The organism is Methylobacterium sp. 190mf, assembly GCF_900107945.1.
Lineage (GTDB): Bacteria > Pseudomonadota > Alphaproteobacteria > Rhizobiales > Beijerinckiaceae > Methylobacterium.
Map to the genome: position 1 here is coordinate 166,778 of NZ_FNVI01000007.1, position 56,989 is coordinate 223,766.

The following is a 56,989-nucleotide window of genomic DNA, read 5'->3' on the forward strand; positions in this document are numbered from 1 at the left end:
ACAATGACAGCAGACACGCGGCGCGAACGACGGGCGGGCGCGGGATCGTTGCCGGGACGGTCGTGACCCGGGTCCGGGCTCGTCGCCCCGACAGTCGCCCCAATGGTCGCCCCGACACGCGAACGGCACCCGGTCCGCCAGACCGGGTGCCGTGATGGGCGCGGATGCGGGGGCCGTCCCCGCCGGGACAGTCCCGGGACGGTCCCACGCCGGGTGCGGCGGACGCTCAGGCGGCGCTGCGCGCGCGGTCGCCGTGGCTGGACAGGAGCCGCAGGATCTCGGCCTTGGCGTCGTAGGCGGCGAACTCGGCGGCGAGGCGCCGCGCCTCCCGGCGATGGCCGGGCGCGTCGAGCACGGTCCGCACCGCCTTCCGGATCGCCTCCGGCGTCGGGTCATTCGCGGCGAGGTCGATCCCGGCCCCCGACCACGCGATGCGGGCGTTCACGTCGGCCTTGTCCTCGGTGAGGCCGGCGGCGACGAGGGGGATCCCGTGGCTCAGGGCCTGGTTCACGCTCCCGTAGCCGCCGTTGGTCACCATGGCGTCGACCCGGGGCAGCAGCCACTCGAAGGGCAGGTAGGGCGAGAGCCGCGCGTTGGCCGGGATCGGGCCGGGGATCGCGTCGAGCCCCCGGCCGCCGCCCGTCACCACGGTCAGGATGTCGGTCTCATCGGCCAGCGCCCGGAGGGCGGGGCCGACGAGCAGGCCGAAATCGTGGTTCGCGACCGTGCCCTGCGTGACCAGCACGACCTTGCGCGCGCCGTCGAGGTCGCCCGCCCAGGGCGGGAGCGCCGCCTGCCCCGGGACGATCGGCAGCGCCCCGATGAAGCGCACCGTCGGCGGCAGCGGGAACGGGTACTCGAAACTAGGGACGGTCAGCTGCAGGTAGGTGTCGGCGAGCCGGACCACCGCGTCGAACAGCGGCCAGGGCGGGGCGGCCCGGCCGAGTTCCGCCAGCTTGGCGGCGAGGCTCAGCCCGACCGGCCGGTCGACCGCCGCCTCGTAGGCCTCTGCGATGCGGCCGTAGGCGGCCTCCTGCTCGGGCGTCTCGGCCGGCGGGAGGCCCAGGAAGGCCGGAGCCCGGTCGGGCCGCGCGCAGTGCAGGATCGACGTGCCGCACAGGACGATGGCGGGGCGCTCCGCGCGCGGCCCCAGCAGCAGCGGCAGGGCGCCGAAGAACATGTCGTCGCCGATCACCAGCGAGGCCGGGAAGGCCCGGAGCGCCGCGCGCAGGCCGCGCGCCTGGTCGGGGATGCGGTCGACGAACACGCGCTCCATGGCGACGCGCAGCCAGTCCGGTCCCGGCGCGATCTCGGCAAGTTCGGGCACGACCGCGCGGAGGTCGCGGCCGTCGAAATCCGCCGCGCCCGGCAGCGCCATGAAGCGGGCGCCGGCCGCCACGATGCGGTCGCGGAAGGCCGAGCCCGAGAGGACCATGACCTCGTGGCCGTCCGCGATCAGCATGTGGGCGATGGCGAGGAGGGGATTGAGATGGCCCGTGGCGGGCGTCGAGCAGAGGAGGACCTTCATCGCTTGTCCTTTCCGTGGGGGGCGTGAGGGCGCCGCGATCGCGGCGCGTTCGCCGGGGCGTCCGGGAGCGAGGCTGGGGGCGGTCCGTTACGGCGTCGCTGCGGCGCGGGGCCGAAGCGGCTACGGCTGCAACGGGCGCGCGTCGGACGCGCGGGAGACGGCGCGACAGGGTCGCAGCGGTCCGGAGGGGCGGCGATCCTGTCGAGGCAGCCGCGCCCTGGTCCCCCTCCCGTGCGGGAGAGGGACCTCGCTACGCGCGGCGAAGGGCTCGGCGAGCGCCGCCGTCCCCATCCGGTCGGGAACGGCGCTAGGCGGCGACCCGCAGCGCGTCGATGCGGCGGATGCCGCTGTGGCCGCGGAGGACCGGCATCGCGCCGGTCAGGCGCAGGCGCGGGGCGAGGCGCAGCACGGCGCCCAGTCCCTCCTCCAGCTCGACCCGCGCCAGGGCCTCGCCGATGCACCGGTGCGCGCCGCCGCCGAAGACCGGGTGGAGGCGCGGGAGGTCGGTGCGCCGGATGTCGAACGTGTCGGGACGCGCGTAGACCGTCTCGTCCCGCATCGCCGACAGCGTCGAGAGCAGCATCAGGCTTCCGGCCGGCACGACGTGCCCGTCGAGGGGAATGTCCTCCCGGGCGACCCGGCCGGCGGAGCCGGCGCTCGGCTCGTAGCGGAGCGACTCCGCCACCGCGGCCGGGATCAGGTCGGGATCGCGGCTGACCGCCGCCCACTGCTCGGGATGCTGCAGCAGCAGCGCCACCTGCATGGCGCCGGCGACCCGGGTCGTGTCGGTGCCGCCGATGATCATCTGCACGAGCTGGATCACCACCTCCTGCTGCGTGAGCTCGCCGGCCGCCTCGGTCTCCGCGAGGAAGCGCGACAGGAAATCGGCGCGGGGCGCCGACCGGCGCGCGGCGAGGATCCCGGCCACGTAGTCCTGCAGCGCGACCGCCGCCGCCTCCAGATCGGGGATGTCCTCCGGTCCGAAGGTGAAGCTCAGCACCCGGGAGACCTCGTAGGCGAGGTGCGTGAACCGCGGGATGTCGTCGCGCGGCAGGCCGAGGATGTCGGCGATGACCTGGGCCGGGATCTGCGCGGTGTAGCGCGCGACGAGGTCGACCTCCCCGTCCCCCAGCCAGTCGCGGACGAGGCCCTCAGCGGCGACGCGAATCCGGGGCCGAAGGCCCTCGATCAGGCGCGCCGCGAAGGTGCGGGTGAAGGGCGAGCGGCGCCGGCGGTGGACCGCGCCGTTGGCCGTGAGCATGCCGTGCGCGAAGATGTCGAACAGCGCCCCCTCGGGGATCGCGCGCGACTCCGGATAGAGCGTCTCCGTGGCTTGGGCGCGGGGGTCGCGCATCAGCAGGTCGACGTCGCGGGCGCGGAGGACGAGGACGCCCGCGACCTCGTGGCCGACGAAGGGCAGCCGCGGCCGCCAGGCGCGGTAGACACCGTGCGGGTCGGCCTCCAACTCCGCCACCGTGAGCGTCGGGACGCCGGTCGGGACGCGGGTCGGGGCTTCGGGCGGGCCTGCCTGTCGCGTCAGATCTTCGGTCGCATTCATCTGTGGATTCTCGCTGCTGTGTTGCGCGAGAACTCTCGGAAGCCCGGACTACAGGATGATTGCGGGAGCTGGGTCGAACATTACAGCCATAACATGCGGCGCGCCGGCGGCCCGGTCGCCGCCGCGGCCGCCTTGTGCGGAAGAGCACGCCGGTCGCCGCGCGGATGGTGTGTGAGATGTTCCGAAATCATGCCGTAACTTGACCCTTCGAAAAAGGCGCCGCTTCGCAGAAGGAGAAGTCCTCATGGTTGCAGGGCTGGCGAATACGGACGACGTCTTCGAGACGCTGCTCCGACGGACGATCACGGACTTCGTGATCGGCGGTATGGACCACGGGATCCCGGACGAGGACGGCCTGATCGTCCGCCTGAGACAGTACGAGCAGCGGGCGCGCCAGGAGCAGCTGAGCTCCCAGACGCTCCAGGTCATCTCGTCGGCGCGGCGCCTCCTGGGCGACCGGACGGAGGCCGGCCCGGCGTCCTGACGCGCCCCGCGCGACGGGTCGCGGGACGGCCTCCGCGGAGGGTCCCGGCCCGCCTGACGGGCGTTGGTCCCGCGGCGTCCCGCTACCGCGCGCGCGGCCGCAGGCCGACCGCCAGGAAGCGCTCGATCATCGCGTTGACCTGCTCGGCCACTTCGATCGTGTTGAAGTGGCCCGCCAGCAGCGTCTGGGCGGTGACGAGCTGCGGGCAGAGCTCCCGCAGCCGGTCGAGGTCGCGGGCCGCCGCCACGAGCGGCACGTCCGCCGAGATGTAGGCCATCGGGACCCGGCAGGCGCGCGCGGCCGGGACGGGATCGTGGGCCAGCACCATGTCGCGCAGCGCCGCGTGGGCCACGTGCTGCGGTGTCCGCTGGCAGGGGCCGAGGATGAAGGTCTCGAAGATCGCCTTCCGCCGGGCCGGGTGGTCGTAGGCGCCGCCGATCGCCCAGGCCATCTCCCGCACGACGGACCGGTAATCCGGGCCGCCGACGCCCGCCAGCAGCCCCTCGATCGCGGCGCCGCCCGCCGCGTCCGCAGACGGCAGGACGATCGAGTCGATCATGACGAGGCCGGCGGCGAGGTCGGGATGGCGGCCGCACAGCTCCAGCGCCACCGCGCCGCCGAAGCTGTGGCCGATCACGATCGGCTTCACGAGGCCCAGCGTCCGGCTCTGCCACGCGACGTCCTCGGCGAAGCCCGCGACCGTGTAGTCGCGCTCCGGCGCGTCGCTGGCGCCGTGACCGCGCAGGTCGACCGCCACGACGCGGCGCGTCCGCGAGAAGTGCCGGATCTGCGGCGTGAAGATGCCGTGGTCCCCGGTCCAGCCGTTGATGAGCAGCAGCGGCTGCCCCTCGGGGGTGAGCGGCCCGGCCTCGATATGGGCGAGCCGGCCGCCGTCGCGCGTCAGGTGGAGGGGCTGCCAGGGGGGCGGATCGAAGAGCATGCGGGTTCTCCGTAGGGTCGGGAGGGGGCGCGGGGCGCCGGCCGGGCGAGACCCGCGTGGGCGGCGGCGGCCGCGAGGCTGCAGCCGAGCATCACGGCGGCCATCGACAGGGCGGACCGGCCGTCGAAGAACCGGGCGACGAGGTCGCTGGCGACGGCCGCCGCGAGCATCTGCAGGAAGACCGCGACGGCGCTGGCCGCGCCCGCGGCCGCCGGGTCGCGCTCCGTCGCACCGTGCACGGCGTTGGGCGAGACGAGGCCGAAGGCCAGGGCCACGCCGACCATCGCGGCGACCACCGGCGCGGCCGCGGGCGGTCGGGCGAGCGCCGCGACGAGGAGCAGGGAAGCCGCGCCGGTCGCCAGAACGAGGCCGGCGGCGATCACCCGCGGCGGGGGGACGCCCCGGGCCGCGAGCCGCCCGTTCAGGAAGGCGCCGACCATCACCGACAGGGAACTCGCCCCGAAGACCAGGCCGTAGGCCAGCGGACTGAGCCCGAGGGCGTCGATGAACACCAGCGCCGAGCCGGTGATGTAGGCGAAGACCGCCCCGGCCGCCGCGGCGTTGCACAGGGCGTGGCCGAGGAAGACCCGGCTCGCCAGGATCCGCCCGTAGCCGCGCAGGATCCCCGAGGCCGGCCCGGGGCCCGCGGCCCGCTGCAGGGGCTCGTCGATGTGCCGGATCGCCACCAGGGCCGCCAGGGCGGCGGCGACCGGCGCGGCGTGGATCAGGCGCCAGCCGCCGAGATCCATCAGCCCGGCACCGATGGTCGGGGCCATCATCGGCACCACGTTGATGGTGAGGACGACGAAGGACACCCGGGCGCGCGCGGCCTCGCCCTCGAACAGGTCGCGCACCATCGCGAGGACCGCCATGCCGGGGCCCGCCGCGCCGATCCCCTGGAGGATCCGGAACAGCAGGAAGTCCGGCAGCGTCCGCGCCGCGCCGCAGCCGAGGCTGCCCACGACGAGGAGGAGGCAGCCGCAGACGATGGCCGGCTTGCGGCCCAGCCGGTCCGAGACCGGGCCGTAGACCAGCAGCGCGCCGCCGAAACCGAGCAGGTAGATGCCCATGGCCGCGCCCATCGCGGTGGCCGGGACGTGCAGCGCGGTCGCCGTGTCCGACAGGCTCGGCAGGATCATGTCGATCCCGAAGGTCGGGAGCGCCGCCAGCAGCCCGAGGAGCGCCGAGAAGGCGGCCGAGCCGGGGCGGATGCGGGGCCGCGCCAGCGCGGGCGCGCGGATCAGGCCCAAAGCCGGTCTCCGCCCCGGGCGCCGCCCCGGTCCGCGGAGGCCCGGCGCGCCGCCACCATCGCGTCGATCTCGCGGACGAGGCCGCCCGCGTCGAGATCCGCCCGCACGGCCGCCCCGAGAACTGCGGCGGCCCTGCGGAAGCCCGGCTCCGCCAGGAGCCGGCGCGCCGCCGCGGCGATCTCGGCCTCGCCCGCGTCGGCGGGCAGGCGCAGGCCGGCGCCGCGCAGGGCGACGCGGGCGGCGTTGTCGGCCTGGTCGCGGGCCAGGGGGATCACCAGCAGCGGCACGCCGTGCAGCAGGGCGCGGCTGACCGTGCCGTGACCGCCCTGGCACACCACCAGGTCGGCCTGCGCCATGAGGGCGTCGTGGGAGGCGGCCGCCACGACCCGGACGGCGGCGGGGGCGGCCAGGTCCGCGGGCCCGACATTCGGGCCGGTCGTCACGATGGTCTCGGCCTCGACCGCGCCGACGGCGCGCGCGACGCGCCGCTGCAGGTCGGTCTGGTTCTGGGCGCCGGTGCTGCCGGCGACGAGGATCCGCCGCCGTCCCGTACCGGACCACGCGTGCCCCGTCCCGCGGGACCAGCTCGGCTCGTCGAGCAGCGGGCCGATGTAGCGGTAATTGGCGGGCAGCGCCTGCGTGTCGAAGTCGAAGGCCCGGCTGACGGCCAGCAGGACGCGGTCGGCTTGATCGAAATGGGCGAAGGCGCTGGCGACCGGCGGCAGCCCGAAGGCGCGCCGCGCGGCGTTGAGCGCCGGCCGGCCCCGCTCCATCGCCGACACGATGGCGGCCGTCGCCGCGTCCACCGCGTCCCGCTCCGCCTCGGTCCGCGGCGGCGTCAGGCCGCTCGCGGCGGGCGGAATGCCGGGGAGCGGGCGGATGCTGATATGCGGCGACAGGACCGCGTGCGGCAGGTCGGCCGCCTCGGCCGCCAGGGCGCAGCCGGGCAGGAGGTCGAGACTCAGGACGGCATCGGTCGGGAGGCGGCGGATCTCGTCGAGCGTGTCGGCCGCGTAGGCGCCGGCCGGGGAGAACATCGTCTGCCGCAGCCAATCCGCGAGATCCGAGAAATCGGCCGGGTCGGCGTCGAGGCCGGTCGGGGCGCGGCGCCAGCCGACGAACGGGAAGCCCGCCGCCTCGACCTCCCCGCACATCGCCGGGTCGGCCATGACGCGCGGGCGGTGCCCCGCCCGGCGCAGCTGCCGGGCCGCCGTGAGCACGGGGCTGAGATTGCCGGTGGTGCCCCACGAGATGCAGAGGACGTTGAGCGACATGATCTGAATGTCCCGAGATGATCGCGCGCGGAGGCGCGCGGAGGCCGCGAATCGGCTGACCTCCCTGGAGCGATCTGAAAGACGACGTGGAGCTCTCGACGGCAGGAGCGTCAGGTTCGGTGCCGATTTCTGCTGCTGATATCGCGCAGGAAATCGACGTAGTCCGGGTGGATACTGTGAATGCACCCGCCGAATGCGAAGCTGACCACCAGCGCGTCGAGCAGCCATCGTCCGTGGCGGGCGAGCGCCGGTCGCGGCGCGGCGATCGGGGACGAAGCCGGGCCGCCGCGCTCCCGCGCCGGGCGTCCCGACGGCCCGGGAAGACCAGCGGCGGGCTTCCGACAGTCGGGCTCGGACTTGCAGAGAATTCGGTGAAGGTGCGGACCGATATCCGGGATCGCGGCGTCAGTCATGATCACCTCTCTATTGTGAGAGCACGATCCTGGTTTCCGCGGGTTACATCCCGGTGTCTCAACAAGATGATCTCGGTTACAGCCGTAACGGTGGCGTTTTCGTTTGTTCGATACGGTACGTGCCGGGACGAATGCTCGCGCTGTGCTGTCACGCACAATATGAAGCGCGCAATCTTTTAGGGGGCGTGATATCAACTCAGCCGTGTAAGGCCCGATGACCGGACGCGCCCAGATTGGCCGCCGGGGCGGGCCGGCGACGGACGCGAAGGACATCCGGGTGGCGCTATCAGCCCAACCGGACGCTCCTCCCGCTCCCCGAACCGGCGCGTCGAGATCGTGCCGTCGCGGCGGGCCGCCGCGAACCGGAGGTGGCCATGATCGAATCCAGTCTGGACCGGAGTCAGGGTCGGAGCGCGCGCGCCGGCACGACCCGCATCCTCCTCGTCGAGGACGACGCGGGTATGCAGCGCATCGTCTCGGACCACTTCGCCGACCACGACGTCGCCGTGACGGCGGCGACCGACCGGGTGGAGGCGGAGAAGCGGCTCGCGGAGGCCGAATTCGACCTCGTCGTGCTGGACCTGCGGCTGGGCTCGGAGAACGGGCTCGACCTGCTGCGCGACCTGCGGGCCCGGAGCGACCTGCCGGTGATCATCACCACCGGCCATCGCCGGGACGAGATCGACCGGGTGATCGGCCTCGAGCTCGGCGCCGACGATTACCTCGTGAAGCCATACGGGCTGCGCGAGCTGCTCGCGCGGGTCAGGGTCATCCTGCGCCGGGCCGAGGTGGCGCCCGCCCCGGCGCGGGTCCAGGAGTCCCACCGCAGCCGCTTCGAAGGCTGGGTGCTCGACCGGCGTCGCCGGCGCCTCACCAATCCCGAAGGCGCGGATGTCGCGCTCAGCAAGGGCGAGTACGCCCTGCTGGTGGCCTTCCTCGACGCGCCCCAGCGCCCGCTCAGCCGCGAGCAGCTCCTGCAGGCCACGCGCGTCCACGAGGACGTGTTCGATCGCAGCATCGACGTCCAGATCCTGCGGCTGCGCCGCAAGCTGGAGGTGGATCCGAGCGCGCCGCGCCTGATCGTCACCGAGCGCGGCGTCGGCTACGTCCTCGCCGCGACCGTCGAGAAGCTGTAGCCGTGACCCGGTTCCGGGCCGGCCGATGGCGCGTCGCGGTCGCGGCGCTCCTCGGCAGCGCCGCGGCGCTCCTCGCCGCGGCCGCCCACGAGAGGCCAGCCGGCCACGACAGGCCGGTCGACACCGCGCTCTCCGCCGAGGCGGCGGACGCGCTGGGGGTGATCACCCCGGTGCCGGACACCCTGGAGGCGGACCCGGCCCGGGCCACGATCGGCCGCCTGCTCTTCAACGACACGCGGCTGTCACGCGGGGGCGACCGGGCCTGCATCACCTGCCACGACATCCGCACCAGCGGCGCGAGCGCGATACCCCGGAACCTGACCGCCGACGGAACGCCGGTTCCGCGCAACACGCCGACGGCCTTCAACGCGGCGCTCAGCTTCCGGCTGGGCTGGGCCGGCGACATCCCGAGCCTGCGCGAGCAGGCCGAGCTCGCCCTGACGCGGCCCGAGTTCCTGGGCGGTTCCTGGCCCCGGATCCTCGACACGGTGCGCGGCGACCCGGTGCTCGCCCCGATGTTCCAGGCCGCCTACGGGCGCGCGGCCGACCGGGAGACGGTGATCGACGCGATCAACAGCTTCGAGCGCACGCTCCTCACACCCGACAGCCGCTTCGACCGCTGGCTGCGCGGCGACGCCCACGCCATCACCGGCGCGGAGCAGGCGGGCTACGACCTGTTCCGCCGGATCGGCTGCGCGTCCTGCCACCAGGGCGTCAATGTCGGCGGCAACCTGTTCGAGAAGGTCGGCATCTTCGTCACGATCCCCAACAAGGTGGCCGAGGTGCTGCGGGTACCCAGCCTGCGCAACGTCGCGGTCACGGCGCCCTACTTCGACGACGGCGGGATCGCCACGCTCCCCGAGGCGGTGCGGCTCATGGCGCGGGCGCAGCTCGGCCGGGAACTCACCCCCGCGCAGATCGACGGGATCGTCGCCTTCCTCGGGACCCTGACCGGCACCTACGAGGGCCGGCCCCTGACAGCGCCGCCAGCGCCCGGCGCAGCCTCTCAGGACGGCAAGCCGCAGCTATGAGACTGACCCTGCAGGCCGTCACGCTCGGCGCGCTGCTCGCGGCGCTGCTGACGTGGCTGCTGATCAACGGCAACGGCGGGATGGAGGCCGCCTACCTGGCGACCCAGCGGACGGTCGATGCCCTGGCTCTGGCCGAGTCGCGCATGCAGCACGACGTGCTGCGGGCCCGGACCGGCCTGCTGCGCAACTACGACCCGATCGTCGCGCACCTGCGCGAGATGCAGAAGGCCGGGGCCGACCTGCAGGCGAGCAATGCCGGGGATCCCGACGTCCGGGCGCTGGCCGAAGCGGTGGATCGGGAGGCCGCGATGGTCGAACGGTTCAAGACCGGCAACGCCCTGGTGCAGAACTCGATCGCCTATTTCGACTCGCTCAGCGACCGGCTGTCCGAGTCGGACATCGCCCCCGGCCTCGCGCGCGCGGTGGCCGCGCTCCAGATCCGCATCTCGGAACTCGTGCGCGACTCGACGCCCGCGCGCCTCGCCGACATCCGCACCCGTCTCGAGACGTTGCACGAAGCCGACGGGGCGGCCGCCCGGGCCGGCGACGTCGACGCCATCGTCCTGCACGGGCGCCAGCTCTTGGAATTGCTGCCGCACGTCGACGCGGTCACGCGCTCGCTGCCGGCCTCGTCGAGCGAGGCGGCCCGCGAAGCGCTCCTGGAATCCCGGCGAAGCCTCCGCGACCGGCGCCAGGCCCGGGCGGACGGATTCCGCCTCGCGCTCTACGCCGTCGCCCTCGCGCTGCTCGCCCTCGTGGTCCGCGTGGGGGTGCTGATGCGTGCCGGGACCCGGATCCTGCGCCGGACCGTGGATTTCCAGACCGTCGTGGCGCAGGCGGCCAACCGCTTCCTGGCGATCCAGCCCGACGAGACCGACACGCGCATCGTGGACGTCCTCGCCATGGTGGGCGAAGGGCTCGACACGGATCACGGCTACGTTCTCATGCTCGACGGCACCGGCGCGGTGCATCTCTGGAACCGGCCCGGCCTCGCGCCGCCGAGCGGCTGGCCGGCGGCGCAGCAGACCCTCGTTCACGACGTCGCGGCCGCCGCCAGCGACCTCATCTTCGTCGAGGTGGCGGACGAGACCGGGCCGCCGGCCCTGCGCCGCTCCCTGGCCGAGCGCGGCGTCGTCTCGTGGGCCTGCGCGCGGCTGCGCCGGGGCGATCGGATCGTCGGCCTGCTCTGCTTCGAGCGCACCACCTCCGGCCTGCCGCCCTGGCTGCGGCACTCGCGCGGCCTGCTGCAGGTCGTCGCCGACAGCTTCGCGGCCGCCCTGGAGCGACAGCACGTCTGGGCCGAGCGCCGGGAGATCGAGGCGGCGCTGCGCCGCGCCCAGCGGCTCGAGGCCATCGGGACCTTCGCCAGCGGGGTCGCCCACAACATCAACAACGTCCTCAACGTCATGCTGGGCCACGCCGAGATCGCCGGGGACGCCCTGCCGGCCCATCCGGGGCGGGCGGCCGAGCATATCGGGCTGCTGGTCCAGGCCGGCGGCCGCGCGCGCGAGATCGCCGGCCAGATCCTCGATTTCGGCCGCCCCGCGCGCTCCGCGCAGTACACCAGCGCGGCGGACGCGGTGGTCCACGAGACCGTGGCGCAGATCCGGGCCTCCACGGCCGGACCCGCCACGATCGCGCTCTCGGGCACCGCGGCGGGCGCCCGCGTCGGCGGCGAGCCGGCACAGCTGCAGCAGGTCGTCCACAACCTGATCCGCAACGCCGTCCAAGCCTCCGCGCCGGGCGCGGCCGTCGACGTGCAGCTCGACCACGTCGCCCTGCCGCGGTCGAGCGCCCTGACCCACGGCACCCTGCGGCCCGGCGCCTACGTCCGGATCCGCGTGTCCGACACCGGCCGCGGCATGGACGAGGCCACGCTCGCGCGGATCTTCGAGCCGTTCTTCACCACCCGACCGGCCGGGACCGGCCTCGGGCTCGCCACCGCCTTCGAGTTCGTTCAGGAGCACGACGGCGCCTTCGACGTGCGCAGCGCGCCGGGCAGCGGCAGCACCTTCGCGGTGTGGCTGCCCGTGATCCCGCAGGCCGCGGACGGCGCGGCGGCCGGCGGGACCGTGATGCTGGTCGGGCGCACGCGCCGGTCGGTCCAGGACGACGAGGAGACGCTGGCGGCGCTGGGCTACGAGCCGGTCGGCTACGCGGATCCCGAGGCGGCCCTGGCCGTCCTGCGGCGGGAGCCGGGACGGTTCGATCTGCTGATCGTCGACAACCGTCTCGCCGATCTCTCTGGCCTCGCCTTCGCGCACCGCGCCGCGCGGATCTCCGGGCGGCCGATCGTGCTCTCGCTGTCGGCGACCGACGCGGTGCAGCCGGAGCGCCTCGCGGCGGTTCCCGTCGCCGACATCGTCCGGCGGCCGTGGCGCTCGAACGCCCTGGCGGTGACCCTGCGGCGCCATCTCGCCTCCGCCGACCCGGCGCGTCGCCCGGCCGCCGTCTCCTGAGGGCACCGGCGGCATCAGGATCCTGCGATCCGGCCACGCGGGTGCTATCCCGGCTTTGACAAGCTCGGCGTCACGTGGGACCGGTCTGGCATGACGGGCGGCCAGATGCGCGATGCCGCCTCGACGATCGAACGGGCCGGGTCGAGTCTCGCCGAGACCCCGTCGCGCGAGGAACCCCGATGCCCGTCGAAGCCGCGTCAGGACGCCATGCACGGGAGATCTGACGCCCCGATCTGCGACCCGGCCTTCCTCGCTGACGGCGGCGCGATGGCCGTGCTCCTGCGCGCGCACGACTGGGACAGCACGCCCCTCGGCGCGCTGTTCGCCTGGCCCGAATCGCTGACGACCCTCGTCGGGGTCATGTTCGGCGCGAACCGGCCGACGTTCATCCTCTGGGGCCCCGAGCGGCGGCTCCTGTACAACGATCTCTACGCGGAGATCCTCGGCGACCGGCATCCCGCGGCCCTCGGCCGGGACTGTCTCGCGGTCTGGGGCGGGGTCGGTGCCGATCTCGCGTCCCTCGTGGACAGGGCCTATGCTGGCCGGCCGGTCCACACGGCGGAGGGCGAGCCCCTCCTCCACGGCGACGGCGGTGCCGACGCGGCGCGCTTCGCGCTCTCCCTGGTGCCGGTCCGGGACACGGCGGGGCGCGTCACCGGCCTCGTCGGGACCTGCACGGCGATCGCCGGTCAGGCGGCCGCCGCCAGCCGTCCGCGCGAGACGGAGGCGTCGCGCCGGGACAACGAGGAGCGGCAATCCTTCCTGCTCGATCTCAGCGACACGCTCCGTCCGCTGACCGCGTCGGCGGAGATCGTCGCGGTGGCCTCGCGGCGCCTCGGCGAGCGCGTCGGCGCGAGCCGCGTCTTCTACGCCGAGATCGCCGGCAGCCTGATGAAGGTCGAGCGGGAATACGTCCGGGGCGTCGGCTCGATCGTCGGGGAGCATTCCCTGGCGGCGTTCGGCCCCGACCTGCTGGCCGCCTACCGCGACGGGACGGTGGTCGCGGTCGAGGACGTGGCCGCCGATCCCCGCTTCAGCGAGGCGGCGCGCGCCGGCCTCGGATCCCGCGAGGTCGCGGCCTTCGTCGACGTCGTGCTGTTCCGCGGCGCGGAGTGGGTGAGCCTGCTCGCGGTGCAGAGCGCGGTGCCGCGCGCTTGGACCACCGCCGAGGGGAACCTGATCCGCGACGTCGGCGAGCGCGTCAAGGCGGCGATCGAGCGCGCCCGCGCGGAGGCGGCCCTGCGCAAGAGCGAGGAGCACTTGGCGGCGATCTTCGCCGGCGCCTCGGTCGGCCTGTCCGAGGTGGATGCCGCGGGGCGCTTCCTGCGGGTCAACACCGAGCTGTGCCGGATCCTCGGGCGCCCGGCCGAGGCGCTGCTGCGGCTCGGCGTCGCCGACGTGACCGATCCCGCGGACCGGGCGCCGAGCGCGGCCGCGCTGGCGCGGGCCCTCGAGACCGACCGCGACGTCACCCTCGACAAGCGCTATCTCCGCCCCGACGGCAGCGCGATCTGGGCCAGCAGCAGCATCCGGCGCCTCGACGACGCGGACGGCAGACTCAAGAGCCTGCTGATCGTCACGGCCGATCTCAGCCGGCGCAAGGAGGCCGAGACGCGGCTTGCCGAGAGCGAGCGCCGCCTCCAGGACCTGAACGAGACGCTGGAGCTGCAGGTCTCCGAGCGCACCGCGGAGCGCAATCTCTTCGCCACGATCGTCGAGAGAACCGACATCATGGTGATGGCGGCCGATCTCGACTACAACATCCTGGCGATCAACAAGGCGAATGCGGACGAGTTCGCGCGCATCTACGGCGTGAGGCCGAAGGTGGGCGACAACATGCTCGACCTGCTGGCCGACCAGCCCGAGCATCAGGCGCAGGTGCGGGCGGGGTGGGGGCGCGGGCTCGCCGGCGAGGAGATCACCCTGGTCGAGGAGTTCGGCGACGCGGAGCGGGCGCGCCCCTACTACGAGATCAGCTTCCGCACCCTGCGCGACGCGCGGGGCGAGCGCACGGGCTGCTACCAGTTCGTCATGGACGTCACCGAGCGGCTGCGCGGCCAGGCCGAGCTGGCCCAGGCGCAGGAGGCGCTGCGCCAGTCGCAGAAGCTGGAGGCGGTGGGCCAGCTCACCGGCGGCGTCGCGCACGACTTCAACAACCTGCTGACCATCATCCGCTCGTCCGTCGACTTCCTGCGCCGGCCCGATTTGCCGGAGGTCCGCAAGCGCCGCTACCTCGACGCGGTCTCCGAGACCGTGGAGCGGGCCGCGAAGCTCACCGGCCAGCTGCTGGCCTTCGCCCGCCGGCAGGCCCTCAAGCCCGAGGTGTTCGAGGTCGGCCAGAGGGTGCGGGCGATCGCCGACATGCTCGACACCCTGACAGGCGCGCGGGTGCACGTCGTGACCGAGGTGCCGGAGGCGACCTGTCTGATCCGGGCGGATGTGAGCCAGTTCGAGACCGCGCTCGTCAACATGGCGGTCAACGCCCGCGACGCCATGGACGGGGAAGGCACGCTGACCCTGCGCGTGACCTGCGGCGCGGCCCTGCCGGCCATCCGCGGCCATGCCGGGTCCCGGAAGCCCTTCGCGGCCGTGTCGCTGATCGACACCGGCACGGGCATCCCGCCCGAGCGGATCGGCCGGATCTTCGAGCCGTTCTTCACCACCAAGGAGGTCGGCAAGGGGACCGGCCTCGGCCTGTCCCAGGTGTTCGGCTTCGCCAAGCAGTCGGGCGGCGACGTCGACGTGCGCAGCACCCTCGCTGCGGGCACCGCGTTCACCCTCTACCTGCCGGAGGTGGCGTCCGAGGAGCGGCCGGCCGATGACCGCCTGCAAGATGCCGACCTCGCGCCGCTCGGGAGCGGGCAGCGTGTCCTAGTCGTGGAGGACAATGTCGGCGTCGGGCAGTTCGCGACGCAGATCCTGGAGGATCTGGGCTACCGGCCGACCTGGGCGGCCAACGCCGAGGAGGCGCTGGAGGAGCTCGGCCGGGCGGAGAACCGCTTCGACCTGGTCTTCTCGGACGTGGTGATGCCGGGCATGGGCGGCGTCGCGCTCGCGCAGGAGCTCCGGCGGCGCGCGCCGCAGGTACCCGTGGTGCTGACATCGGGTTACAGCCACGTTCTCGCGCAGTCGGACGCCCACGACTTCACGCTGCTCCACAAGCCGTACTCGGCCGAGCAGCTCGGCCGCATCCTGCATCGGGCCCTGGATCCGCGCCGGAAGGCCGGCGCGCTCGCGGATCCGTCCTGAGCCCGGGCTCCCGCGTCGGGATCCCGGACCTCCGGGCCGGGGCCTGCGCGGTTCGCCGCCGCCCTCAGCCAGCTCTCAGCTCGCCCTCAGCCCGCCCTCAGCTCGCCTTGGCCCACGCCACCGCGTCGGCACCGGCGGGCAGACGCATGGGGCACGATGGGTCGGTCGCCGCGCGCCACACCGCCTCCGCCACGTCCGAGGACCGGGTCAGGTCCCCGTCCGCCTGCTGGATGCCGGCGAAGACCTTCGCGGCCACCGCCGCGTAGGCTTCGGGGATGTCCATGCCCATGCGGGCGCGCGCGTTGGCGCCGAACGCGGTCTCCGGGGACCGTCCGGGAATGACCAGCCGGGCGCGGATGCCGAACGGTTCGAGTTCCAGCGCCAGGGACTCGGTGAAGGCGTTCACCGCCGCCTTGCTCGCCGTGTAGACGGACAGCAGGTGCAGCGGGCGCTGCGTCACGCTCGACGTCACGTTGACGACGACGCCCGCGCGGCGCGCCCGGAACTGCGGCAGCACCGCTCGGGTCATCGCGATGGTGCCGAGGGTGTTGGTCTCGAACACCTCCCGCGCGGCGTCCATCGAGACGCCCTCCAGCGCGTTCAGGAGCCCGACGCCGGCGTTGTTGACCAGCGCGTCGACCGGTCCGGCCGCCGCGACCGCGCGGTCGATGCTGTCGTGGTCGGTCACGTCGAGCGGCAGGATGCTCAGACGATCGGAGGGCGCGAGCAGGTCGCTCCGCGGCCCGCGCATCGTGGCGACCACGCGCCAGCCCCGTTCGAGGAAGGTGCGGGCCGTCTCCAGGCCGAAGCCGGACGAGCAGCCGGTGATCAGGATCGTGTTCATGGGAACTCCCGTGCAGAAGCGGCAACGGGGTGATAGGGAGCGCGGGCCGGACCTGATACGTGCGCAAGTCCGTTTCGCATTGGCGAGCGTCCGAGAATGCCCGATCCGCTCACCCAGGTGGTCGGCCTCCTCCGGCCGAGCGCCCCGCTGTCCAAGCTCGTCACCGGCTGCGGTCACTGGGCGGTGCTGCGCACGGATTCCGGGCTTCCGTTCTACGCCGCCGTGCTCGAGGGCGGGTGCCGCCTCGCGATCGACGGCGAGGCCGGGATCGTGCTCGGAGAGGGCGACTTCGTCCTCATCCCCGCGGCCCACGCGTTCACCACCACCAGCCTCGAGCCGCCGCCCCCGCGGCGCGCAGCGCAGCGTCCCGTCGCTGTGAGCCCCGGCGTGTTCCGGCTCGGCGACGCCGAGGGGCCGCCGAATGTCCGGATGCTCGTGGGCCACTGCGTCTTCGCGTCGAGCGACGCGGATCTGCTCGTCTCGCTGCTGCCCCGGTATGTCCATGTGCGCGGCGCCGCCCGGCTGACCACTCTGCTCGGCCTCGTGAACGAGGAGACCCGCGCCGACCGGCCGGGCCGCGACGTGGTCCTGGCGCGCCTGCTGGAGGTCGTGCTGATCGAGGCGCTCCGCGCCACCGCCGGGCCGGCGGCGCCCTCGGGACTGCTGCGCGGCCTCGCCGACGACCGGCTCGCCGCCGCGCTGCGGCGGATGCACGACCGGCCGACGGCGAGCTGGACGGTGGCCGCGCTCGCGCGCGAGGCGGGCCTCTCCCGGTCCACGTTCTTCGAGCGGTTCCGCCGCGCGGTCGGGGTCGCCCCGATGGAGTACCTGCTGGCGTGGCGGATGGCGCTGGCGAAGGATCTGCTGAGCCGCGAGGCGGTCGGGATGGCCGAGGTGGCCGCGCGGGTGGGCTACAGCTCGGCGAGCACGTTCAGCGTCGCCTTCGCCCGGCACGTCGGCCGGCCGCCGGTCCGGTACGCCCGCGAGCGGCCGGTGCCGTGATCCGGGCCGGCTGGCCGTCGTGCCCCCGACACGGCGAGGCGGCTTCCTTCCGGTCCGGCACCGGCATCGACGGGGACAGCCGGCCCTTCGCCCCGAGGCCGGGTTCGGGTACGAGACCGAAATCGCGCTCGACCCCGTCACCCGCCGCGGCGCGACCGACGCGCCACGGCCCCTCGCGCAGGAGAACGTCCTGATCACCGATCCGCAGGCCCTCCGCGCGCAGGCCGGTGCCCGTGCGAGCCGCCGCCAGGACCGCGCCGCTCGATGGTCGCCGGCATTCCGCGCGATCGCCGGCGGTGTCCGAGCCGACATCGGCGCTCCCCCGCGGGGCACCCTCGGCACGGTGGCGCGCTCCTGATGGTCGCATCGTCCTGGGCGCCCGCCGCCGCGCCCGGCGGTCCGGCGGCATCGCGGCGCGTCGGCTCCATCGACGCCCTGCGCGGGCTGGTGATGCTGCTGATGCTCGTCGACCACGTGCGGGAGTTCTTCTACCTTCACGCGCAGGTCCGCGACCCGATGGACCTCGCCGCGACGCCGCCCGACCTGGTCCTGACACGGGCTGCCTCGCACCTCTGCGCGCCGGTCTTCGTCCTGCTCACCGGCCTCTCGGCGTGCCTCTACGGGCAGAGGCACGGCGCGCGGGCGACCGCCGCCTTCCTGCTCAAGCGCGGTCTGCTGCTGATCCTGCTGGAAGTGACGCTCGTCAACTTCGCCTGGGCCGGCAGCGTCCGGCCGCCGATCCTGTACCTGCAGGTGATCTGGGTGATCGGTCTCTGCATGGTGGCGCTGGCCGGCCTGCTCTGGCTGCCGCGGGCCGCCCTCATGGCCGGGGCCCTGGCGCTCATGCTCGGCCACAACCTGCTGGACGGGGTCGCGATCCGGGCGGACGAGCCCGGCTACGTGCTCTGGTCGATCCTGCACCAGCGCGGGATGATCGCGCTGCCCTGGGGCGGGCTGGCGCGGACCTCGTACCCGCTCCTGCCCTGGATCGGCGTGATCGCGGCCGGCTACGCCCTGGGGCCGCTCTTCGCCGGCGGTGTCGACGCCGCGCGCCGACGCGCGGGGCTCCTCGGGCTGGGGGCGGCCGCCCTGGTCGGCTTCCTCGTCCTGCGCGGGCTCAACGGCTACGGCGAGCCGGTGCCGTGGCAGGCGGGGGCCACGCCGCTCGCCACGGTGCTGTCCTTCGTCAACCTGACCAAGTACCCGCCCTCGGCCGACTTCCTGCTGCTGACCCTCGGCCTCGGTCTCGGCCTGCTGGCGCTGTTCGAGGTGATGCCGCAGCGGCTCCTCGGCGGCCTGCGCGTCTTCGGCGGCGCGCCGCTGTTCTTCTACCTGCTCCACCTCGCGCTGCTGCGCGTCCTCTACGACGGCGCGGTGGCGCTGGGCCTCGCCGGGGCGTCGGGACGGGTGGAGGCCGGCTCGCCCCTCGCGCTCTGGCTCGTCGCGGCCGCCGTGAGCGTTCCCCTCTGGCTGGCGTGCCGCGCCATGGTGCGCCTGAAGCGGGCCTCGACATCGCCGGTCCTGAGCTACCTCTGACGGCGGCCCCCCGGCCGCCGACATCCGCCGCTGCCCCGTGTGGGAGCGGCCACGACCGGGCCGCCCCCGCGGTCCCGCGTCACGACAGGTCCGCCCCGTCGCGGTCGTGCTGATGGCGCAGCTCGGGGGTCCCCTTCACCGGCCCGACGGTGACCTCCGCGTCGCTCCGGCTCTCCGCGCGCGCCGTATCGATGAAGACGCGCGCCTCGCCTTCGCGCACGCCGAGACTGCGCAGCGCGTAGAAGGACATGCCGAGGGCCAGCTCCCGCTCGCCCATCAGCACGAGGCCGACGCCGTCCTCCTCGAGATGCCGACGTTCCGCCTCGCTGTGCGTGCGGACCACGGTGTCGATCCCCGGGTTGGCGGCGCGCGCGGCCTCAACGAGGCGACGGGCCTGATGCGCGTCGGGCGTGGCGACGACGAGCAGGCGCGCGGTGCCGATACCGGCCGCCTCGAGGATGCCGGGCGCGGTCGCGTCGCCGAACACGGCCTGCGTGCCGGCCGCGCGCAGGGCCAGCACGCGGCGCCGGTCGCGCTCCACCACCACGTAGGGCAGGTCCCAGGTCTCCAGCGTCGCGCCGATGCTGCTGCCGACGCGCCCGAAGCCGATGATCACGACGTGGTCCCGTCGCGGCGGCTCCCCGCCCGAGATGGCGACGTCGGCCGCGCCTTTGCGCGCGAAGCGGGCGGCAAGGTCCGGCCGGTCAGCGAAGACCTGCTCGATCCGCGCTGCCAGGGCGAAGAAGAGCGGGTTCAGCGTGATCGACAGCAGGGCTCCGCCCAGGATCAGGTTGCGGCCTTCCTCGGGCAGCAGCTTCAGCGACAGGCCGAGCGATACCAGGATGAAGGAGAACTCGCCGATCTGGGCGAGGCTCGCGGCGATCGTCAGGGCCGTGCCGAGCGGGTGCCGGAAGGCCAGCACGATGGCGACGGCCGCGAGGGACTTGCCGACCATGATGACGCCGAGCACCGCCAGGACCGAGAGCGGCGCGCGCAGGAGGATCCCCGGATCGAACAGCATCCCGACCGACACGAAGAACAGGACCGCGAAGGCGTCCTGCAGCGGCAGCGAATCGGCGGCCGCCTGATGGCTGAGATCGGACTCGGCGAGCACCATCCCGGCGAAGAAGGCCCCGAGGGCGAAGGAGACCCCGAACAGCTCCGCCGAGCCGAAGGCTATGCCCAGGGCCAGGGCCAGGACCGCTAGGGTGAACAGCTCCCGCGAGCCGGTGCGCGCCGCCTGGTCGAGCAGCCAGGGCACGAAGCGGCGTCCGCCCACCAGCATCAGCCCCGCGAAGACCGCGACCTTGGCGAGCGTCAGAACGACGGTGAGCGCGAGGCTCTGCGCGTACTCCGGTCCGACGAGCTGGGCGACGAGGTCCGTGAGGGCGTGGGCCGTGCCGTGCCCGAGGCCCCGGGCCTCGCCCCCGAGCGAGGGCGCGAGGGCGGGCAGGACCACGAGGGTCAGCACCATCGCCAGATCCTCGACGATGAGCCAGCCCACCGCGATGCGGCCGTTGTCCGTGTCGAGGAGGCCGCGCTCCTCCAGCGCGCGGAGCAGGACCACCGTGCTCGCGACGGAGAGGGCGAGGCCGAAGACCAGGCCCTGCCCGAGGGTCCAGCCCCAGGCGAAGGCGAGGCCGATCCCCATGGCGGTCGCCGCCGCGATCTGCACCACCGCTCCGGGCAGGGCGATGGCGCGCACGGCCATCAGGTCCTTGAACGAGAAGTGCAGCCCGACCCCGAACATCAGCAGGATGACGCCGATCTCGGCGAGCTGGCCCGTGAGGTTGCTGTCGCCCACGAAGCCCGGCGTGTAGGGGCCGACGAGGACGCCCGCGACCAGGTACCCGACCAGCGGCGGCAGCCTGAGGCGCTGCGCGACCATCCCGCAGATGAAGGCGAGGGTCAGCCCGAGGGCGATGATGGCGATCAGTTCGGTCGCGTGCGGCACAGGGTCTTCACCTCCGGGGGGCGATGCGGATAGGGCGGAGCGAGCCTTTCCGAATGGCGGCCGCGTTTCAACGCTCTTCCGACCGAACGCCTGTGCGAACCGCCGTCGGCGATCGCCGCGTGCCCCTCGGGCGCCGCGAAACCGCCTCCCGCCGAGCCGCGATGGTCTTCCGGAGTGCTGTCCCGCGCCAGGGCGGCGGGCGCCGCCCGCGTCCTCGCGTCCCGATCGCCCATCGTGCAGGAATCCGGCGCGCGGTCGAGGGCCGAGGCGGGTCGGGGCGGGACGAACGGCCGGGACCTGGAACCCGCGGCCTCGCCGCTGCCGGAACCGGGCGCCTCGTTGGGACCCGCGCCGCGGGAGCGGTGCCGCCCGCGCGACGTGCGGCAGCCTGACCGGGATGCGCGACACCGTCACGCGGCCCGGAAGCGGGCGCGCGTCCGGCCGCAACAGGGTCGGGTATTACTCTAGCTGTCCGTGAGGATCGACGTGAGATCCGTGAACCCCTGGGCCTCGCTCGTGAGCAGGGCCACGAGCAGCAAGCACAGGCCGCCCAAGAGTGCGACCCCGGCCGTGGCTCCCACCAGATCCGACGTCCGAATGGTCGGCTCAGCTTGACGGCTGAACAGCAAAGCTCGCCCTCTGCGAGTGTTCGGATACGTACGGCTCACGCGATGCCCCCAGAGATCGAGGCCCCTTGTATTAACGTTCACATGATCGGCTCTTCATCCGCGCGCGAACCGCGAGCATTGTAAATCGCGTGCGCTGGCGCACGTCCAAGATCTAGGAAGAGGATGATTTGACCTTCCCTCGATTGTCCGGGCCTTGGTCGCGGGCGGCCGCTGCTCTTCGGGGACAGCTTCGGCCACCGGGTGCCGTTCATGCTGACGATCCTGTTCGCTGTGACATTCCGGGAGGTGCACGTCGTCTGGCCGACCTCGATCGATGACGGGCTGGTCGATCGCGTGAAGCCCGACCCCATGCTGACCGAGATGGACGAGCGGCTTCTCCATCTGACCGTCGACGGCGGCTTCGCTGTCGCGGTGCACGCGCGCGGGCGGTTCGGCGCCGAGCTATCAGGGGTGTCGCGGCGCGGGTCGCCGCGCATGCCGCGGCCGTGACAGCGGGACGGCGCCGGTCGCGCGAAGCTTCGCCGCATGGGCAAGGCGCTGGGCTAACGCGGCCCGCTGCCTTCGACCGTCGTCGGTGAACCGAGCCAGCCCTTCGCCGCCGCCGCCGCGCGCAGGATTGCCTTGGCAGGCTCGTACTTGAGATGAAGCCGCTCGCGGGTCTCCGCGGGCAGGAGCGCCAGACGCCCGGGATCCGAATTGTCCTCGAGGTCGGCGAGCTTGACGAGGGTCGCCCGGAGGGTGCCCACTTTCGCGATGTTGTTGATCCAGGCCGCGTAGGTGACGCGACCTCCGGGCTTCGTGAGCATGGCGACCGAGGTCAGCACGTTGTCGCTGAAGCCCTCCTTGGCCAAGTCCCCGAACCCGTAGCGGGTGTCCTCGACCACATCGTGCAGCCACGCGGCCTGCAGCGCCTCGTCCCGCTCCAGGTCGGACCAGAACGGGCACCCTTCCGACAGCCCGAGCACGCCGGCAGCCACGCGCGCAAGATGCTCGATATACGGCCTGCCGGCCTTGTCGACTTGGCCGTCGTGGGCGACGGTGGCCACCGTCCGCGCGTCGGCCGCGGTCCGGCGGAGGGGAGGCAGGATCACGCGGTCATCCCTTCACCGGATACGCCAGCAGGGTCGCTGTCCCGGCCATGTACCGCTCTCAGCCCGACACGAACAGCATCATCATCCGCGCCGCCGCCGCGACCTGCTCGACGGTGGCCTCCGGCATGTCGGCGACCGCCTTCTCGACGATGCTCCGGGCGATGCCGTCGTACAGGCCGATGCCCAACGCGAACGTGCTGAGACGAACCAGCACGCTGTCGGCGATCGCCTTCCGCTTCGGATCGGGCACGTCGCTCATGTCGTCCTCGGGAAACTCATGTTGATCGCGCTCTCGGCCACGTGCAGCGCAGCGCCGGCGCGGAGGCTCGTCGCCTGAGAGCGCATTTCGATGGCCTCGGCCACGTCGACGTGGTGGCCTGTCGGGATCGTGAAGGGCTCAGCCGTCGCGGTCTCGCTCTCCACAGCGGTCGTCTCGGCCTCACGGTGCGGAGCGCCGGCGCCGGACGGCCCGCGGGCCGTTCGGGACCGTGCGGATTCTCGTGCCGCGGGGCGACACCGCGCGTTCCGGCGGACCCGCTCAGTCCCGGCACCGAAGGTCCTGTTTCCCTTGGGAAATTTGGCTGGGGCGCCAGGATTCGAACCTGGGAATGGCGGTACCAAAAACCGCTGCCTTACCACTTGGCGACGCCCCAAGGTGAGCGGAGGCTGTCTAGACGCCGCGCCCGCCCCTGGCAAGCGGCGGATCGCGGCCGTCCGGCCCCTGCCCGAAGCGGCTCAGCGGCGCTCGGGCGTGCCGTCGATCCGGCGGGGCAGGCCCAGCGGGTTGGCGGCCTGGAGCGCCGCCGGCAGCAGGGCGTCGGGGACGTCCTGGTAGCTCACCGGCCGCAGGAACCGGTCGATCGCGAGGCTGCCCACCGAGGTCGTGCGCCCGTCCGAGGTCGCCGGGTAAGGCCCGCCATGCACCATGGCGTGCGCCACCTCGACACCGGTTCCGAACCCGTCCACCAGGATCCGGCCGACGCGGCGCTCCAGGAGCGGCAGCAGGTCCCGGGCGGCCGCGTGATCCTCCGGCGCGAGGTGCAGCGAGGCCGTGAGCTGGCCCTCCAGACGCTCCAGGACCGCCCGCATCGCGGCGAAGTCCGCGCAGCGCACCACGAGCCCCGAGGCGCCGAACATCTCCTCCTGCAGCTCGGGATCCGCCAGGAACACGTCCGAGTCCGCGGCGAACAGGGTCGCCCGGCCCTGGGTCGCCCCGCCCTCCGTGCCCTCGGCGATGCGGGTGACGGCGGCGTGGCCGGCCACCCGCGCCACGGCCTCGCGGTACGCGCGCTGGATGCCGGGCGTCAGCATGGTCGCGGCCGGGCTCTCGCGCAGGGCCGCGCCGGCCGCCTCGAGGAAGGCGTCGAGACCCGGACCCGGCAGCGCCAGGAGCAGGCCGGGATTGGTGCAGAACTGCCCGGCGCCGAGCGTCAGCGAGGCCGCGAATGCCTTGCCGATCGCGGCACCCCGCGCGGCGAGCGCGCCGGGGAACAGCAGCACCGGGTTGATGCTGCTCATCTCGGCGTAGACCGGGATCGGCGACGGGCGCCCGGCCGCGATCGCCATCAGGGCGGTGCCGCCCCGGCGCGAGCCCGTGAAGCCGACTGCCGCGATCCGGGGATCGGCCACCAGCCCCTGCCCGATCGACTGGCCGGCATCGAACAGCAGCGAGAAGGTCCCCTCCGGCAGGCCGCAGGACGCAACCGCCTTCTGGACGGCGCGGCCGACGAGCTCCGAGGTGCCGGGATGGGCGGGATGCGCCTTGACCACCACCGGGCAGCCCGCCGCCAGGGCCGAGGCGGTGTCGCCGCCCGCCACCGAGAAGGCCAGCGGGAAGTTCGAGGCGCCGAACACCGCCACCGGGCCGACGGCGATCCGGCGCAGGCGCAGGTCCGGACGGGGCAGCGGCTTGCGGTCCGGAAGGGCCGGGTCGATCCGCGCCTCGACGTAGCTGCCCTCGCGGACGACGCCGGCGAACAGGCGCAGCTGGCCGACCGTCCGGGCGCGCTCGCCCTCGATCCGCGGCCGGGGCAGCCCCGTCTCGGCCATGCAGCGGGTGACGAGGTCGTCCCCGATCTCCAGGATGTTCGCGGCGATCGCTTCCAGGAAGCCGGCCCGCGCCTCCGGGTCAGTCTCGCGGAAGGTGTCGAAGGCGGCCTCGGCGAGCGCGCAGGCCCGGTCGAGGTCGCCCCGGCTCGCGCCCGGGAAATCCGGCTCCAGGGCCTGTCCGGTGGCCGCCTCGACGGCCCGGAAGGCCGCCTCGGTGCCGCGCCGCGCCTCGGCGCCGATCAGGTTCTCGCCGCGCAGGGTCATGAGCTGCTCCTCTCGGTGGGGGTGCGGGCGGGCCGCACCGGGACGGCGCGCGCGGGCGGTCAGCCCCGCTGCGCCGCCAGGGCCTTCTCGCGGATGGCCGCGAGGGTCATGGTCGGGGTCAGCGCCTCGGGATCGACGAGGCAGTGGATCATGGCCGGCAGCCCGGAGGCGAGGCCGCGCTCGAAGGCGGGGGCGAACTCCTCGGTGCGCTCCACCCGTTCGCCGTGGCCGCCGAAGGCGCGGGCCAGCGCCGCGAAGTCGGGGTTGCGCAGCTCGGTCGCCGAGACGCGGCCGGGATACTCGCGCTCCTGGTGCATCCGGATCGTGCCGTACATGCCGTTGTCGAGCACCACCACCACGACGGCGATCCCGTACTGAACCGCGGTCGCGAATTCCTGCACGGTCATCATCACGTCGCCGTCGCCGGCCAGCGCCACGACGATCCGTTCCGGGCGGCTGCGCTTCGCCATCACGGCGGCGGGCAGGCCGTAGCCCATCGAGCCGGAGGTCGGTGCGAGCTGCGTGCCGAAGGCGCGGAACCGGTAATAGCGGTGGACCCAGGTGGCGAAGTTGCCGGCGCCGTTGCAGATCACCGCGTCCGGCGGCAGCCGCTGGCGCAGCCACGCGATCGCCGCGCCGTACTGGAACGCGCCGGGCTTCGGCTCAGGCGTCTCGGACCACGCGCGGTAGGCGGCATGGGCCTCGGCGGCGCGGCCGGTGCCGGTGGCCTCGAACTCCGGCAGGACCGCGCAGAAGGTCTCGGGCGCCGCCTCGATCGCCAGCGCCGGCTGGTAGACCCGGCCGAGTTCCGCCGCGTCGGCGTGGACGTGGACCAGCGGCAGGCCGGGATCGGGGATGCCGAGCAGGCCGTAGGATTGCGCCGGCATCTCGGAGAGGCGCCCGCCCACCATCAGCAGCAGGTCGGCCTCTCGGATCCGGGCGAGCAGCGCCGGGTTCGGCCCGATCCCGAGCTCGCCCGCGAAGTTCGGGTGGTCGGCGGGGAAGAGCTGGGCCCGCCGGAACGAGACCGCCACCGGCAGATCGTGGCGCTCGGCCCAGGCGGCCAGGGCGGCGACGGCGCCTTCCGTCCAGCGGGAGCCGCCGAGCAGCACCACCGGCCGCCGCGCCTCCGCCAGCATGGCCCGCAGGTGCGCGAGATCGTCCCCCGACGGGGCCGGCGCGGCCGGGACGACGCGCGGCGCGTCCGGCACGGCCGCGACGTCGTCGAGCATGTCCTCCGGCAGGGCGACCACGACGGGGCCCGGGCGGCCCTGCAGCGCGACCCGGAAGGCCCGGGCGAGGATCTCCGGGATGCGCGCCGCGTCGTCGATCTCCACCGCCCACTTGGCGACGCCGCCGAACATCTGGCGATAGTCGACCTCCTGGAAGGCCTCGCGGTCGCGCATGCGCCGGGCGATCTGGCCGACGAACAGGATCATCGGCGTCGAATCCTGGCGGGCGATGTGCACGCCGGCGGAGGCGTTGGTGGCGCCGGGCCCCCGGGTCACGAAGCAGATGCCAGGGCGGCCCGTGAGCTTGCCGGCGGCCTCGGCCATGATCGCCGCGCCGCCCTCCTGCCGGCAGACCAGCACGTCGATGCCGCTGTCGCGCAGGGCGTCGAGCACCGCGAGGTAGCTCTCCCCGGGGACGCAGGTCACGCGCTCGACGCCCTGCGCGCGGAGCTGGTCGACGAGCACCTGCGCGCCGGTGCGTGGGGGCAATCCGCTCAAGCCGTTCCTCCCTGGCGCTCGGGCCGCGTCCGGGGCATGGCGCCGGGATCGGCCGTGGATCCGCCCGCCGCTGAGATGCGTCTGATATCCCAGTCTCAGGATAGGGGCGGGTTCGGGGCGGTCAACCTGTCAGACCAGGGGGCGCCGGTCGAGGGCCCGGCGGGTCATCCGGTCGAGAAAGTCGAACAGCGTCCCGATCCCGGCAAGGGCCGCCTCCGCGTCGCGCGCCGCGATGCCCGACACGATCGCCGCGTGGATCGCCGCGCAGTCCGGGAAGCTCGCGGTCGGCTCGTAGGTGTACCAGAACCGTCGCGACTGCGCGTGCAGCGCCGCCATGGTGCCGGCGAGCGTCGGGTTGTAGGCGGCGCCGACCAGCCCCTCGTGCAGGGCGCGCTTGTGCCGGAAATACGCTTCCCGGTCGCGGGCCTCGGCGGTGCGGCGCAGCCCGCCGACGCGATCCAGCAGCCGCGCCATGTCGTCCTCGGTGCCCCGCGCGATGGCGCAGCGGGCCACGGTCTCGTCGAGGGGCCGCCGCACCTCCAGCAGCTCGAGGTGCCTGATGATGTCGACCTGGGTGACGAGGACGCCGCGGCGCGGGTGGACCTCCACGAACCCGATCGTCTTCAGCCGTGCCAGGGCCTCGCGGACCGGGGTCCGGCCGAGGCCCAGCTCCGCGCCGAGTTCGCCTTCGGAGACCATCGCGCCGGGCGCGAGGCGGCGGCTGATGATCATCTGCTCGATGGCGTCGTAGGCGGTCTCGGCGAGCGAGCGCGGCCTGCGCGCCTCCGCCGCCGAGGCGCTGCCGCCCGCAAAGTCCAATTCGGCCAAGGGCTTCCCCGTCGATCTCCGCTCGGGTCGGTCGCGACCCGCGCCGGTTGACAATGGCGCGGCGCCCCGTGTTACTCAAGAGCTGGGATATCAGTCCGCGCCCAGCGCGGACGGGAGCCAAGGCCGGCGCAAGCGACGCGTGATTGTCACCGTCCGCGGGTGCCGAGACCGAGGCCCGGGGAGGAGAAGCGGATGTCCGGGTTGTCCCCTGAGACGCGCGCCAAGCTGAAGACCGTCAGCACGGCCACGCTGATGACCGCCCTCTACAAGCGCGGCTTCCGCAACCAGATGATCCAGGGCGTGCTGCCCCTGAAGGCCGGCGGCCCGACGATGGTCGGCGAGGCCTACACCCTGCGCTACATCCCGGCCCGGGAGGACCTGAACCCGATCACGGTGTTCCGCGACCGCGCGCACCCGCAGCGCAAGGCCGTGGAGGAGTGCCCGCCCGGCGCCGTGATGGTGATCGACAGCCGGAAGGACGCCCGGGCCGCCTCCGCGGGCTCGATCCTGGCGACCCGGCTGATGGTGCGCGGCTGCGCCGGGCTCGTCACCGACGGCGGCTTCCGCGATGCCGACGAGATCGCCCGGCTGGAGATGCCGAGCTACCACGCGCGCCCGTCGGCGCCGACGAACCTCACGGTCCACCAGGCGATCGACATCAACGTGCCGATCGGCTGCGGCGACGCGCCCGTCTTCCCCGGCGACGTGATCGTCGGCGACGGCGACGGGGTGGCGGTGATCCCGGCCCACCTCGCTGACGCGGTCGCCGACGAGGCCGTGGAGATGACCGCCTACGAGGATTTCGTCACCGAGGAGGTACGCAAGGGCCGCACAATCCTCGGCCTCTACCCTGCCACCGACGAGCAGAGCCTCGCCGATTTCGCCGCCTGGCGGACGCGGACCGGCCGCTGAGCGTGCCGCACCGGCCCGCTCCGGCCCGGCCCGCGATCGGCAAAGGGCCGGGACGCGTCGGATTCGGCTCGGAGGGACGCCATGGCGGCGAGGTTGCGCGGGGGCGATGCGGCGCCGGAGATCGAGCGGCGGACGGTCGCCAAGGTGTCGCGGCGTCTGCTGCCGCTGATCGTCCTGATCTACTTCGTCGCCTACATGGACCGGACCAACGTGGGCTTCGCGGCGTTCGGGCTGAGCCGGGAGTTCGGGTTCTCCGCCACGGTCTACGGCTGGGCGGCCGGCATCTTCTTCCTCGGCTACGTCATCTTCGAAGTGCCGAGCAACGTCCTCCTGGAGCGCGCCGGGGCGCGGCTCTGGATCGCCCGGATCATGGTCACCTGGGGGCTGGTGGCGGGCAGCATGGCGCTCATCACCGGCCCGGCGAGCTTCCTCGCCCTGCGCTTCCTGCTGGGCGTGGCCGAGGCCGGCTTCTTCCCCGGCGTGATCCTCTACTTCACTTACTGGTTCCCGAAGCGGTACCGGGCGCGCGTGGTCGCCGCGCTGTTCCTCGCGGTCCCGGGCTCGAACGCCCTCACGGCGGTGATCTCGGGGGCGCTGCTCCAGCTCGACGGGGCGCTCGGCCTGCACGGCTGGCAGTGGCTGTTCCTCCTCGAGGCGGCGCCCTCGATCTTGCTGGCCTTCGCGGTCCTGGCGCTGATGACCGACCGGCCCGAACAGGCCGCGTGGCTCACGTCCGAGGAGCGATTGTGGCTCGGGACCGCGATCGCGGCGGAGCGGGACGGCACGGTCCGGGCCCACGGGCCCTTCACTCTGGGGCAGGTCCTGACCGACCGGCGCGTGCTCGCGCTGGGCGCGATGTACTTCAGCATCGGTACCGCCACCTACGGCATCACCTTCTTCCTGCCGCCGATCCTGAAGAGCCTGCACCTCACCGACTGGGAGACGGGGGTCGCGACGGCGGTGCCCTACGGCGTCGGGACCCTGGGCATGATCGCCTGGAGCTGGTCGTCGGACCGGCGCGACGAGCGCCGCTGGCACTTCGCGATCGCCGCGCTGGTCGCCGCCCTCGGCCTCGTCGTCTCCGGCCCCATGCTCGGCAGCCTCTGGGCGCTCGCGGCGATGTCGGTGGCCACGATCGGGCTCTATGGGAGCAAGCCCGCCTTCTGGGCGATGCCGGGGGAGTTCCTGGCCGGGCCCGCGGCCGCCGGGGGGATCGCGCTGATCAACGCGATCGGCAATCTCGGCGGCTTCGTCGGCCCCTACGTCCTGGGCTGGCTGAAGGATTACACCGGGACCTACGAGGCCGGCCTCTATTTCCTGGCGGCTTGCGCGCTCGCCGCCGCGGCGATCACGCTCGTCGCGGGCCGCCCGGCCGGGTCGAACGCGTGAGACCGGAGACAGAGCGATGACCGCGCGCAAGAAGACCCTGGAGGATCTGCGCAGCCAGCGCTGGTTCGGCGCCACCGACCTGCGCAGCTTCGGCCACCGCTCCCGCATGCTGCAGATGGGCTACGAGCGGGCGGATTTCACCGGCAAGCCGATCGTCGGCATCATCAACACCTGGAGCGACATCAACCCCTGCCACCAGCATTTCCGCGAGCGCGTCGAGCACGTGAAGCGCGGCGTCTGGCAGGCGGGCGGCTTCCCGATCGAGCTGCCGGCGCTGTCGCTGTCGGAGAACTTCGTCAAGCCGACCACGATGCTCTACCGCAATTTCCTGGCCATGGAGGTGGAAGAACTGCTGCGCCAGCACCCCGTGGACGGCGCGGTGCTGATGGGCGGCTGCGACAAGACCACACCCGGCACGGTGATGGGCGGGATCTCCATGAACCTGCCGATGGTGTTCCTGCCGGCGGGACCGATGATGCGCGGCCATTTCGGCGGGACGATCCTGGGCTCGGGCTCGGATGTCTGGAAGTACTGGGCCGAGAAGGAGGCCGGGAACATCACCACGCAGGAATGGAACGACATGGAGGCGGGCATCGCCCGCTCCGCCGGAACCTGCATGACCATGGGCACGGCCTCGACCATGACGGCGATCACCGAGGCCCTGGGGCTGTCCCTGCCCGGCTCGGCCTCGATCCCGGCGGCCGACGCCGACCATCCGCGCATGGCCGGCGCCTGCGGCCGGCGCATCGTCGAGATGATCTGGGAAGACCTGAAGCCGTCCGACATCCTCGACCGCCGCTCGGTCGACAACGCGCTGGTGGTCCACAACGCGCTCGCCGGCTCCACCAACGCGATGATCCACCTCGTGGCCATGGCCGGTCGGGCCGGTATCCCGGTCAAGCTCACCGAGTTCGACGAGTTCGCCCAGAAGGTGCCGGTCATCGCCAACCTCCGGCCCTCGGGTCAGTGGCTCATGGAGGATTTCCACATCGCGGGCGGCATCCGCGCCCTGATGGCGCGCCTGTCCCCCCTCCTTCACCTCGACGCCCGCTCGGTCACCGGCGGAACGATCGGCGACGGGCTCGCCGGCATGCGGGTGTTCAACGACGACGTGATCCGCCCGCTCGACCGACCGATCGTGGCCATGGGCGGGACCGCGATCCTGTACGGCAACCTCGCCCCGGACGGCTGCGTGATCAAGCCGCCGGCCGCCGACCCGCGGCTGCTGCAGCACACCGGTCCCGCGCTGGTCTTCGACAGCTACGACGCGATGAGCGCGGCGGTGAACGACCTCGACCTCGACGTCACGCCCGACCACGTGATGATCCTGCGCAATGCCGGCCCGATCGGCGGCCCCGGCATGCCCGAATGGGGCATGCTTCCGATCCCGAAGGTCCTGCTCCGGCAGGGCGTGCGCGACATGGTCCGCATCTCGGACGCGCGGATGAGCGGCACGAGCTACGGCGCCTGCATCCTGCACGTGGCGCCGGAATCGGCCGCGGGCGGCCCGCTCGCGGCCGTGCGCGACGGCGACCTCATCACCGTGGACGTGCCCGGGCGGCGGATCCACCTGCACCTCGACGACGCCGAGATCGCGGCGCGGGTGAAGGCGTTCCGGCCGCCGGACCGGTCTTATCCGCGGGGCTACAACCGGCTGTTCGCCCAGCACGTGCGGCAGGCCAACGAGGGCTGCGACTTCGACTTTCTGGAGGGCGCCGGGGGGATCCCGGAACCCGAGATTCACTGACCGGCCCGAGCCGTCGGCAACAGGCGGCGGGCCCCATCACAGGGAGGTAACATGGTGACGATCGCGCGCAGGGGCCTGCTCGCCGGAGCGGCCCTGCTCGGCGCCGCGCGGGCGGCCGGGGCGGGCTGGGAGCCGTCGCAGCGGGTGCCCGACCCGGCCGTCGAGATCCTCGACCCGGCCTTCGCCAAGTACCGGCTCGCCTCGGCGACGGTCGAGCGGGTCGCCACGGGCTTCCGCTGGGCCGAGGGGCCGGTCTGGTTCGGCGACATGGGATCGCTGCTGTTCAGCGACGTGGTCAACGACCGGATCATGAAGTGGGAGGAGGCGTCCGGCGCGCTCTCGGTGTTCCGCAAGCCGTCGAACTACGCCAACGGCAACACCCGCGACCGGCAGGGCCGGCTGATCACCTGCCAGCACAGGACCCGCAGCGTCACCCGCACCGAGCATGACGGCACCATCACCACGCTGCTCGACCGGTTCGACGGCAAGCCGCTGAACTCGCCGAACGACGTGGTCTGCCATTCCGATGGGGCGATCTGGTTCACCGATCCGGCCTTCGGGCCGAACCCGCACGAGTCGATGGCGGCGCCGGAGCTACCGGGCTACATCTACCGGATCGATCCGAAGACGGGACAGGCCAGCGTCGCGGTTGAGGGCGTGGCGGGGCCGAACGGCCTGTGCTTCTCGCCGGACGAGTCGAAGCTCTACGTGATCGAGGCCCGGGCGAAGCCCAACCGCCTGATCCGCGTCTACGACGTGGTCGAGAACGGCACCAGGACCGCCAACGGCCGCGTCTTCTACGATGCCGGGACCGGCACGCCGGACGGCTTTAAGGTCGACGTCGACGGCAATCTCTGGTGCGGCTGGGGGATGAGCGAGGCCGAGGACGGGGTCATCGTGCTCTCGCCTCAGGCCAAGCTGATCGGCCGGATCCGCCTGCCGGAGCGCTGCGCCAACCTGTGCTTCGGCGGACTCAACCGCAACCTGCTGCTGATGACGTCCACGCACTCGGTCTATTCACTGTACGTGAACACGCGGGGTGCGGGGACCTGCTGAGGTTGGATGGGCGGCTCGCGCCGCCCTGCCGTCCTTGCGAGAGGAGCGAAGCAATCCAGGGGCGTCACGCCGACAGATGTCGTGCGGCCCTGGCTCGCTTCGCTACGCTCGCGATGACGGTGGTGCCCCGCCCCTACTCCGCCGCCTGCGGCATGTACCGCGTCGGATCGTAGTTCAGGATCGGGCCGAGCCAGCGCTCGACGTCGCGGACATCCATCCCCTTGCGGGCGGCGTAATCCTCGACCTGATCCCGCTCCACCTTGGCGACGCCGAAATAGTGCGCCTCCGGGTGGGCAATGTAGATCCCCGATACCGAGGAACCCGGCCACATCGCGTAGGACTCGGTGAGCTTCACGCCGATCCGGCTCTCCGCCTTCAGCAGGTCGAACAGGGTGGTCTTCTCGGTGTGGTCGGGCTGGGCCGGGTAGCCCGGGGCCGGGCGGATGCCGTCGTACTTCTCCAGCACCAGCTCCTCGGGGGCGTAGGCCTCGTCGGACGCGTAGCCCCAGAACTCCTTGCGCACCCGCTCGTGCATCCGCTCGGCGAAGGCCTCGGCGATGCGGTCGGCGAGCGCCTTCACGAGGATCGCCCGGTAATCGTCGTTGGCCCGCTCGAACCGCTCGGCGATCCGCACCTCCTCCAGGCCCGCCGTCACCACGAAGCCGCCGACATAGTCGGCGATGCCGGTCTCGGCCGGCGCCACGAAGTCCGACAGGCAGGTGTTCGACCGGCCGTCGCGCTTCGAGAGCTGCTGGCGCAGGCCGTGGAAGGTGGCGAGCCGCTCCGACCGGCTCTCGCCCGTGTAGAGCGCGATGTCGTCGCCGACGCTGTTGGCCGGCCAGAAGCCGATCACCGCCTTCGGATTGAACCAGCGCTCCTCGACGATCTGCTTCAGCATCGCCTGCGCGTCCTCGTAGAGGGCGCGGGCGGCCGGGCCCTGCTCGGGATCGTCCAGGAGCGCCGGGAAGCGGCCCTTGAACTCGTAGGTCTGCAGGAACGGCGTCCAGTCGATGTAGGGCACGAGGTCGGCGACCTCGTAGGAGCCGTAGACCCTCGTGCCGGTGAAGGAGGGCTTCGCCGGCTTGTAGCCCGACCAGTCGATCTTGAACGCGTTGGTCCGCGCCTTGGCGAGCGGCAGCCGTTGCTTGTCGGCCTCCGAGCGCCTGTGGGCGTCGGCGACCTTGGCGTACTCGGCCCGGACCTTCTCGATCGTCGGCCCACGGGTCTCCTTCGAGATCAGGCTCGACACCACGCCGACCGCGCGGCTCGCGTCGGTGACGTAGACCGCCTGACCCTTGGCGTAGGCCGGGTGGATCTTCACCGCCGTGTGGACGCGGCTGGTGGTGGCGCCGCCGATCAGCAGCGGCACGTCGAGCCCCTCGCGCTCCATCTCGCCGGCCACGTGGACCATCTCGTCGAGCGACGGGGTGATCAGGCCCGACAGGCCGACGATGTCGACTTTCTCGGTCTTGGCGGTCTCCAGGATCTTGGCGGCCGGCACCATCACGCCGAGATCGATGATCTCGTAGTTGTTGCAGGCCAGCACGACGCCGACGATGTTCTTGCCGATATCGTGGACGTCGCCCTTCACGGTCGCCATCAGCACCTTGCCGGCGGCCTGGCGCTTGCCGTCGCCGCCGTTGGCGCGCTTCTCCTCCTCCATGAACGGCTCGAGATAGGCGACCGCCTGCTTCATCACCCGGGCTGACTTCACCACCTGCGGCAGGAACATCTTGCCGGAGCCGAACAGGTCGCCGACCACGTTCATGCCGGCCATCAGCGGGCCCTCGATGACGTGGAGCGGGCGCTCGGCTGAGGCCCGCGCCTCCTCGGTGTCGGCCACGATGTACTCGGTGATGCCGTTGACCAGCGCGTGCTCGATCCGCTTCTCGACCGGAGCCTCGCGCCAGGTCAGGTCGGCGGTCTTGGCCTGGGCCGAGGCGCCGGTCTTGAAGCGCTCGGCGGCCTCCAGCAGGCGCTCGGTCGAATCCTCGCGGCGGTTGAGGACGACGTCCTCGCACAGCTCGCGCAGCTCCGCCGGGATCTCGTCGTAGACGGCGAGCTGGCCGGCATTGACGATGCCCATGTCCATGCCGGCCTTGATGCAGTGGAACAGGAACACCGCGTGCATGGCCTCGCGTACCGGCTCGTTGCCGCGGAAGGCGAAGCTGAGGTTCGAGACGCCGCCCGAGATGTGGGCGTGCGGCAGGGTCTCGCGGATCGTGCGGGTCGCCTCGATGAAGGCCACGCCGTACGGATTGTGCTCTTCGATGCCCGTGGCAACGGCGAAGATGTTCGGATCGAAGATGATGTCCTCGGGCGGGAAGCCGACCTGCTCGGTCAGGATCCGGTAAGCCTTGGTGCAGATCTCGACCTTGCGCTCGTACGAATCGGCCTGGCCCTGCTCGTCGAAGGCCATCACCACCACGGCGGCCCCGTAGGAGCGGCAGATCTTGGCGGCTTCGACGAACTTCTCCTCGCCCTCCTTCATGGAGATCGAGTTCACGATCGGCTTGCCCTGGATGCACTTGAGGCCGGCCTCGATCACCTCGAACTTCGAGGAATCGACCATCACGGGCACCCGGGCGATGTCGGGCTCGGCGGCGACGAGGTTCAGGAACTCGACCATCGCCTTCTGTGAGTCGAGCAGGCCCTCGTCCATGTTGACGTCGATCACCTGGGCACCGGCCGCCACCTGATCGCGGGCGACGTCCAGCGCCGCCGCGTAGTCGCCGTTGGTGATGAGCTTGCGGAACTTGGCCGAGCCGGTGACGTTCGTGCGCTCGCCCACGTTCACGAACGGGATTTCCGGCGTGAGCACGAAGGGCTCGAGGCCCGACAGACGCATCAGGCGCGGCACCTCGGGGATCGGCCGCGGCGCCTTGCCGGCCACCGCTTCGGCGATGGCACGGATGTGGTCCGGGGTGGTGCCGCAGCAGCCGCCGACCATGTTGACGAGGCCGGATTCGGCGAACTCGCCGACCAGCTTGCCCATCGCCTCCGGGCTCTCGTCGTAGAGTCCGAACTCGTTCGGCAGGCCGGCATTCGGGTAGGCGCAGACGAGCGTGTCGCAGATCCGCGCCAGCTCGGCGATGTGGCCGCGCATCTCGCGCGCGCCCAGCGCGCAGTTGAGGCCGAAGGTCAGCGGCTCGGAATGGCGCAGGGAGTGCCAGAAGGCCGCCGGGGTCTGGCCCGACAGGGTGCGGCCCGAGAGATCTGTGATCGTGCCGGAGATCTGGATCGGCAGGCGGATGCCGGTCTCGTCGAAGACCTGCCACGCCGCCGCGACCGCCGCCTTGGCGTTCAGCGTGTCGAAGATCGTCTCGATCAGGATCAGCTCGGCGCCGCCGTCGATCAGGCCGCGAACCTGCTCCACGTAGGCCTGCTTGACCTGGTCGAAGGTGACCGCCCGGAAGCCCGGGTTGTTCACGTCGGGCGAGATCGACAGGGTGCGGTTCGTCGGGCCGATGGCACCGGCCACGAAGCGGCGGCGGCCGTCCTTCTCCTCGGCGAGCTTGGCCGCCTCGCGGGCGAGCCGCGCTCCTTGAGCGTTCAGCTCGTGGATGATCGACTCCATTCCGTAATCGGCCTGGGCGATGGTGGTGCCCGAGAAGGTGTTGGTCTCGCAGACGTCGGCGCCGGCCAGGAAGTAGTCGAGGTGGATCTGCCGGATCGCGTCGGGCTGGGTCAGGATCAGCAGGTCGTTGTTGCCCTTCTGATCGTGCCCGTGATCCTTGAACCGGTCGCTGCGAAAGTCCTCTTCCGAGAACTTCAGGCGCTGGATGACGGTGCCCATCGCCCCGTCGAGGACGAGGATCTTCTCCGCGGCGCGCTGGCGCAGGGCCTTCGCGATCTCGGTGCCGTCGACGGGGGCAAAATCGGTCATCGTGCGTCCTGTCAGATCACCTCGTCCTGAGGTGCCGGAGCGAAGCGGAGGCCTTGGAGGCCTCCAGATATCTCGGTGTTCCCTGGAGCCCTCCTTCGGGGCCGCTCACGCGGCCCCTCAGGACGAGGTGGAGGGGGATCTTCGGTCTCTCGTGCGTGCCCTGGCTGCTGTCTCGGACACAAGCCGTCTTTGCGAGCGCAGCGAAGCAATCCAGCCGCGCCACGCTCACGGATGTCGCGCTACCCTGGGTCGCTTCGCTGCGCTCGCGATGACGGACCGCGGCCCCGAGAATTTAAGCCGCGGCCTTCGCGGCCGCCAGCTTCGGCGCCTGGGCGCGCAGGCCGAGCAGGTGGCAGATCGCGTAGACCAAGTCGGAGCGGTTCATCGAGTAGAAGTGGAAGTCGTTGACGCCCTCGTCCACGAGGTCGAGCACCTGCTCGGCCGCCACCGCGCCGGCCACGAGCCGGCGGGTCTCGACGTCGTCCTCCAGCCCCTCGAACCGGGCGGCCAGCCAGTAGGGCACCGAGGCGCCGGTGCGGCGGGCGAAGTTCGCCGCCTGCTTGAAGTTCTGCACCGGCAGGATGCCCGGGATGATCGGGATCGTGATCCCGGCGGCCCGGACCTTGTCCAGGTAGCGCAGGTAGATCTCGTTCTCGAAGAAGAACTGGGTAATCGCCTGGTCGGCCCCGGCATCGACCTTGGCCTTCAGGGCGTCGATGTCGGCGTCGAGGGAGGCCGCCTCGGGGTGCTTCTCAGGATAGGCCGAGACCGAGACCTTGAAGTCGCCGATCCGCTTGATCCCCTTCACCAGCTCTGCGGTCGAGGCGTAGCCCTCCGGGTGCGGCCGGTAGGCGTGGCCGACACCCTCGGCCGGGTCGCCGCGCAGCGCCACGATGTGGCGCACGCCCGCGTCCCAGTAGGACTGGACCACCGCGTCGATCTCGTCGCGAGAGGCGTCCACGCAGGTGAGGTGGGCGGCGGGCTTGAGGCCGGTCTCGCGGACCATGCGGGCGACCGTGTTGTGGGTGCGCTCGCGGGTGGAGCCGCCGGCGCCGTAGGTCACCGAGACGAAGCTCGGCTGCAGCGGCGCGAGGCGCTCGATGGAGTTCCAGAGGATCTTCTCCATCTCGTCGGTCTTCGGGGGGAAGAACTCGATCGAGACGCGGATCGGGTGGTAGCCGTCGCGGCTGGCGCGGTGTGTGGAGCGGCGCATCGGGGTCTCGTCCTCTATGTCGGTCGGTTCAGACGAAGTCTGCGGAGGTCAGTGTCTCAGGCGACGGCGCGCTGAGGCTGTTCTGTGTCGGTGTCGGCCAACCCGTCCTGAGCCAGCCCGTCCTGGGCCAGCCAGAGGGTGACGGTGAGCTGGCCCGACTCGCGCGGCGTCAGATCGCGGGTGGCGACCGTCGCGAGGCCGGCTTCGGCGAGCCAGCCGGAGACCTGCTCGGCGGAGAAGCCGAGGCGCCGGTGGGCCTGCCCGGTGCGGAGGAATTCCAGCTCGTGCGGCGCGAAGTCCACCACCAGCAGGCGGCCGCCCGGCGCCACGAGCCGCGCGGCCCCGCGGAGCGCCCGGGCCGGGTCGTCGAGATAGTGCAGCACCTGATGGACCACGACGAGGTCGAAGCTCGCCCGCGCGAAGGGCGGCGCGTGGATGTCGCCCTGCCGCAGGTCCACCCTTGCCAAGCCCTGGCGCTCCAGGTTGGCCCGGGCGACGGACAGCATGGCGTGGCTCGAATCGAGCCCGGTGGCGCGGCCGGCCCGGGGCGCCAGCAGGCCGAGCATCCGGCCGGTGCCGGTGCCGAGATCGATCAGGCTGCCGATCGGGCGGTCGCCCAGGGCGTCGAGCACCGCGGCCTCCACGATCGCCTCGGGCACGTGCAGGGAGCGCAGCTCGTCCCATTTGGGGGCCAGCCGGGCGAAGAAGGTCGTGGCGGCATCCGCCCGCTGCGCCCGGACGGCGTCGAGGCGCGCGCGGTCCTCCGACAGGGGCGGCGCGGTCCGGTCGAGACCGGACAGGAGCGGGTCCGCCAGGCCGGCGCGGGCGTCGGACAGCCGGAAGAACGCCCAGGCCCCCTCGCGGTGGCGCTCGACCAGCCCGGCCTCCACCAAGAGCTTGAGGTGGCGAGAGATCCGCGGCTGCGACTGACCCAGGATGTCGGTGAGGTCGGACACCGACAGTTCCCCCTCGACGAGCAGCGCCAGGATGCGCAGGCGCGTCTCCTCCGCGGCGGCGCGCAGGACGCCCAGGGCTTCCGGAAAGGGGATCGACCCCGCTTCTTGCCTGCGTTCGATAGACATAAAGATATGTTTATGTCCGTTTTCCCGCGGGCGCAAGCACGATCTTGATCGGGTCCACGTCGGCGCGTGACGGCTCCCGACGGCATTGCCGAACCGATGAGACCGAAGCGCGGCGGCGGCGTTGATGGCAGGGTCGATGACTGGATCGATGACTGGATCGATGACAGGGCCGCGGACCGCGTGCCCGGGGAGGCACGCATGGCCGAGAGCCCGTTCCCGCAGATCACGCTGGTCCGCCACGGCGAGACCGCCTGGAGCCGGTCCGGTCAGCATACCGGGCGCAGCGACATCCCCCTGACGCCGGAGGGTGAGGACGCGGCGCGCGCCCTCGCACCGCGCCTGGCGCGCCGCGCCTACGCGGAGGTGTGGTCGAGCCCGTCGGGCCGGGCGGCCACGACCTGCGCGCTGGCGGGCTTCGGCGACCGCCGCGCGATCGATCCGGATCTCGCGGAATGGGATTACGGCGCCTACGAGGGCCGGACCACGAAGGCGATCCTGGCCGAGCGGCCGGACTGGCGGCTGTTCCGCGACGGCTGCCCCGGCGGCGAGACGGCGGCGGATGTCGGTGCCCGCGCGGATCGGGTCATCGCCCGGGCCCGCGCCCGCGACGCCGACCTCATCGTGTTCTCCAGCGCACACCTTCTGCGCGTGCTCGCAGCGCGCTGGATCGGCCTGGAGCCGCGGTGCGGCGCGCTCCTCGTCCTCGGCACCGCGAGCGTCTCGGTGCTCGGCTACGAGCACGACCGCACCGAGCCGGTGCTGCGCGCCTGGAACGGGTAGGCGCTAGCGCAGCCAGTACCCGTCGGGCGCCAGCGCCTGGGGCATCGGCTCGCCGAGGGCGTGGTGGACGATGCGGTCCACGGCGCGGACCATGGCGTCGAGGGGCAGGTCGTTGGGCTCGGTGCCGAACGGCTCCTCGAGCTCGTCCCCGAGGGCGTCGAGTCCGAAGAACGTGTAGGCCACGAGCGCCACCACGATCGGAGTCGCCCAGCCCAGGGCGCCGGTGAGGCCCACCGGGAGGAGCAGGCAGTAGAGCCACGCGGTCCGGTACACGAGCAACGTGTAGGCGAAGGGCAGCGGCGTGTTGGCGAGCCGCTCGCAGGCGGTGTGCACGCCCGACAGCGCCTCGATCCGGGCCTCGAGGATGCCGAACTGGATGTCGCTGAGCCGGCCCGCGCGCGTCAGCGAGGCGAGATCGCGGGTGATGGCGGCCAGGACCGAGTCGGTGGGGTTCGGGCCGGACAGGTCCGATCCCGGGCTCGTCCGGTCGACGGCGGCGGCCTCGTCCAGGTCGCGCAGCCGGGCGTGGAGGCCGTGCGCGAAGGCCGACAGGCGCCGGAGCTGGAGCGCGGCCTCCCGCTCGGGCAGCAGGGCCGGGAGGGCGCGGGCGAGGTTGCGCACCTCGCCGATCAGGTTGCCCCAGTGCTTCCGGGCCTCCCACCAGCGCTCGTAGCAGGCGTTGTTGCGAAAGCTCAGGAAGATCGAGAGGGCGAGGCCGACCACGGTGAACGGCGTCACCCCCGCGCTGACCGGGAACAGCGCGGGCCACCGCGATTCCGCCCACACCACCGCGCACGAGACCGCGACGATCCCCGCGAGCTTGGGCGCCACCCGCGGCACGATCGAGCCGCGCAGGGTGAACAGCAGGGTCAGCAGGTTGGGCCGGGTGCGGACGATCATCGGGACTTCGGCGATGCGGTGCTGCCGTCCTGCCCTGCGCCCTCCGGTCCCGCAACCGACGTCTCTGTGAGCTCGGCAGTTCGATCGACCAAGGCCGGGCCGCGGACGGGTCTCAGACGGTCTCCGCCTCCCAAAGCCACGCCGCGCCGCGCACGCCCGACGCGTCGCCGTGCAGGCTCGCTCGCACGGGCGTGTCGAAGGCGTCGGAGAAGACGTGGGGGGCGATCGCCGCCGGCAGGCCCGCGATCAGCTCCGGGATGCGCGACAGGCCGCCGCCGATCACGATCACGTCCGGGTCGAGGAGGTTCACCACCTGGGCGGCCGCACGCCCGAGGCGCTCGAGGTGGACGGCGAGCGTCTCCCGCGCCGCCGGGCTTCCGGCGCGGGCCTCGGCGACGACCGCCTCGGCGGTGAGGTCGCCGCCGTGCCGCCGCGCGTGGTCGGCGGCCAGCCCGGGACCGGACAGCCAGGTCTCGACGCAGCCCCGGCGGCCGCAATAGCAGGCGGCGCCCGGCCGCTCGTCGTCGCGGGGCGCCGGCAGGGGGCCGTGGCCCCACTCGCCCGCGATGCCGTTGCGGCCCGTGAGCACCCGACCGTCGAGGGCGATGCCGGACCCGACGCCGGTGCCCAGGATCACCGCCCAGACCACGCGGGCCCCGGCGCCGGCGCCGTCGATCGCCTCCGACACCGCCAGGCAGTTGGCGTCGTTCTCGATCCGGAGCGGGCGTTCCAGGCGCGCGCCGAGATCGGCCGCGAACGGGTGTCCGTTGAGCCAGTGCGAGTTGGCGTTGCGCACGAGGCCCGTCGCCGGGGACAGGCTCCCGGGCATGCCGATGCCGACGCTGCAGGGCGTGCCGGCCTCGGCCTCGAGACGCAGGACGAGGTCGGCCACGGCCTCGACGGTGGCCCGGTAGGCGCCCCGCGGGGCGGGCATCCGCGCCTCGGCCAGGGTCGACCCGTCCCGGCCGAGCACGATCCCGGCGATCTTGGTGCCGCCGAGATCGATGCCGAGGCGCGGGCGACCCGCGTTCTTCGCCGTCGGCGATCCCATCACTCGGCGGCGGCGACCTTACTGTCGGTGCCCATCGGCTGCGGCGACTCGTCGGCGATGTGGGTGCCGATGGCGACCGGGTGGGCCATCACCTCGTTGAGCTTGGCGACGTCGAGCTCGCCTTCCCAGCGGCTGACCACCACGCAGGCGACGCCGTTGCCCACGAGGTTGGTGAGCGCGCGGCACTCGGACATGAACTTGTCGATGCCGAGGACCAGGGTCATGGCGGCGACCGGCACCGGGCTGTTGGGGATCGCCGAGAGCGTCGCCGCCAGGGTGATAAAGCCGGCACCCGTGACGCCCGATGCGCCCTTCGAGGTCAGCATCGCCACCAGGATGATGGTCGCGTACTGGCTGATCGACAGGTCCACGCCCACGGCCTGCGCCAGGAACAGCGTCGCCAGCGTCATGTAGATGTTGGTGCCGTCGAGGTTGAACGAGTAGCCGGTCGGGACCACGAGGCCGACGACCGAGTCCGAGGCGCCGAGGCGGCGCATCTTGGTCATGAGCTGCGGCAGCACCGTCTCGGAGGACGACGTGCCGACCACGATCAGCAGCTCGTCCTTGATGTAGGCGAGGAAGCGCAGGATCGAGAAGCCCGCGACCCGGGCGATCGTCCCGAGCACCACGAGCACGAACAGGATCGCCGTGATGTAGAAGGTGCCGACCAGCCACGCGAGGTCGTAGACCTTCTGGATGCCGTACTCGCCGATCGTGAACGCCATGGCACCGAAGGCACCGACGGGGGCGAGCTTCACGACGATGCCGATGATCCGGAAGAAGATCTGGCCGGCGGTGTCGATCGCGTGGTTCACCGAGGCCGCGCGCTCGCCGAGATTCGTCACCACGACGCCGGTGAGGATCGAGATCAGCAGCACCTGCAGCAGGTCGCCGGTGGCGAAGGGGTCCAGGAAGCTCTTCGGGATGATCGCCAGGATGTGGGCGACGGTGGAATCGGCGGCCGCCTTGCTGGCGTAGGTCGCGACCTTGCTGGCGTCGAGCTTCGACGGGTCGGCGTTGAAGCCGGCGCCGGGCCGGATCACCTCGCCGACGATGACGCCGATCAGCAGCGCGATGGTGGACACCACCTCGAAGTAGACCAGCGCCTTCAGGCCGACGCGGCCGACCTTCTTCAGGTCGCCAATCGACGCGATGCCGTGGACGATCGTGCAGAAGATGATCGGCGCGATCATCATCTTGATCAGGCCGATGAAGGCGTCGCCGAGCCACTTCATCGACTTGCCGGTGGCCGGGTCGTACCAGCCGAGCAGGACGCCGAGCGCGATGGCGATCAGCACCTGGATGTAGAGCACCTTGTACCAGGGCTCGCGGGGCGCTGCGGCGGGAGCCGTCGCCTGGATTGCCTGTGCCATGTCCATCCCGTGCGACGACCGCGCACCCTCCCGATTTGCCGGCACGCTAGCGACTATCACCCGGCGCCTCAACGGCTGCACGCTTATCCGCCCGGAACCATCCGTGACAAAAACCTGTCATTCCCGGACGAAGATCTCTCGTATCCGAGAGCCGCGGACCCGCGAAAACAGACGGGCCGCAGCGCGATCTGCGCTGCGGCCCGGCCGTGCCTCGCGTCGTTGCGACGCGGGTCAGGTCTGCTGCTGGGTCCGGCGGGGGCGGACGGTCCAGCGCTCGAACATCGAGGCGGGATCCTCGCTCTTCCCGTCCTTGTTCTCGGCGGCGGGATCAGGCTGCTGGTGGATCGCCGCGCCGAGGGCCTGCGACAGGCTCTCGATGACGTCGTCGATGCGGGCATCCCCGTGCAGGGCGTCGCCGCTGCCGGATTGCGGGGCTGGCGTCTCGGCGGCCGGCGCGGCGTGCGCGGCCGCTTCCGGCGCGGGCTCCGGCTGCGGCTCGGGCTCGGGGTGATGCTCCGGGGCCGGCTCGGGCGGGCGCGGGGCGGCCGCGGCGGGCTCAGGAGCCGGCGGCGGGGCGGCGACGACCGGCGCGGCGGTGGCCAGCGCCGCGGGAGCCGCGGCCCGGCGCATAGCACCCATCGCGCCCTCGTCGGACTCGGTGCTCCGGCTGCTGCTGCTGCTACCGTAACGGCCGAAGCCGAAGCGCGGCTCGATCAGGTCCAGCACCGCGTCCAGCGCGGCGTTGCTCAGCGCCACCTCCTCGGCCGCCGGCACGCCCTGGATGGCCAGGGCCGCCCGCTCGAAGGCCGGCTCGCTGCTGACCTCGCGGCCGAACCAGCTCGGGGCGTGGAAGCCGGCGGCCTCGCCGTCATCGTCGAAGGTGACGCTGATCAGGTCCAGGCTGCCGGGGGTGACGTAGCGGTCGATGGCAATCTCGCGCCCGCCGGCATTCAGCGTGGTGCGGTCGTAGGCGGCCTTGCCGGGGCACACGTCCAGCAGGGCGTCGCCGTGGGCTCGCGGGACGTCGGTGCGCTCCTCGACCGGGACGCCGTCCGGCCCCTTGTTCACCAGGACCAGCTGGCAGACCTGGCCGTCGACGCGCACGTAGGAGGCCCGGCCGCCCTGGGGCGCGAAGTGACCCTCGGTGATGCGGGCGCCACCCCGCTCCTTGCGGATCAGGCGGACCAGGGATGGTGCGACCAGAAATCGGCGAACGGTGCTCATGAACTCAAAACCCCTCCCGCTTGGTCGGCGGCGCGCCGATCCGGCGGACAGCCCTCAGCGCCGCCGGGCTGCACGGAAGAGGACACGTGGAGCCGGCCCGCACGGCGTATAAGCTGACTGCCACGCCGTATTCGCCAGAGCCTGACCACTTCCGTCGCCAATCACCGGACAGCGACATCCTGAGACTATAGAGCGCTAAGCAAAAACGCGACGAAATCAAGACCGGATCCGGCCGAGGATCCGGCCCCGGCGGTCCCTGTCCCCGATATCCCGGCTTTCGCGCCGCGTTTCCGAACCCAGGTTAGCGGCCCCCGCGATTCATTCAGCCGGCTCGAAATTCATCGCCGCGCCGTTCATGCAGTAGCGCAGGCCGGTCGGCGCCGGGCCGTCGTCGAAGACGTGGCCCAGATGGCCCTTGCAGCGGGCGCAGTGCACTTCGGTGCGGACCATCCAGTGGCTGCGGTCCACCGTGGTCTCGACGGCGCCGTCGAGGGGCTCGAAGAAGCTCGGCCAGCCCGTTCCGGACTCGAACTTGGTGCCCTGCTCGAACAGCGGCTGACCGCAGCCGGCGCAGGTGAAGGTCCCGGCCCGCTTCTCGGCGAGCAGACAGCTCGTGCCGGCCCGCTCCGTGCCGTGCTCGCGCAGGACCCGGTACTGCTCCGGTGTCAGCGCCGAGCGCCACTCGGCGTCGCTGCGGGTCTCCGGGCTAGTGGTCGGCGTGTCGGCCATGGCGATCTCCCTTCTCGCCACGCTATATAGGGATCGCGCGCCCTATCCGGCAGTCCCGGAGGATGCCGCAGGGCGTCTCCGGGATCGGAGACGCGGCGTTCAGGCGGCGGCGCCGACGGTGTCGGCCATCCGCGCCCGGCGCGCGCCCATCGGCAGCGGCGCGCCCGTGGTGGTGTCGCGGGCGGTCTGGTGCTCCAGCTCCGCGTTGATCTCGCCTCCGAGCAGCACGATCGTCGAGGAGATCCAGATCCACGTCATGAAGCCGATCACGGCGCCGAGCGACCCGTAGGTCTCGTTGTAGGTGCCGAAATTGGCGACGTACCAGGAGAACAGGAGCGAGGCGGCGAGCCAGAGCAGGCCCGCGACGACGCTGCCGAACCCGACCCAGCGCCAGCGGGCGTGCTCCCGGCTCGGCCCGAACCGGTAGAGCACCGACAGGCCGCCGAGCAGGACGATCAGGATCGCCGGCCAGCGCAGGGCCGCGAGCAGCCACGCGGTCGAGCCGAGGCCCAGGAAGTTCAGCATCACCGGCACGACGACGATCACGTTGAGCGCGACGATGATGAACAGCAGGGCGCCGACCGTGAAAGTGAGCGAGCGGAGGTTGAGCCAGAAGAAGTTCCGCTTCTCCTCCTCCTCGTAGACGACGTTCAGCGCGTCGAACATCGCCTTCATGGCCGCGTTGGCGCTCCAGATCGACAGGAGCAGGCTGGAGAAGAACGTGATGCTGAGGGAGCCGCTGCCCTTGGCGGCGATGCGCTTGACCTGGTCGCCGATGAGCTCGACCGCGCCGGACGGCAGGACCGCGTGCAGCTGGGCGAGGTGATCGTTGATGACGGTCACGTCGGCGAAGAGGCCGTAGCAGGAGACCAGCGCGGCGATGGCGGGGAACAGCGACAGCAGCGTGTAGAAGGTCACCCCGGCGGCGACCGCCAGGACCCGGTCCTTGTTGAACTCCAGGTAGACCCGGACGACGATGTCCTTCCAGCCGGACCGCGTCATCTCGACGGGGCTGTCGGCGGCGCGGCCGCGCTCCGGCTGGGTCGCGGCGGTGAGCTGCGCGGCGCGCCCCGAGATCGAGCGCGCCCCCGCGGCGACGCCCTTCCGCAGGCCCCGATCGTCGCAGGACGGATCGCGGTCGAGCGGCGGCGCGTCGGCGGGGAGAGCCGCCGGCACGCGGCGCCGCGCCGGCGCCGCCGCGAGGGCGACCAGTGCCGAACCGAGCATCAGGATCCAGAGGATCGAGCCGCCCTCCGAGGGGCCGGTCGAACGCGACGGTGACGGGGGCATGGATCGGGGCCAGTGCGCGGAACTGCCGCGCTCGGGACTCCCAACGTCGTCGTGCCGCGGCCGTTCCGCGCGTCGCGCGGGGACGCCGCGGCCCTCCGCGCGTTGTGCTCGTTATGCGCGATCAGCCCCGTCTCGGATTCTGCTGCAAGTTCGTCCTGGACGAGCCGCCCGGCACCCATGCCACCCTCAAGGCGGAGCGGGAGGCCACGCTGCACATGAACCTCACCAGCGTGACCATGGCCCATCTCACGAAGCTGGAGCCGGCCGCCCGGCGGGTGAAGCTCACCGGGCTCGTCGCCCACAACCTCGACGCCCTCGCCCGCCAGATCGCCTGGGTCGGGGCCCGGCCGCCGCTGGAGCGTCTCCTGCGCATGGCGAGCAACGTCCTTCCGGGCTACACCCACCCGATCGCGCAGCCGCTCTACGCCGAGCCCGAGATGGCGGCGCTGGTCGAGCGCGGCCTCGCCGAGGCCGGCGCGCTGGCCCGCCGGCTCGGGGTGCGCCTGAGCTTCCACCCGGGACCGTTCTGCCTGCTGGCGAGCCGCAACCCGGCGGCGATCGCCAACGGCCTGTCCGAGCTCGACTACCACGCCGAGATCTTCGACCGGATGGGCTACGGCGGCGGCTGGCATCCGCACGGCGCCCATATCAACATCCATGTCGGCGCGGGCGACCCGGGGGTCGAGGGCTTCCGCGAGACCCTGCCCCGGGCGAGCCGGGTGGCGCGCGACCTGGTGACGGTCGAGAACGACGAGAACGTGTTCGGCCTCGACGCGGTGCTGCGGCTCGCCGACCTCGTGCCCGTGGTGCTCGACCTGCACCACCACTGGGTCGAGAGCGGCGGGGAGTATCTCGAGCCGGACGATGCCCGGATCGCCCGGGTGCAGGAATCCTGGCGCGGCGTCCGGCCCGTGGCCCATATCAGCGTGTCGCGCGAGGCGGTCTCCGCCGCCTGCGATCCGGACGCCCTGCCCGACTTCCCGGCCCTGCGCGCGGCCGGCCACGCGGTCCGGGACCTCGCGGCCCATTCCGACATGATGTGGAACCGGGCGGTGAACGACCTCGTCGCCCGGCACCTCGCCTGGGCGGATTTCGAGATCGAGGCCAAGGCGAAGAACCGCGCCTCCGTGCAGATCGCCCGACACATCCTGGCCCTCGAGGGAGCGGCGCCGATCGCGGCCGAATGACGGGACGGTCTCGACGCGTCCGTCGGTCCGCACTAGGCATCCCGGTATGAAGACCGCCGACTGCGACATCCTCATCGTCCCGGGGCTCGGGGGCTCCGAGGAGGACCATTGGCAGGCCCGCTGGGCGGGCCGCCTCGCTACCGCGCGCGTGGTCGAGCAGGACCAGTGGCACGAACCGACCCCGGAGGCGTGGTGCGGCCGCATCGCCGAGGCGGTCGCGGCGGCGACGCGGCCGGTCATCCTGATCGCCCACAGCCTCGGCGTGGTGGCGTGCGTCGAGGCGGTGCCGCGCTTCCCCGCGGGGGTGGTGCGCGGCGCCCTCCTGGTGGCGCTCCCGGACGTCGAGGAGGCGCCGGGCCTGCCCGACGCGGTCCGGGCCTTCGCGCCGGTGCCGCGCGATCCCCTGCCCTTCCCGGCCCTGCTGGTCGCCAGCCGTACCGACCCGTACTGCCGCTACGAGCGGGCGGACGACTTCGCCCATGCCTGGGGGGCGCTCACGGTCGACGCGGGCGAATCCGGCCACCTCAACGTGGCGAGCGGGCACGGCCCCTGGCCCGAGGGACTGATGCGGCTCGCCGGGTTCCTGAAGGGGCTCTGAGCCTGCGAGCCCTGCGGCGCGCGAGGACGATCGGCGTCCCCGGGGCTCGGCGGGATGGGACCGGCACGGGTCGTATTAACGCGCTGTTTACCACCGCCCTCTTCAGTGGCGGCACGGGCGGTCCTTCGTCCCGAAGCCGCCCCTGGAGAGCACCGTGACGCGCAAAGAGCTTCTCGAACGACTCGAAGCGGTGCAGACCGCCCTCGGCCCCCGGGCCCAGAGCAACTTCAACAGCTCGCTGTTCAACGACGTGACGCTGCTCAAGCGGATCGAGGCCTTCGAGGCCAAGCTCGGCGAGCCCGAGAAGCCGAAGACCGCCGACTACACCGGCAACATGTTCTCGCGCATCGCCAACCGCCGCGCCGCCGCGGGCGCCAAGTAGTCCCGCCCCTATTTCGGCTCGGCCCCGGCCGAGCGCAGCAGCTCGCCGGCAACGTCGGCGAGCCGCGGCGGGGCCTCCCGCACGAACGGCAGCGGCCGGCAGACGTTGAGCGCCGCGAGCCCGAACCGGGCGGTCATCAGCCCGTTGAGCACGCCCTCCCCCAGCTTGGCGGAGACCCGGGCGGCGATCCCGAGCCCCAGAACCTGCTGCATCACGCTCTCGCCCACCGCCATGCCGCCGGTGACCGTGAGATGCGCGAGCGCCGCGCGCCCCAGTCGCAGGAAGCCCAGGAAGCCCGGCCGGCCGCCGTAGATCGCGGCGATCCGGCGCAGCAGACGCACCGCCGCGAACACCACGAAGGCCACGTCGACGATCGCCCGCGGGCTCAGCGCCGTCACCGCCGAGACCTGCTTGGCCGTCGTCGCGATGGCGTTGCGCGCCTGCCGGTCGAGGCCGGCGAGCAGTTCGTGCTCGGCCAGTCCGATCCGGTCGTCGACGTCGAGGATCGCGTCGGCGGCGGCGTCGATCCGGGCGCGGCCCGCCGACAGGGCGTCGCGGTCCGCGTAGAAGGTCGAGAGCGCCTGCACCACCGCCTGCGCGCCGGTGTGGTCGCGGGTGGCGAGGGCGTCCAGCGCCGACTGGCGCAGCCGCTCGATCTTGCGCTCGCGCCGCAGGCCGGCGAGTTCCCGCACCACGATCGCCAGCAGCGCCAGCGCGGCGAGGCCCAGCAGCGCGAGCGCGACCCAGCCGAGCCAGGGGGCGGCCTGGAACAGGTCGCTGATCATCCGCTCGACCGACAGGCCGACGCCCAGGGAGACGAGGCCGCCCACCGCCGAGAAGAACAGGGCACCCCAGGGCGAGCGCGAGCGCGGCGCCACCGGCACGGCGACGCCGTCGGCGGCGTCGAGGATCTCGAAGGGTTCCTCGACGATCCGGGCCTGCGGCGGCCGCGGTCCGAGCGGCGTCGTGGTCACGCTCGGCTCGCCGACCGGTTCGGGGCTGATCCGGAAGGCGCGGGGTTTCTGGCCGGAGGTCATGGTCGCGGGCTCCGCATCGCACACATCGTCACGCCAGCCGGTCGCCGATCAGGAACTGCATCGCCCGGTCGAGCCGGATCTGCGGCAGGTGCCCCGCGCGGCCGAGCCCGTCCGGGCGCACCAGCGGCGGCCGGAAGCGCGGGAAGCGCAGCGAGCCCGGCTCGACCGCCCCCTCCAGCACCGCCTCGGCGCGGGCCGGCAGCTCGCCCGGGAAGATCGCGGCCTCGCTGTTGCCGTCGAAGACCTCGTCGCCAACCACCTCGCCGGCTTCCGGCGTGCCGGCCACCGCCCGCAGCGTCTCCGACCCGTCGTGGACGGTGGTCTCGCGGGTGGCGCGCACCGAGGCGAGCGCCACCGTACCGACCCGGGCGCCCGCGGCCTCGGTCCGCCGCATGGCCCGCGACACGAGCAGCCGCAGCAGCGCGTCGAGCCGGTCGTGGCTCGTCTGGTGGAGATGGTCGGCCTTGGTGGCGGCGAACAGCACGCGGTCGGCCCGTGGCGCGAACAGCCGCGACAGCACCGTGTTGCGGCCGATGTTGAGGCTGAGCAGCACCGCGTCCAGCGCCTCCTCCAGCTCCGCCAGGGCGGTCGGCCCGGCATCGACCGCCGACAGGACGTCCACCAGCACGATCTGCCGGTCGACCCGCTGGAAATGGTCGCGGAAGAACGGCGTCACGACCTTGGCCTTGTAGGCCTCGAAGCGCCGCTCCATCAGCCCGGCGAGGCTGTCGGGGGCGATCGTCTCGGTGAGCCGGTCGAGGGGCGCGAAGGTGAGCGCCGGGGAACCCGCGAGGTCGCCCGGCATCAGGAACCGGCCCGGGGGCGTCGTCGCCACGGCTTCGGGGCCGGCGCGCAGGCCCGCGAGGTAGGTCTTGAAGGCGTCGCTCGCCCGCTCGGCCGCGACCTCGTCGAGGGGGCCGTTCGGGTCGAAGCCCTTGAGCGCCTCCAGCCAGGGCGCCGCCACGGCGGCGCGGCCGGGCCGGCGGGTGCCGCCGATCGTGGCCCGGGACCACGCCGTGTAGCTGGTCTCGATCAGCGCGAGGTCGAGGAGCCATTCGCCCGGGTAGTCGACCACGTCGAGCATCAGGGTCGCGGGGCCGGAGCGCCAGCCGGCGGCACGCTCGTAGGCGATCTCCAGGCGGAACTGGCTGATCCGGTCGGTGGAGCGCGGCCAGCGCCGCGCCTCGGTGAGCGTCGCGAAATGCTCCTCGAAGGGGAAGCGCGGCACGTCGTCGTCGGGCTGGGGCACCAGCTTGGCGCGGCGCAGGCGACCCTCCTGGGCGGGCGCGAAGGCCGGCAGCGCGTGGGTCTCCACGAGGTGGTGGATCAGCGCCGTGGTGAACACGGTCTTGCCCGAGCGCGCGAGCCCGGTCACGCCCAGCCGCAGGGTCGGCTGGACCAGCAGGTCGTGCGAGGCTTCGGCGAAGGCTTTGACGGCCGAGCCGGCGCGCGCGGCAAGGTCGATCAGGGGCACGGGCGGGCTCGTGGTGAGGGGAACGGGCCGGGCAGAGGTGGCGCGGGCGGGCCGGAACCGCAAGGCTTGCCGCCCGGGAAGCCGCCCCTAGGGCGGCGCGGTGCTGGCGGCCGGCGTGGGCGGCTTCAGCCGGGCGATCGCCCCGGCGACGAGGTCCGGGCCGGCGCGCAGCGTGCCGAGCTCCACCGCCGACATCGCCAGCATCACGGGCGCCAGATTGGCGCGCGGCGCGCCGTCCGGCCCGAACAGGTCGAGGTCGTCGCCGGGCTTCAGGCCGACGCTGGCGCTGATGCGGTTGGCGTAGGCCTGGATCCGGACCTCGTCGCCGGTGCAGAGCGGAGCCGGCAGGCGTAGGTCGAGGACAGGCAGGCCGGCCGCGATCGCCGGCAGCAGCGCGGATTCTGCGACCATCCGGTCGGCACTCGGGACGCGACTTGGCTTCCGGTCGAGCAGCGCCGACGGGTCGGCGACGCTCCCGGCCGGGCGGCCGGTGGAGGCGGAGATGCCCGCGGCGATGTCGGGAACCGGCTGGAGCATCGCCACCCGCGGGATGGCGGCCGGGCGTCGGGTCGGGCGGCCGGCCATCCGGGCGAGCGGCGACCAGGGCTGAACCCGCAGGGCCGCCCGGCCCCGCGGCGCGCCGCCGGGGCGGTGCGCGGCGAGGTAGCGCGCCCGCAGGGTCCGCCCGAGCCCGCGGGGCGCGAGGGCCGCCGAGACGACCGGCGCCGCCGCCGGCCGGCCCGGCCGCGCGGGCGCGGCACCGACGCGGCACTCGGCCGGCGCCCAGCGGCGCACGATGGCCAGCGCCGTGCGACGGCCGTAGTCGCGGTAGTAGCGCCGCAGCAGGCTCGCGGCGGCGTCGGCGCCGTCGTCGAGGGTGGCGAAGGCGGTGTGGCCCTCCCCGTCGGCGCCGATCTCGCCGGACCAGCGGGCGGACTTGATGCACCAGCCGTTGTTGAGCCGCACGCAGCGGGCGACGTAGGGCGGATCGTCGGTCAGCGAGGCGGTGATCGCCAGCGCCCGCGGCGTCAGCTGCGCGCCGGTCTGGGCGTGCCAGTTGGACACGGAGCGGGTCGCGGGGTCGAAGCGCGGGGGTGGGCTGCCGGCCTGAGCGGAAACGGTCGCCGGGGGCGGAAGGGCGCGCGCGAGGGCGTCCGCGCCGGCCTCGGCGCTCGGCACCAGGGTCGTGATCAGGATCAGCGCGTTCAGCAGCACGCGGTCGGGCCTTCGCGGCGGCGGACGGGCTCGATGCGGACGCGCGTCACGGGTTCAGAACCTTGAGCGCGGCCTCGTGCAGCCGCGGGTCGCCGGCCGCGATCACGCGGCCGCCGCCGGCGGCCGAGCCGCCGTCCCAGGCGGTGACCCGCCCCCCCGCCCCCTCGACGATCGGGATCAGCGCGACGATGTCGTAGGGCTTCAGCCCGGCCTCGACCACGAGGTCAATCTGGCCGGCCGCCAGCATGCAGTAGGCGTAACAATCCGCGCCGTAGCGGGACATCCGCACCTGGCCTTCCAGCGCCCGGAATCGCTCGGCCTCGTCGCCGGCCGCGAACAGCCGGGGATCCGTGGTCGCCAGGATCGCCTGGGCGAGGTCACCGCAGCGGCGGGTGCGCAGGGTCCGCTCGCCCGCCGGCGCGCGGAGCTTGGCGCTGCGCCCGTCCCCGGTGAACCGCTCCGCGAGATAGGGCTGGTGCATCATCCCTCGCACCGGCACGCCGTTGCGGGTCAGCCCGATCAGGGTTCCCCAGGTCGGCAGGCCGCCGATGAAGGCGCGGGTGCCGTCGATCGGGTCGAGGACCCAGACGCACTCGGCGTCGGTGCGCTCCGCGCCGAATTCCTCGCCGAGGATGCCGTGGCCCGGGAAGGTCTGGCCGATCATCGCCCGGAGGACGACCTCGGCGGCCCGGTCGGCCTCGGTGACCGGATCGAACGGCGCCCCGCCGCGGGCCTTGTCGTCCAGGCCGAACTGGGCGCGGAAGAACGGCAGGATCGCCTTCCCGGACGCGTCCGCGAGGTCGTCCATGAACCGGCCGAGTTCGACGACGCTCATCCGTTCCGTCCCCTGTTGCGCCCGAAGGCCGCCCGGCCAAACGGCCCGTCCCGACGAAACCGGCGCGCGCCCCTGCCCGTCAAGCCCCCGCCCCCGCGCATCCGCGACTCACGCCCCGGCCGGCGCGGGCAGACGCGCCGCCTGGCCGCGGGCGTCCGACGTGCCCTCCGATGCGTCCGTCGATGCGTCCGTCGCGGTCGCGCAGGTCGCGTCCTCCTGCGCGGCCGCCAGGATAGCCTCGACGGCCTCGCGCAGCGATCCGACCTGCGCGTCGGCCTCGGCGCCCCCCGGCCCGCCGGCGAGGCGGTTCGCCCCGCTGTCCTGGGCGAGCCACAGGCCGAGCAGGACCGGAACGCCCGGGACCCGGCCGCGCAGCCGGCGGATCAGGCGGCGCAGGTGCGTCGGCTCGCCGTCGAGCGCCAGGGAGACCACGCAGGCGATCCGCGCCGGCCCGGTCTCGAACCGGCCGATCCGCACGGAGGCCGTCTCGGCGAACGGGACCGTGCGGACGCCGAGGCCGCGCTTCTCCAGGATCTGCGCGAGGATCGCGGCCGCGGCCTCGTCCAGGAAGCCGCGCCCCGCCACGCACAGCACCGCGCCCTCGCGCGTCCAGGCGGCGGGCAGCGCCTCCGCGGGCGGCCCCATCGGGAGCGGGCTGCAGGCGCTCTCCTCGCCGTCGCCCGTCGCCCCCGCGACGGCGTCGCTCCGGTCGGAGAGGTCGGCGATCAGCTCGGTGAGCGCGGCGCGCATCGCGCCCTTCTGCTGCGCGGTCAGCACCCCGCGGGCCGCGTCGCGGGCCGCGAGTTCCAGCGCCTTGAGCACGACGTCGTCGTAGTAGGACGAGAGCGAGCATTGCTGCAGGATCAGCTCGGCATGGCCCAGCACCTCCTCGGAATCGCCCGCCAGGATGCGCTGGTAGAAGTTCTGGACGGGCGTCAGCGCCGGCCGGTCGCCGAACAGCACGTCCAGGAACTCCAGGTGCTCGACGTAGCGTCCGAGCACCACGAGGCAGACGGTCAGGGGCGTCGAGAGCAGCAGGCCGACCGGCCCCCACAGCCACGTCCAGAACAGGGCCGAGACCAGGACCGCGAAGGGCGAGAGCCCGGTGGATTGCCCGTAGAAGATCGGCTCGAAGACCTGGCCGGTCAGCGGCTCCAGGACGACGAACAGGATCGCCACGGCGATCATCATGTTCCAGCCGGGATCGACCGCCGCGGCGAGCGCCATCGGGAGGATCGCCGACAGGACCGCCCCGAGATACGGCACGAAGCGCATCAGGGCCGCGAAGATCGCCCAGAGCACCGGGTTCGGCACGCCGATAAGGTAGAGGCCGATGCCGATGACCACGCCGAAGGCGGCGTTGAGGGCGAGCTGGACCACGAAGTAGCGGCTCAGGCGCTTGGCCGCGTCGTCGATGGCCACGGTGGTCCGGTGCAGGTCGCTCGATCCGGCCAGCCGGATCATGCGGTCGCGCAGGTCCTCGCGCTGCATCAGCACGAACAGCAGCACCACGAAGACGATGCCGACCGTGGCCAGGGGATGCATCACCGGCGTGAGCACGGTCGAGAGCATCTCCAGGGAGCCCGGCGGGGTCGTGGCGACCTCGACGAGGACGGGCTTGGGCGCGGCCTGGGCCGGCTCGGGAGCCGCCGAGGGCGTCGACGGCGGCGATGCCGGCGACGTTGACGGCGGTGGCGCGGCCGGCTGCGCCTCCGGGCTCCCGGCCTCCTTGGCGCCGCCGTGCAGCGCCCGGCCGATATTGGCGACGTATTCCGTGACGTGGCCCACGGGCGAGTCGCGCAGGCCGTTGATCTTGCGCTCGATCGTGGCCCGGTAACGCGGGACGTCCCCCGCGAGATCGGCCGCCTGGATGCCGATCAGCGTCGCCAGGGAGGCCACGATGCCCACGGTCAGGAGCACGCTGACGCCCACCGCCACCAGCCGCGGCAGCCGCAGCCGCCGCAGGCGGTTCACCAGCGGCGTCAGCACGAACGACAGCAGCAGCGCGATCGCGATCGGGATGAAGATCTCGCGGCCGAAATACAGGGCGGCGATGATGGTGGCGCCGACCACGACCGGCGACGCCATGGCGGCCCGCGGCGTCTCGGCCGCGGCGACGCGGGTCGGCCGCGGCGGGATCAGGGGAGTCCCGGGCCGCACTGCCGGTTCGACCCCGACCGGGGTTCTCGTGCCCATACCGTGATCCACGTCCCGAACGCCACGCGCGGGCGGCCGCCGGGAGCGGCGGAAGCCTCGCGGACGGGGAACGGCACAGGACGCGAAATCGATCCCGAGGGTTTCGCGTTCAGGTTAGGCGCCCGCGACGCCGGCCCGCGCCACGTCGCCCGCATCCTTCAGCTCGGGCAGAGACCAGCACAGCTGCATCACCTTCCTGGCCTGCGCGTCCGGCAGGATGCCGGCGGCGAGGTCGGTGAATTTCGCCTCCAGCTGCGCGTCCGACATCGGCTTCTCGACGCTTCCGATGGCGTGCTCGATATGCCGGTGGAAGGTCCGCCCGTCGTTCAGCGTCACGGTCATGTCGACCTGCGCGGGATCGACGCCGGGGGTGATCACCGGGACCACCTTCTGGCGCAGGGCCACCACCCGCGGATCGTTCACCGACCGGTCGCTGAACTGCTTCTCGCCGCCCGCGCCCTCCACGAAGGCCACCGCGGCGGCGTGGTAGATGCTGAACTTGCCCTCCAGGCCGGTCTTCGGCGCGGTCTTGCCGGTCAGCTCCAGGACGAGCGGGTGGACCTTCAGGTCGACGCGCTGGATGTCCTCCGGCCTGACGTGGTCCTGGTCGCGGATCTGGATCGCCGCGTCGATCGTCGGGTGCATGACGATCCCGCAGGCGAAGGGCTTGTAGGTGTTGAGCTGCGCCTCGTAGCGGGTGCCGAGGCCGTCGGTGATCTGCGACCAGTCCTGCTTGGTGGAGATCGTGTTGGCCCAGCCGCGCTTGGCCTCGATCATGCCGTCCGACGAGGTGAAGCCCTTGGCCGCCAGGATCGCGGCGAACAGGCCGTTGGACGCGGCCCGGCCCGGGTTGAAGCTCTTGTTCATCGAGCCGAACGACTCGCGCAGGCCCACCGGCTGCGAGGCGGCGAGCCCGAGGGCGTAGACCATCTGCTGCTCGGTGAGGCCCATCAGCTTGCCGGCGGCGGCGGCCGATCCGAACACGCCCGCGGTGCCGGTGATGTGCCACCCGGCATCGTAGTGGTTCGGGTAGACCGCGTTGCCGATCCGGCATTCGGCCTCGATCCCGACCACCAGGGCTTCGAGGAAGTCCTTGCCGGAGACCGGTTTCATCGCCGCGTAGGCCAGGATCGCCGAGGCAACCGGGCCGGCCGGGTGGATGATCGTCTTCAGGTGGGTGTCGTCGAAGTCGAAGATGTGGCTCGACACGCCGTTGAGGAAGGCGGCGTTCATGATGTCGAACCGCTCGGTCCGTCCGAACAGCCCGGCCTGCGGCGGCCCGGAGAAGGGCTGCAGCGCCGAGACCGCCACGTCGACGGTCTCGTGGTGCGAGCCGCCGATGGCCACCCCGACCCAGTTGAGGAAGCTGCGCACGCCCTCGCGGCGGACGGGCTCCGGCAGGGTGTCGTAGGAGGATCCCAGGATCCACTGCGCGAGGATCTTCGTGACGTGCGGCGGCGCTGCCTTCGCGGCCGGCTTCGCGGCCTCGGCCGCCTGCGCGCCCTGCAGGGCGGGCGCCGTCAGGGCGAGGCCCGCGGCCCCGATGAGCGAGCGGCGATTCATCGACATGGCGTTCTCCCGGACAGGGCCGCCCGAGGCGCCCCGATTGCCGGACATGATAATGAATTCATCCCTGGGGCGGCGGCCTCCGTGTTTCACCGCGGCGGGTCTGATACCGTTTCCGGTTGAACGCTTCGGTCGGTGCGGCCCGCTCCGTCTTTGCGAGTGCAGCGAAGCAACCCAGGGCTGCGGGACAGCAGGGGGCGTGGCGCTATCTGGATTGCTTCGCTCCGCTCGCAAGGACGGCGGAACCGATCTGATCAACCGAAAACGGTACGAACCCCCTTCACACCACTACCGGGAGGGCCTCCTGCGCGCCCACGCCGAAGACGCGCCGGTACCGGGCGACCTCGTCGGCCGGGCCCTGCGCTTTGGTGGGATTGTCGGAGAGCTTCACGGTCGGCCGGCCGTCGGCCTGCGTGACCTTGCAGACGATGGAGACCGGGTCGAGCTTGCCGTCCGGCAGGAGCCCGCGGAAATCGTTGGTGAGCAGCGTGCCCCAGCCGTAGCCGATGCGCATGCGCCCGTGGAACCGGGCGTGGATGCGCTCGATCTCGTCGATATCGAGGCCGTCCGAGAAGATCGCGAGCTTCTCCCGCGGGTCGTGCCCGCGATCCTGCCAGA

46 protein-coding genes and 1 tRNA gene (1 of these 47 only partly in view) are annotated in these 56,989 nt (G+C 72.7%); 16 read left to right on the plus strand and 31 right to left on the minus strand.

Annotated features, from left to right (window positions below; all coding sequences use genetic code 11):
* Window positions 1-226: 226 nt before the first annotated feature.
* Both C4T42_RS10540 and C4T42_RS10545 read right to left on the minus strand, forming a co-directional pair.
* On the minus strand, window positions 227-1,528 hold the full coding sequence (locus C4T42_RS10540) for a glycosyltransferase (RefSeq protein ID WP_020092196.1): 1,302 nt from the start codon (window positions 1,526-1,528) through the stop codon (window positions 227-229).
* Window positions 1,529-1,835: 307 nt separating this feature from the next.
* On the minus strand, window positions 1,836-3,086 hold the full coding sequence (locus C4T42_RS10545; RefSeq protein ID WP_020092195.1) for a cytochrome P450: 1,251 nt from the start codon (window positions 3,084-3,086) through the stop codon (window positions 1,836-1,838).
* A 244-nt stretch (window positions 3,087-3,330) separates the two neighbouring features.
* Between C4T42_RS10545 and C4T42_RS10550 the strand changes: the two genes are divergently transcribed.
* Window positions 3,331-3,570 carry a hypothetical protein gene (locus C4T42_RS10550; RefSeq protein ID WP_020092194.1) on the plus strand — a complete coding sequence of 80 codons (240 nt, stop codon included), beginning with the start codon at window positions 3,331-3,333 and terminating at the stop codon, window positions 3,568-3,570.
* A gap of 82 nt (window positions 3,571-3,652) precedes the next feature.
* On the opposite strand, the gene C4T42_RS10555 is transcribed toward C4T42_RS10550, so the two are convergent.
* The 4 genes from C4T42_RS10555 to C4T42_RS31470 all read right to left on the minus strand — a co-directional run bounded on the left by C4T42_RS10555 (window position 3,653) and on the right by C4T42_RS31470 (window position 7,447).
* Window positions 3,653-4,510 (minus strand): alpha/beta hydrolase, encoded by an 858-nt coding sequence (locus tag C4T42_RS10555; protein ID WP_020092193.1) that lies wholly within the window; start codon window positions 4,508-4,510, stop codon window positions 3,653-3,655.
* Window positions 4,471-5,760, minus strand: a complete 1,290-nt coding sequence (locus C4T42_RS10560; protein WP_103985087.1) for a Bcr/CflA family efflux MFS transporter — start codon at window positions 5,758-5,760, stop codon at window positions 4,471-4,473. The genes C4T42_RS10555 and C4T42_RS10560 overlap by 40 nt, the downstream gene beginning before the upstream one ends.
* A complete protein-coding gene (locus C4T42_RS10565) occupies window positions 5,751-7,034 on the minus strand; it encodes a nucleotide disphospho-sugar-binding domain-containing protein (protein ID WP_020092191.1) in 1,284 nt (427 codons plus the stop codon). Before C4T42_RS10565 ends, C4T42_RS10560 begins: the two co-directional genes overlap by 10 nt.
* Before the next feature lie 110 nt (window positions 7,035-7,144).
* Window positions 7,145-7,447: a hypothetical protein gene (locus tag C4T42_RS31470; protein WP_146073993.1), complete on the minus strand. Its 303-nt coding sequence runs from the start codon at window positions 7,445-7,447 to the stop codon at window positions 7,145-7,147.
* A gap of 374 nt (window positions 7,448-7,821) precedes the next feature.
* Here C4T42_RS31470 and C4T42_RS10570 point away from each other — a divergent pair, with 374 nt between their 5' ends.
* From C4T42_RS10570 to C4T42_RS10585, 4 genes are all read left to right on the plus strand, one after another.
* Entirely contained in the window at window positions 7,822-8,583 is a 762-nt protein-coding gene (locus C4T42_RS10570) for a response regulator (protein ID WP_020092190.1), read from the plus strand.
* A gap of 2 nt (window positions 8,584-8,585) precedes the next feature.
* Window positions 8,586-9,614: a cytochrome c peroxidase gene (locus tag C4T42_RS10575; protein WP_020092189.1), complete on the plus strand. Its 1,029-nt coding sequence runs from the start codon at window positions 8,586-8,588 to the stop codon at window positions 9,612-9,614.
* Window positions 9,611-12,073 carry a two-component system VirA-like sensor kinase gene (locus C4T42_RS10580; protein WP_103985088.1) on the plus strand — a complete coding sequence of 821 codons (2,463 nt, stop codon included), beginning with the start codon at window positions 9,611-9,613 and terminating at the stop codon, window positions 12,071-12,073. Before C4T42_RS10575 ends, C4T42_RS10580 begins: the two co-directional genes overlap by 4 nt.
* Window positions 12,074-12,280: 207 nt before the next feature.
* Window positions 12,281-15,322 (plus strand): PAS domain-containing protein, encoded by a 3,042-nt coding sequence (locus C4T42_RS10585; protein ID WP_043712368.1) that lies wholly within the window; start codon window positions 12,281-12,283, stop codon window positions 15,320-15,322.
* 97 nt (window positions 15,323-15,419) lie between these two features.
* On the opposite strand, the gene C4T42_RS10590 is transcribed toward C4T42_RS10585, so the two are convergent.
* Window positions 15,420-16,166 carry an SDR family oxidoreductase gene (locus tag C4T42_RS10590; protein ID WP_020092186.1) on the minus strand — a complete coding sequence of 249 codons (747 nt, stop codon included), beginning with the start codon at window positions 16,164-16,166 and terminating at the stop codon, window positions 15,420-15,422.
* A gap of 96 nt (window positions 16,167-16,262) precedes the next feature.
* On the opposite strand from C4T42_RS10590, the gene C4T42_RS10595 reads away from it, so the two are divergent.
* Complete coding sequence (locus C4T42_RS10595) at window positions 16,263-17,168, plus strand: AraC family transcriptional regulator (RefSeq protein WP_103985089.1); 906 nt, start codon at window positions 16,263-16,265, stop codon at window positions 17,166-17,168.
* Window positions 17,169-17,525: 357 nt separating this feature from the next.
* A complete protein-coding gene (locus tag C4T42_RS10605) occupies window positions 17,526-18,704 on the plus strand; it encodes a heparan-alpha-glucosaminide N-acetyltransferase domain-containing protein (RefSeq protein ID WP_020092183.1) in 1,179 nt (392 codons plus the stop codon).
* A gap of 79 nt (window positions 18,705-18,783) precedes the next feature.
* Here C4T42_RS10605 and ybaL read toward each other — a convergent pair whose 3' ends face one another.
* On the minus strand, window positions 18,784-20,658 hold the full coding sequence (gene ybaL, locus C4T42_RS10610) for a YbaL family putative K(+) efflux transporter (RefSeq protein WP_056532444.1): 1,875 nt from the start codon (window positions 20,656-20,658) through the stop codon (window positions 18,784-18,786).
* A gap of 878 nt (window positions 20,659-21,536) precedes the next feature.
* On the opposite strand from ybaL, the gene C4T42_RS10620 reads away from it, so the two are divergent.
* On the plus strand, window positions 21,537-21,776 hold the full coding sequence (locus tag C4T42_RS10620; protein WP_128083280.1) for a hypothetical protein: 240 nt from the start codon (window positions 21,537-21,539) through the stop codon (window positions 21,774-21,776).
* 53 nt (window positions 21,777-21,829) lie between these two features.
* Here the strand turns inward: C4T42_RS10620 and C4T42_RS32725 are convergent, their stop codons facing one another.
* From C4T42_RS32725 to C4T42_RS10650, 7 genes are all read right to left on the minus strand, one after another.
* On the minus strand, window positions 21,830-22,378 hold the full coding sequence (locus C4T42_RS32725; RefSeq protein ID WP_020095358.1) for an HD domain-containing protein: 549 nt from the start codon (window positions 22,376-22,378) through the stop codon (window positions 21,830-21,832).
* Window positions 22,379-22,436: 58 nt separating this feature from the next.
* On the minus strand, window positions 22,437-22,637 hold the full coding sequence (locus C4T42_RS10630; RefSeq protein ID WP_020095359.1) for a hypothetical protein: 201 nt from the start codon (window positions 22,635-22,637) through the stop codon (window positions 22,437-22,439).
* Complete coding sequence (locus C4T42_RS31920; RefSeq protein WP_020095360.1) at window positions 22,634-22,801, minus strand: hypothetical protein; 168 nt, start codon at window positions 22,799-22,801, stop codon at window positions 22,634-22,636. The genes C4T42_RS10630 and C4T42_RS31920 overlap by 4 nt, the downstream gene beginning before the upstream one ends.
* Before the next feature lie 155 nt (window positions 22,802-22,956).
* A tRNA-Gln gene (locus tag C4T42_RS10635) sits at window positions 22,957-23,031 on the minus strand.
* 82 nt (window positions 23,032-23,113) lie between these two features.
* On the minus strand, window positions 23,114-24,691 hold the full coding sequence (locus tag C4T42_RS10640; protein WP_020095361.1) for an aldehyde dehydrogenase (NADP(+)): 1,578 nt from the start codon (window positions 24,689-24,691) through the stop codon (window positions 23,114-23,116).
* A gap of 59 nt (window positions 24,692-24,750) precedes the next feature.
* On the minus strand, window positions 24,751-26,421 hold the full coding sequence (locus C4T42_RS10645) for a thiamine pyrophosphate-binding protein (RefSeq protein ID WP_026605278.1): 1,671 nt from the start codon (window positions 26,419-26,421) through the stop codon (window positions 24,751-24,753).
* 129 nt (window positions 26,422-26,550) lie between these two features.
* Window positions 26,551-27,249 carry a GntR family transcriptional regulator gene (locus C4T42_RS10650; RefSeq protein ID WP_026605279.1) on the minus strand — a complete coding sequence of 233 codons (699 nt, stop codon included), beginning with the start codon at window positions 27,247-27,249 and terminating at the stop codon, window positions 26,551-26,553.
* A 192-nt stretch (window positions 27,250-27,441) separates the two neighbouring features.
* Between C4T42_RS10650 and C4T42_RS10655 the strand changes: the two genes are divergently transcribed.
* From C4T42_RS10655 to C4T42_RS10670, 4 genes are all read left to right on the plus strand, one after another.
* The gene (locus C4T42_RS10655; protein WP_012319094.1) at window positions 27,442-28,161 is read left to right on the plus strand and encodes a ribonuclease activity regulator RraA; all 720 of its coding nucleotides are present in this window, start codon (window positions 27,442-27,444) and stop codon (window positions 28,159-28,161) included.
* 81 nt (window positions 28,162-28,242) lie between these two features.
* Window positions 28,243-29,550: an MFS transporter gene (locus C4T42_RS10660; protein WP_020095364.1), complete on the plus strand. Its 1,308-nt coding sequence runs from the start codon at window positions 28,243-28,245 to the stop codon at window positions 29,548-29,550.
* A gap of 16 nt (window positions 29,551-29,566) precedes the next feature.
* Window positions 29,567-31,297, plus strand: coding sequence for an L-arabinonate dehydratase (araD, locus tag C4T42_RS10665; RefSeq protein ID WP_020095365.1), 1,731 nt, complete (start codon window positions 29,567-29,569; stop codon window positions 31,295-31,297).
* A 51-nt stretch (window positions 31,298-31,348) separates the two neighbouring features.
* Window positions 31,349-32,353, plus strand: a complete 1,005-nt coding sequence (locus tag C4T42_RS10670) for an SMP-30/gluconolactonase/LRE family protein (protein ID WP_020095366.1) — start codon at window positions 31,349-31,351, stop codon at window positions 32,351-32,353.
* A gap of 133 nt (window positions 32,354-32,486) precedes the next feature.
* On the opposite strand, the gene metH is transcribed toward C4T42_RS10670, so the two are convergent.
* From metH to C4T42_RS10690, 3 genes are all read right to left on the minus strand, one after another.
* Entirely contained in the window at window positions 32,487-36,239 is a 3,753-nt protein-coding gene (gene metH / locus C4T42_RS10675; protein ID WP_020095367.1) for a methionine synthase, read from the minus strand.
* A 292-nt stretch (window positions 36,240-36,531) separates the two neighbouring features.
* Entirely contained in the window at window positions 36,532-37,452 is a 921-nt protein-coding gene (gene metF / locus C4T42_RS10685) for a methylenetetrahydrofolate reductase [NAD(P)H] (RefSeq protein WP_020095368.1), read from the minus strand.
* 56 nt (window positions 37,453-37,508) lie between these two features.
* Window positions 37,509-38,534, minus strand: coding sequence for a metalloregulator ArsR/SmtB family transcription factor (locus C4T42_RS10690; protein WP_020095369.1), 1,026 nt, complete (start codon window positions 38,532-38,534; stop codon window positions 37,509-37,511).
* A 198-nt stretch (window positions 38,535-38,732) separates the two neighbouring features.
* Here C4T42_RS10690 and C4T42_RS10695 point away from each other — a divergent pair, with 198 nt between their 5' ends.
* Window positions 38,733-39,314, plus strand: coding sequence for a histidine phosphatase family protein (locus C4T42_RS10695; protein WP_020095370.1), 582 nt, complete (start codon window positions 38,733-38,735; stop codon window positions 39,312-39,314).
* Between the two features lie 3 nt (window positions 39,315-39,317).
* Here the strand turns inward: C4T42_RS10695 and C4T42_RS10700 are convergent, their stop codons facing one another.
* The 6 genes from C4T42_RS10700 to C4T42_RS10725 form a co-directional block, all read right to left on the minus strand.
* Entirely contained in the window at window positions 39,318-40,214 is an 897-nt protein-coding gene (locus tag C4T42_RS10700; protein ID WP_020095371.1) for a bestrophin family protein, read from the minus strand.
* A gap of 112 nt (window positions 40,215-40,326) precedes the next feature.
* Window positions 40,327-41,265 (minus strand): ROK family protein, encoded by a 939-nt coding sequence (locus tag C4T42_RS10705; RefSeq protein WP_020095372.1) that lies wholly within the window; start codon window positions 41,263-41,265, stop codon window positions 40,327-40,329.
* A complete protein-coding gene (locus C4T42_RS10710) occupies window positions 41,265-42,638 on the minus strand; it encodes a dicarboxylate/amino acid:cation symporter (protein ID WP_026605282.1) in 1,374 nt (457 codons plus the stop codon). Before C4T42_RS10710 ends, C4T42_RS10705 begins: the two co-directional genes overlap by 1 nt.
* Before the next feature lie 231 nt (window positions 42,639-42,869).
* Entirely contained in the window at window positions 42,870-43,862 is a 993-nt protein-coding gene (locus C4T42_RS10715; protein ID WP_020095374.1) for a hypothetical protein, read from the minus strand.
* Between the two features lie 318 nt (window positions 43,863-44,180).
* Window positions 44,181-44,591, minus strand: a complete 411-nt coding sequence (gene msrB, locus C4T42_RS10720) for a peptide-methionine (R)-S-oxide reductase MsrB (protein WP_020095375.1) — start codon at window positions 44,589-44,591, stop codon at window positions 44,181-44,183.
* 99 nt (window positions 44,592-44,690) lie between these two features.
* Window positions 44,691-45,881 carry a YihY/virulence factor BrkB family protein gene (locus C4T42_RS10725; RefSeq protein ID WP_020095376.1) on the minus strand — a complete coding sequence of 397 codons (1,191 nt, stop codon included), beginning with the start codon at window positions 45,879-45,881 and terminating at the stop codon, window positions 44,691-44,693.
* Window positions 45,882-45,994: 113 nt separating this feature from the next.
* Between C4T42_RS10725 and C4T42_RS10730 the strand changes: the two genes are divergently transcribed.
* From C4T42_RS10730 to C4T42_RS10740, 3 genes are all read left to right on the plus strand, one after another.
* Window positions 45,995-47,068: a UV damage repair endonuclease gene (locus C4T42_RS10730; RefSeq protein ID WP_020095377.1), complete on the plus strand. Its 1,074-nt coding sequence runs from the start codon at window positions 45,995-45,997 to the stop codon at window positions 47,066-47,068.
* A 46-nt stretch (window positions 47,069-47,114) separates the two neighbouring features.
* Window positions 47,115-47,666 (plus strand): alpha/beta hydrolase, encoded by a 552-nt coding sequence (locus C4T42_RS10735; protein ID WP_042675936.1) that lies wholly within the window; start codon window positions 47,115-47,117, stop codon window positions 47,664-47,666.
* A gap of 154 nt (window positions 47,667-47,820) precedes the next feature.
* On the plus strand, window positions 47,821-48,048 hold the full coding sequence (locus C4T42_RS10740; protein ID WP_012319110.1) for a hypothetical protein: 228 nt from the start codon (window positions 47,821-47,823) through the stop codon (window positions 48,046-48,048).
* An 8-nt stretch (window positions 48,049-48,056) separates the two neighbouring features.
* Here C4T42_RS10740 and C4T42_RS10745 read toward each other — a convergent pair whose 3' ends face one another.
* The 7 genes from C4T42_RS10745 to C4T42_RS10775 form a co-directional block, all read right to left on the minus strand.
* On the minus strand, window positions 48,057-49,085 hold the full coding sequence (locus C4T42_RS10745; protein ID WP_020095379.1) for a TIGR01620 family protein: 1,029 nt from the start codon (window positions 49,083-49,085) through the stop codon (window positions 48,057-48,059).
* Window positions 49,086-49,113: 28 nt separating this feature from the next.
* On the minus strand, window positions 49,114-50,559 hold the full coding sequence (locus C4T42_RS10750; RefSeq protein ID WP_020095380.1) for a YcjX family protein: 1,446 nt from the start codon (window positions 50,557-50,559) through the stop codon (window positions 49,114-49,116).
* Between the two features lie 87 nt (window positions 50,560-50,646).
* Window positions 50,647-51,774 carry a hypothetical protein gene (locus C4T42_RS10755; protein ID WP_020095381.1) on the minus strand — a complete coding sequence of 376 codons (1,128 nt, stop codon included), beginning with the start codon at window positions 51,772-51,774 and terminating at the stop codon, window positions 50,647-50,649.
* A gap of 46 nt (window positions 51,775-51,820) precedes the next feature.
* Window positions 51,821-52,609: a histidinol-phosphatase gene (gene hisN, locus C4T42_RS10760; RefSeq protein WP_012319114.1), complete on the minus strand. Its 789-nt coding sequence runs from the start codon at window positions 52,607-52,609 to the stop codon at window positions 51,821-51,823.
* Window positions 52,610-52,717: 108 nt separating this feature from the next.
* A complete protein-coding gene (locus tag C4T42_RS10765) occupies window positions 52,718-54,805 on the minus strand; it encodes an AI-2E family transporter (RefSeq protein ID WP_020095382.1) in 2,088 nt (695 codons plus the stop codon).
* 114 nt (window positions 54,806-54,919) lie between these two features.
* Entirely contained in the window at window positions 54,920-56,374 is a 1,455-nt protein-coding gene (locus C4T42_RS10770) for an MmgE/PrpD family protein (RefSeq protein ID WP_020095383.1), read from the minus strand.
* Window positions 56,375-56,651: 277 nt separating this feature from the next.
* A protein-coding gene (locus tag C4T42_RS10775) for a nicotinate phosphoribosyltransferase (RefSeq protein ID WP_103985090.1) crosses the window boundary here: on the minus strand, window positions 56,652-56,989 show its 3' end. It continues 955 nt past the right edge of the window; the window shows 338 of its 1,293 coding nt (coding positions 956-1,293); its start codon lies off the right edge, out of view; the stop codon is at window positions 56,652-56,654.

What these genes read in the sequence shown, in the direction of transcription:
- C4T42_RS10700 (WP_020095371.1), bottom strand. Translation starts at nt 40,214, where the DNA reads ATGATCGTCCGCACCCGGCCCAACCTGCTGACCCTGCTGTTCACCCTG.
- C4T42_RS10770 (WP_020095383.1), bottom strand. Translation starts at nt 56,374, where the DNA reads ATGTCGATGAATCGCCGCTCGCTCATCGGGGCCGCGGGCCTCGCCCTG.
- C4T42_RS10730 (WP_020095377.1), top strand. Translation starts at nt 45,995, where the DNA reads ATGCGCGATCAGCCCCGTCTCGGATTCTGCTGCAAGTTCGTCCTGGAC.
- msrB (WP_020095375.1), bottom strand. Translation starts at nt 44,591, where the DNA reads ATGGCCGACACGCCGACCACTAGCCCGGAGACCCGCAGCGACGCCGAG.
- C4T42_RS31470 (WP_146073993.1), bottom strand. Translation starts at nt 7,447, where the DNA reads ATGACTGACGCCGCGATCCCGGATATCGGTCCGCACCTTCACCGAATT.
- C4T42_RS10540 (WP_020092196.1), bottom strand. Translation starts at nt 1,528, where the DNA reads ATGAAGGTCCTCCTCTGCTCGACGCCCGCCACGGGCCATCTCAATCCC.
- C4T42_RS10580 (WP_103985088.1), top strand. Translation starts at nt 9,611, where the DNA reads ATGAGACTGACCCTGCAGGCCGTCACGCTCGGCGCGCTGCTCGCGGCG.
- C4T42_RS10555 (WP_020092193.1), bottom strand. Translation starts at nt 4,510, where the DNA reads ATGCTCTTCGATCCGCCCCCCTGGCAGCCCCTCCACCTGACGCGCGAC.
- C4T42_RS10690 (WP_020095369.1), bottom strand. Translation starts at nt 38,534, where the DNA reads ATGTCTATCGAACGCAGGCAAGAAGCGGGGTCGATCCCCTTTCCGGAA.
- C4T42_RS10725 (WP_020095376.1), bottom strand. Translation starts at nt 45,881, where the DNA reads ATGCCCCCGTCACCGTCGCGTTCGACCGGCCCCTCGGAGGGCGGCTCG.
- C4T42_RS10705 (WP_020095372.1), bottom strand. Translation starts at nt 41,265, where the DNA reads ATGGGATCGCCGACGGCGAAGAACGCGGGTCGCCCGCGCCTCGGCATC.
- C4T42_RS10670 (WP_020095366.1), top strand. Translation starts at nt 31,349, where the DNA reads ATGGTGACGATCGCGCGCAGGGGCCTGCTCGCCGGAGCGGCCCTGCTC.
- C4T42_RS10745 (WP_020095379.1), bottom strand. Translation starts at nt 49,085, where the DNA reads ATGACCTCCGGCCAGAAACCCCGCGCCTTCCGGATCAGCCCCGAACCG.
- C4T42_RS10545 (WP_020092195.1), bottom strand. Translation starts at nt 3,086, where the DNA reads ATGAATGCGACCGAAGATCTGACGCGACAGGCAGGCCCGCCCGAAGCC.
- C4T42_RS10715 (WP_020095374.1), bottom strand. Translation starts at nt 43,862, where the DNA reads ATGAGCACCGTTCGCCGATTTCTGGTCGCACCATCCCTGGTCCGCCTG.
- metH (WP_020095367.1), bottom strand. Translation starts at nt 36,239, where the DNA reads ATGACCGATTTTGCCCCCGTCGACGGCACCGAGATCGCGAAGGCCCTG.
- C4T42_RS10585 (WP_043712368.1), top strand. Translation starts at nt 12,281, where the DNA reads ATGCACGGGAGATCTGACGCCCCGATCTGCGACCCGGCCTTCCTCGCT.
- C4T42_RS10630 (WP_020095359.1), bottom strand. Translation starts at nt 22,637, where the DNA reads ATGAGCGACGTGCCCGATCCGAAGCGGAAGGCGATCGCCGACAGCGTG.
- C4T42_RS10570 (WP_020092190.1), top strand. Translation starts at nt 7,822, where the DNA reads ATGATCGAATCCAGTCTGGACCGGAGTCAGGGTCGGAGCGCGCGCGCC.
- araD (WP_020095365.1), top strand. Translation starts at nt 29,567, where the DNA reads ATGACCGCGCGCAAGAAGACCCTGGAGGATCTGCGCAGCCAGCGCTGG.
- C4T42_RS10695 (WP_020095370.1), top strand. Translation starts at nt 38,733, where the DNA reads ATGGCCGAGAGCCCGTTCCCGCAGATCACGCTGGTCCGCCACGGCGAG.
- C4T42_RS10710 (WP_026605282.1), bottom strand. Translation starts at nt 42,638, where the DNA reads ATGGCACAGGCAATCCAGGCGACGGCTCCCGCCGCAGCGCCCCGCGAG.
- C4T42_RS10655 (WP_012319094.1), top strand. Translation starts at nt 27,442, where the DNA reads ATGTCCGGGTTGTCCCCTGAGACGCGCGCCAAGCTGAAGACCGTCAGC.
- C4T42_RS10590 (WP_020092186.1), bottom strand. Translation starts at nt 16,166, where the DNA reads ATGAACACGATCCTGATCACCGGCTGCTCGTCCGGCTTCGGCCTGGAG.
- hisN (WP_012319114.1), bottom strand. Translation starts at nt 52,609, where the DNA reads ATGAGCGTCGTCGAACTCGGCCGGTTCATGGACGACCTCGCGGACGCG.
- C4T42_RS10605 (WP_020092183.1), top strand. Translation starts at nt 17,526, where the DNA reads ATGGTCGCATCGTCCTGGGCGCCCGCCGCCGCGCCCGGCGGTCCGGCG.
- C4T42_RS10660 (WP_020095364.1), top strand. Translation starts at nt 28,243, where the DNA reads ATGGCGGCGAGGTTGCGCGGGGGCGATGCGGCGCCGGAGATCGAGCGG.
- C4T42_RS10765 (WP_020095382.1), bottom strand. Translation starts at nt 54,805, where the DNA reads ATGGGCACGAGAACCCCGGTCGGGGTCGAACCGGCAGTGCGGCCCGGG.
- C4T42_RS10620 (WP_128083280.1), top strand. Translation starts at nt 21,537, where the DNA reads ATGCTGACGATCCTGTTCGCTGTGACATTCCGGGAGGTGCACGTCGTC.
- C4T42_RS10550 (WP_020092194.1), top strand. Translation starts at nt 3,331, where the DNA reads ATGGTTGCAGGGCTGGCGAATACGGACGACGTCTTCGAGACGCTGCTC.
- C4T42_RS10735 (WP_042675936.1), top strand. Translation starts at nt 47,115, where the DNA reads ATGAAGACCGCCGACTGCGACATCCTCATCGTCCCGGGGCTCGGGGGC.
- C4T42_RS10565 (WP_020092191.1), bottom strand. Translation starts at nt 7,034, where the DNA reads ATGTCGCTCAACGTCCTCTGCATCTCGTGGGGCACCACCGGCAATCTC.
- C4T42_RS10595 (WP_103985089.1), top strand. Translation starts at nt 16,263, where the DNA reads ATGCCCGATCCGCTCACCCAGGTGGTCGGCCTCCTCCGGCCGAGCGCC.
- metF (WP_020095368.1), bottom strand. Translation starts at nt 37,452, where the DNA reads ATGCGCCGCTCCACACACCGCGCCAGCCGCGACGGCTACCACCCGATC.
- C4T42_RS10640 (WP_020095361.1), bottom strand. Translation starts at nt 24,691, where the DNA reads ATGACCCTGCGCGGCGAGAACCTGATCGGCGCCGAGGCGCGGCGCGGC.